Annotated in this window: 64 protein-coding genes and 2 tRNA genes (1 of these 66 running past the window's edge); 25 read left to right on the top strand and 41 right to left on the bottom strand. The window is 54.8% G+C overall.

What is annotated here, in order from left to right; translation table 11 throughout:
* Positions 1-422, top strand: partial view of a class I SAM-dependent methyltransferase gene (locus DOP62_RS09920; RefSeq protein WP_208675151.1) — the 3' portion only. The gene continues 310 nt to the left of window position 1, outside the view; 422 of the gene's 732 nt are visible here — the last part of the coding sequence; its start codon lies off the left edge, out of view; its stop codon occupies positions 420-422.
* Between the two features lie 334 nt (positions 423-756).
* On the opposite strand, the gene DOP62_RS09915 is transcribed toward DOP62_RS09920, so the two are convergent.
* The gene (locus tag DOP62_RS09915; RefSeq protein WP_208675153.1) at positions 757-1,722 is read right to left on the bottom strand and encodes a DUF2806 domain-containing protein; all 966 of its coding nucleotides are present in this window, start codon (positions 1,720-1,722) and stop codon (positions 757-759) included.
* Between the two features lie 513 nt (positions 1,723-2,235).
* Entirely contained in the window at positions 2,236-2,574 is a 339-nt protein-coding gene (locus DOP62_RS09910; RefSeq protein ID WP_208675155.1) for a tRNA-binding protein, read from the bottom strand.
* Positions 2,575-2,851: 277 nt separating this feature from the next.
* Here DOP62_RS09910 and DOP62_RS09905 point away from each other — a divergent pair, with 277 nt between their 5' ends.
* A complete protein-coding gene (locus tag DOP62_RS09905) occupies positions 2,852-3,769 on the top strand; it encodes an ABC transporter ATP-binding protein (protein ID WP_261790071.1) in 918 nt (305 codons plus the stop codon).
* Positions 3,766-4,554 carry an ABC transporter permease gene (locus DOP62_RS09900; protein WP_208675160.1) on the top strand — a complete coding sequence of 263 codons (789 nt, stop codon included), beginning with the start codon at positions 3,766-3,768 and terminating at the stop codon, positions 4,552-4,554. Before DOP62_RS09905 ends, DOP62_RS09900 begins: the two co-directional genes overlap by 4 nt.
* On the opposite strand, the gene DOP62_RS09895 is transcribed toward DOP62_RS09900, so the two are convergent.
* From DOP62_RS09895 to rsmI, 3 genes are read right to left on the bottom strand one after another with little or no spacing between them, the layout of a single operon-like run.
* Positions 4,551-4,985 carry a hypothetical protein gene (locus DOP62_RS09895; RefSeq protein WP_208675162.1) on the bottom strand — a complete coding sequence of 145 codons (435 nt, stop codon included), beginning with the start codon at positions 4,983-4,985 and terminating at the stop codon, positions 4,551-4,553. The two genes, DOP62_RS09900 and DOP62_RS09895, sit on opposite strands and share 4 nt — an antisense overlap.
* Positions 4,986-5,043: 58 nt before the next feature.
* Positions 5,044-5,256 carry a lipopolysaccharide assembly protein LapA domain-containing protein gene (locus DOP62_RS09890; protein ID WP_011377477.1) on the bottom strand — a complete coding sequence of 71 codons (213 nt, stop codon included), beginning with the start codon at positions 5,254-5,256 and terminating at the stop codon, positions 5,044-5,046.
* Positions 5,253-6,131: a 16S rRNA (cytidine(1402)-2'-O)-methyltransferase gene (gene rsmI / locus DOP62_RS09885; protein WP_208675166.1), complete on the bottom strand. Its 879-nt coding sequence runs from the start codon at positions 6,129-6,131 to the stop codon at positions 5,253-5,255. The genes DOP62_RS09890 and rsmI overlap by 4 nt, the downstream gene beginning before the upstream one ends.
* Positions 6,132-6,170: 39 nt before the next feature.
* On the opposite strand from rsmI, the gene DOP62_RS09880 reads away from it, so the two are divergent.
* A complete protein-coding gene (locus DOP62_RS09880; RefSeq protein ID WP_208675168.1) occupies positions 6,171-7,040 on the top strand; it encodes a 3'(2'),5'-bisphosphate nucleotidase CysQ family protein in 870 nt (289 codons plus the stop codon).
* Here the strand turns inward: DOP62_RS09880 and DOP62_RS09875 are convergent.
* From DOP62_RS09875 to DOP62_RS09855, 5 genes are all read right to left on the bottom strand, one after another.
* Positions 7,037-7,330, bottom strand: a complete 294-nt coding sequence (locus DOP62_RS09875) for a hypothetical protein (protein WP_208675170.1) — start codon at positions 7,328-7,330, stop codon at positions 7,037-7,039. The two genes, DOP62_RS09880 and DOP62_RS09875, sit on opposite strands and share 4 nt — an antisense overlap.
* Positions 7,327-8,313, bottom strand: coding sequence for a cysteine synthase A (locus DOP62_RS09870; RefSeq protein ID WP_208675172.1), 987 nt, complete (start codon positions 8,311-8,313; stop codon positions 7,327-7,329). Before DOP62_RS09870 ends, DOP62_RS09875 begins: the two co-directional genes overlap by 4 nt.
* Before the next feature lie 176 nt (positions 8,314-8,489).
* Positions 8,490-8,804: a hypothetical protein gene (locus DOP62_RS09865; RefSeq protein WP_370538780.1), complete on the bottom strand. Its 315-nt coding sequence runs from the start codon at positions 8,802-8,804 to the stop codon at positions 8,490-8,492.
* A 91-nt stretch (positions 8,805-8,895) separates the two neighbouring features.
* On the bottom strand, positions 8,896-11,070 hold the full coding sequence (locus DOP62_RS09860; RefSeq protein ID WP_208675177.1) for a glutamine synthetase III family protein: 2,175 nt from the start codon (positions 11,068-11,070) through the stop codon (positions 8,896-8,898).
* 461 nt (positions 11,071-11,531) lie between these two features.
* Entirely contained in the window at positions 11,532-12,218 is a 687-nt protein-coding gene (locus tag DOP62_RS09855; protein ID WP_208675179.1) for a hypothetical protein, read from the bottom strand.
* Positions 12,219-12,358: 140 nt separating this feature from the next.
* Here DOP62_RS09855 and DOP62_RS09850 point away from each other — a divergent pair, with 140 nt between their 5' ends.
* Positions 12,359-12,589, top strand: coding sequence for a hypothetical protein (locus DOP62_RS09850; RefSeq protein ID WP_208675181.1), 231 nt, complete (start codon positions 12,359-12,361; stop codon positions 12,587-12,589).
* A gap of 81 nt (positions 12,590-12,670) precedes the next feature.
* Here the strand turns inward: DOP62_RS09850 and DOP62_RS09845 are convergent.
* The 7 genes from DOP62_RS09845 to DOP62_RS09815 all read right to left on the bottom strand — a co-directional run bounded on the left by DOP62_RS09845 (position 12,671) and on the right by DOP62_RS09815 (position 16,473).
* Positions 12,671-12,747 (bottom strand) — tRNA-Met (locus DOP62_RS09845).
* Positions 12,748-12,842: 95 nt separating this feature from the next.
* On the bottom strand, positions 12,843-13,796 hold the full coding sequence (locus DOP62_RS09840; protein WP_208675183.1) for an asparaginase: 954 nt from the start codon (positions 13,794-13,796) through the stop codon (positions 12,843-12,845).
* Positions 13,793-14,293 (bottom strand): CGLD27 family protein, encoded by a 501-nt coding sequence (locus DOP62_RS09835; protein WP_208675185.1) that lies wholly within the window; start codon positions 14,291-14,293, stop codon positions 13,793-13,795. Before DOP62_RS09835 ends, DOP62_RS09840 begins: the two co-directional genes overlap by 4 nt.
* A gap of 18 nt (positions 14,294-14,311) precedes the next feature.
* Positions 14,312-14,731 (bottom strand): ribosome silencing factor, encoded by a 420-nt coding sequence (rsfS, locus tag DOP62_RS09830; protein WP_208675187.1) that lies wholly within the window; start codon positions 14,729-14,731, stop codon positions 14,312-14,314.
* A 42-nt stretch (positions 14,732-14,773) separates the two neighbouring features.
* Entirely contained in the window at positions 14,774-15,517 is a 744-nt protein-coding gene (locus tag DOP62_RS09825) for a class I SAM-dependent methyltransferase (RefSeq protein ID WP_208675190.1), read from the bottom strand.
* Between the two features lie 3 nt (positions 15,518-15,520).
* Positions 15,521-15,871, bottom strand: coding sequence for a hypothetical protein (locus DOP62_RS09820; protein WP_208675192.1), 351 nt, complete (start codon positions 15,869-15,871; stop codon positions 15,521-15,523).
* 95 nt (positions 15,872-15,966) lie between these two features.
* Entirely contained in the window at positions 15,967-16,473 is a 507-nt protein-coding gene (locus tag DOP62_RS09815) for a phycobiliprotein lyase (protein ID WP_228383164.1), read from the bottom strand.
* 124 nt (positions 16,474-16,597) lie between these two features.
* On the opposite strand from DOP62_RS09815, the gene DOP62_RS09810 reads away from it, so the two are divergent.
* Positions 16,598-17,569 carry an AEC family transporter gene (locus DOP62_RS09810; RefSeq protein WP_261789960.1) on the top strand — a complete coding sequence of 324 codons (972 nt, stop codon included), beginning with the start codon at positions 16,598-16,600 and terminating at the stop codon, positions 17,567-17,569.
* Here DOP62_RS09810 and DOP62_RS09805 read toward each other — a convergent pair.
* A complete protein-coding gene (locus DOP62_RS09805; RefSeq protein WP_208675194.1) occupies positions 17,561-17,947 on the bottom strand; it encodes a hypothetical protein in 387 nt (128 codons plus the stop codon). The genes DOP62_RS09810 and DOP62_RS09805 overlap by 9 nt on opposite strands.
* 134 nt (positions 17,948-18,081) lie before the next feature.
* Entirely contained in the window at positions 18,082-19,098 is a 1,017-nt protein-coding gene (locus tag DOP62_RS09800) for a zinc-dependent alcohol dehydrogenase family protein (RefSeq protein WP_208675196.1), read from the bottom strand.
* 145 nt (positions 19,099-19,243) lie between these two features.
* On the opposite strand from DOP62_RS09800, the gene DOP62_RS09795 reads away from it, so the two are divergent.
* The gene (locus DOP62_RS09795) at positions 19,244-20,002 is read left to right on the top strand and encodes an HAD family hydrolase (protein WP_208675198.1); all 759 of its coding nucleotides are present in this window, start codon (positions 19,244-19,246) and stop codon (positions 20,000-20,002) included.
* Positions 20,003-20,057: 55 nt separating this feature from the next.
* A tRNA-Pro gene (locus DOP62_RS09790) sits at positions 20,058-20,131 on the top strand.
* Between the two features lie 22 nt (positions 20,132-20,153).
* Here DOP62_RS09790 and DOP62_RS09785 read toward each other — a convergent pair.
* The 3 genes from DOP62_RS09785 to DOP62_RS09775 form a co-directional block, all read right to left on the bottom strand.
* Positions 20,154-20,315 (bottom strand): PCP reductase family protein, encoded by a 162-nt coding sequence (locus tag DOP62_RS09785; protein ID WP_208675200.1) that lies wholly within the window; start codon positions 20,313-20,315, stop codon positions 20,154-20,156.
* A gap of 68 nt (positions 20,316-20,383) precedes the next feature.
* On the bottom strand, positions 20,384-20,680 hold the full coding sequence (locus tag DOP62_RS09780; RefSeq protein WP_208675202.1) for a hypothetical protein: 297 nt from the start codon (positions 20,678-20,680) through the stop codon (positions 20,384-20,386).
* 2 nt (positions 20,681-20,682) lie between these two features.
* Positions 20,683-21,441: a MinD/ParA family ATP-binding protein gene (locus DOP62_RS09775; protein ID WP_208675204.1), complete on the bottom strand. Its 759-nt coding sequence runs from the start codon at positions 21,439-21,441 to the stop codon at positions 20,683-20,685.
* A 96-nt stretch (positions 21,442-21,537) separates the two neighbouring features.
* On the opposite strand from DOP62_RS09775, the gene DOP62_RS09770 reads away from it, so the two are divergent.
* Both DOP62_RS09770 and DOP62_RS09765 read left to right on the top strand, forming a co-directional pair.
* The gene (locus tag DOP62_RS09770) at positions 21,538-22,575 is read left to right on the top strand and encodes a glucokinase (protein WP_208675206.1); all 1,038 of its coding nucleotides are present in this window, start codon (positions 21,538-21,540) and stop codon (positions 22,573-22,575) included.
* Positions 22,572-23,420, top strand: coding sequence for an SDR family oxidoreductase (locus DOP62_RS09765; RefSeq protein WP_208675208.1), 849 nt, complete (start codon positions 22,572-22,574; stop codon positions 23,418-23,420). The genes DOP62_RS09770 and DOP62_RS09765 overlap by 4 nt, the downstream gene beginning before the upstream one ends.
* A gap of 11 nt (positions 23,421-23,431) precedes the next feature.
* On the opposite strand, the gene DOP62_RS09760 is transcribed toward DOP62_RS09765, so the two are convergent.
* Positions 23,432-23,836 carry a hypothetical protein gene (locus DOP62_RS09760; protein WP_208675209.1) on the bottom strand — a complete coding sequence of 135 codons (405 nt, stop codon included), beginning with the start codon at positions 23,834-23,836 and terminating at the stop codon, positions 23,432-23,434.
* Positions 23,837-23,857: 21 nt separating this feature from the next.
* Positions 23,858-23,998 carry a photosystem II reaction center protein PsbN gene (psbN, locus tag DOP62_RS09755; protein ID WP_011243601.1) on the bottom strand — a complete coding sequence of 47 codons (141 nt, stop codon included), beginning with the start codon at positions 23,996-23,998 and terminating at the stop codon, positions 23,858-23,860.
* Between the two features lie 96 nt (positions 23,999-24,094).
* Here psbN and psbH point away from each other — a divergent pair, with 96 nt between their 5' ends.
* From psbH to DOP62_RS09730, 5 genes are all read left to right on the top strand, one after another.
* Positions 24,095-24,298, top strand: coding sequence for a photosystem II reaction center phosphoprotein PsbH (gene psbH, locus DOP62_RS09750; protein ID WP_208675211.1), 204 nt, complete (start codon positions 24,095-24,097; stop codon positions 24,296-24,298).
* A 93-nt stretch (positions 24,299-24,391) separates the two neighbouring features.
* Positions 24,392-24,667 (top strand): TatA/E family twin arginine-targeting protein translocase, encoded by a 276-nt coding sequence (locus DOP62_RS09745; RefSeq protein WP_208675213.1) that lies wholly within the window; start codon positions 24,392-24,394, stop codon positions 24,665-24,667.
* Complete coding sequence (pth, locus tag DOP62_RS09740; protein ID WP_208675215.1) at positions 24,664-25,290, top strand: aminoacyl-tRNA hydrolase; 627 nt, start codon at positions 24,664-24,666, stop codon at positions 25,288-25,290. The genes DOP62_RS09745 and pth overlap by 4 nt, the downstream gene beginning before the upstream one ends.
* 28 nt (positions 25,291-25,318) lie before the next feature.
* Positions 25,319-25,579, top strand: coding sequence for a DUF3146 family protein (locus DOP62_RS09735; protein ID WP_208675217.1), 261 nt, complete (start codon positions 25,319-25,321; stop codon positions 25,577-25,579).
* A 157-nt stretch (positions 25,580-25,736) separates the two neighbouring features.
* Positions 25,737-26,303, top strand: a complete 567-nt coding sequence (locus tag DOP62_RS09730) for a polymer-forming cytoskeletal protein (RefSeq protein WP_208675219.1) — start codon at positions 25,737-25,739, stop codon at positions 26,301-26,303.
* 48 nt (positions 26,304-26,351) lie between these two features.
* Here the strand turns inward: DOP62_RS09730 and DOP62_RS09725 are convergent, their stop codons facing one another.
* The 5 genes from DOP62_RS09725 to DOP62_RS09705 form a co-directional block, all read right to left on the bottom strand.
* Positions 26,352-27,392 (bottom strand): hypothetical protein, encoded by a 1,041-nt coding sequence (locus DOP62_RS09725; RefSeq protein ID WP_208675221.1) that lies wholly within the window; start codon positions 27,390-27,392, stop codon positions 26,352-26,354.
* A gap of 97 nt (positions 27,393-27,489) precedes the next feature.
* Positions 27,490-28,014, bottom strand: coding sequence for a GNAT family N-acetyltransferase (locus tag DOP62_RS09720; RefSeq protein WP_208675223.1), 525 nt, complete (start codon positions 28,012-28,014; stop codon positions 27,490-27,492).
* A gap of 7 nt (positions 28,015-28,021) precedes the next feature.
* The gene (gene aroA / locus DOP62_RS09715; protein ID WP_208675225.1) at positions 28,022-29,368 is read right to left on the bottom strand and encodes a 3-phosphoshikimate 1-carboxyvinyltransferase; all 1,347 of its coding nucleotides are present in this window, start codon (positions 29,366-29,368) and stop codon (positions 28,022-28,024) included.
* A 234-nt stretch (positions 29,369-29,602) separates the two neighbouring features.
* Positions 29,603-30,031 (bottom strand): hypothetical protein, encoded by a 429-nt coding sequence (locus DOP62_RS09710; RefSeq protein WP_208675227.1) that lies wholly within the window; start codon positions 30,029-30,031, stop codon positions 29,603-29,605.
* Positions 30,032-30,129: 98 nt separating this feature from the next.
* Positions 30,130-31,032: an alpha/beta fold hydrolase gene (locus DOP62_RS09705; protein ID WP_261789961.1), complete on the bottom strand. Its 903-nt coding sequence runs from the start codon at positions 31,030-31,032 to the stop codon at positions 30,130-30,132.
* A 95-nt stretch (positions 31,033-31,127) separates the two neighbouring features.
* Between DOP62_RS09705 and DOP62_RS09700 the strand changes: the two genes are divergently transcribed.
* Together DOP62_RS09700 and DOP62_RS09695 are read left to right on the top strand one after the other, a co-directional pair.
* On the top strand, positions 31,128-31,643 hold the full coding sequence (locus tag DOP62_RS09700) for a cyclic nucleotide-binding domain-containing protein (protein ID WP_208675229.1): 516 nt from the start codon (positions 31,128-31,130) through the stop codon (positions 31,641-31,643).
* Positions 31,644-32,076: 433 nt separating this feature from the next.
* The gene (locus DOP62_RS09695) at positions 32,077-32,613 is read left to right on the top strand and encodes a cyclic nucleotide-binding domain-containing protein (RefSeq protein ID WP_208675231.1); all 537 of its coding nucleotides are present in this window, start codon (positions 32,077-32,079) and stop codon (positions 32,611-32,613) included.
* A 7-nt stretch (positions 32,614-32,620) separates the two neighbouring features.
* Here DOP62_RS09695 and DOP62_RS09690 read toward each other — a convergent pair whose 3' ends face one another.
* The 4 genes from DOP62_RS09690 to DOP62_RS09675 form a co-directional block, all read right to left on the bottom strand.
* A complete protein-coding gene (locus DOP62_RS09690; RefSeq protein WP_208675233.1) occupies positions 32,621-33,193 on the bottom strand; it encodes a hypothetical protein in 573 nt (190 codons plus the stop codon).
* On the bottom strand, positions 33,193-34,374 hold the full coding sequence (locus DOP62_RS09685) for an urease accessory protein UreH domain-containing protein (protein ID WP_208675235.1): 1,182 nt from the start codon (positions 34,372-34,374) through the stop codon (positions 33,193-33,195). Before DOP62_RS09685 ends, DOP62_RS09690 begins: the two co-directional genes overlap by 1 nt.
* 6 nt (positions 34,375-34,380) lie before the next feature.
* A complete protein-coding gene (gene petJ / locus DOP62_RS09680; protein ID WP_222610265.1) occupies positions 34,381-34,782 on the bottom strand; it encodes a cytochrome c6 PetJ in 402 nt (133 codons plus the stop codon).
* Positions 34,783-34,901: 119 nt separating this feature from the next.
* On the bottom strand, positions 34,902-35,393 hold the full coding sequence (locus DOP62_RS09675) for an allophycocyanin subunit alpha-B (protein ID WP_208675241.1): 492 nt from the start codon (positions 35,391-35,393) through the stop codon (positions 34,902-34,904).
* Between the two features lie 140 nt (positions 35,394-35,533).
* Between DOP62_RS09675 and rlmD the strand changes: the two genes are divergently transcribed.
* The 3 genes from rlmD (at position 35,534) to DOP62_RS09660 (ending at position 37,620) form a co-directional block, all read left to right on the top strand.
* Entirely contained in the window at positions 35,534-36,901 is a 1,368-nt protein-coding gene (gene rlmD, locus DOP62_RS09670; RefSeq protein ID WP_208675245.1) for a 23S rRNA (uracil(1939)-C(5))-methyltransferase RlmD, read from the top strand.
* A gap of 82 nt (positions 36,902-36,983) precedes the next feature.
* Positions 36,984-37,298 carry a nucleotidyltransferase family protein gene (locus DOP62_RS09665; RefSeq protein ID WP_208675249.1) on the top strand — a complete coding sequence of 105 codons (315 nt, stop codon included), beginning with the start codon at positions 36,984-36,986 and terminating at the stop codon, positions 37,296-37,298.
* Positions 37,288-37,620, top strand: coding sequence for a HepT-like ribonuclease domain-containing protein (locus DOP62_RS09660; RefSeq protein ID WP_208675250.1), 333 nt, complete (start codon positions 37,288-37,290; stop codon positions 37,618-37,620). Before DOP62_RS09665 ends, DOP62_RS09660 begins: the two co-directional genes overlap by 11 nt.
* Before the next feature lie 55 nt (positions 37,621-37,675).
* Here the strand turns inward: DOP62_RS09660 and ilvB are convergent, their stop codons facing one another.
* The 3 genes from ilvB to hemH form a co-directional block, all read right to left on the bottom strand.
* On the bottom strand, positions 37,676-39,514 hold the full coding sequence (gene ilvB, locus DOP62_RS09655; RefSeq protein WP_208675252.1) for a biosynthetic-type acetolactate synthase large subunit: 1,839 nt from the start codon (positions 39,512-39,514) through the stop codon (positions 37,676-37,678).
* A gap of 244 nt (positions 39,515-39,758) precedes the next feature.
* The gene (locus tag DOP62_RS09650; protein ID WP_208675254.1) at positions 39,759-40,361 is read right to left on the bottom strand and encodes a M23 family metallopeptidase; all 603 of its coding nucleotides are present in this window, start codon (positions 40,359-40,361) and stop codon (positions 39,759-39,761) included.
* 142 nt (positions 40,362-40,503) lie between these two features.
* Positions 40,504-41,667, bottom strand: a complete 1,164-nt coding sequence (gene hemH, locus DOP62_RS09645; RefSeq protein ID WP_208675256.1) for a ferrochelatase — start codon at positions 41,665-41,667, stop codon at positions 40,504-40,506.
* 100 nt (positions 41,668-41,767) lie between these two features.
* On the opposite strand from hemH, the gene DOP62_RS09640 reads away from it, so the two are divergent.
* Positions 41,768-42,952 (top strand): site-specific integrase, encoded by a 1,185-nt coding sequence (locus tag DOP62_RS09640; protein ID WP_208675258.1) that lies wholly within the window; start codon positions 41,768-41,770, stop codon positions 42,950-42,952.
* 10 nt (positions 42,953-42,962) lie between these two features.
* Complete coding sequence (locus tag DOP62_RS09635; RefSeq protein ID WP_208675261.1) at positions 42,963-43,598, top strand: class I SAM-dependent methyltransferase; 636 nt, start codon at positions 42,963-42,965, stop codon at positions 43,596-43,598.
* On the opposite strand, the gene DOP62_RS09630 is transcribed toward DOP62_RS09635, so the two are convergent.
* Together DOP62_RS09630 and DOP62_RS09625 are read right to left on the bottom strand one after the other, a co-directional pair.
* Positions 43,562-44,869: an O-antigen ligase family protein gene (locus tag DOP62_RS09630; protein WP_208675263.1), complete on the bottom strand. Its 1,308-nt coding sequence runs from the start codon at positions 44,867-44,869 to the stop codon at positions 43,562-43,564. The genes DOP62_RS09635 and DOP62_RS09630 overlap by 37 nt on opposite strands.
* On the bottom strand, positions 44,854-45,699 hold the full coding sequence (locus DOP62_RS09625) for a YaaW family protein (protein WP_208675265.1): 846 nt from the start codon (positions 45,697-45,699) through the stop codon (positions 44,854-44,856). Before DOP62_RS09625 ends, DOP62_RS09630 begins: the two co-directional genes overlap by 16 nt.
* A gap of 144 nt (positions 45,700-45,843) precedes the next feature.
* Here DOP62_RS09625 and DOP62_RS09620 point away from each other — a divergent pair, with 144 nt between their 5' ends.
* From DOP62_RS09620 to DOP62_RS09610, 3 genes are all read left to right on the top strand, one after another.
* Positions 45,844-46,890, top strand: coding sequence for an NAD(P)/FAD-dependent oxidoreductase (locus tag DOP62_RS09620; RefSeq protein WP_370538779.1), 1,047 nt, complete (start codon positions 45,844-45,846; stop codon positions 46,888-46,890).
* 302 nt (positions 46,891-47,192) lie between these two features.
* The gene (locus tag DOP62_RS09615) at positions 47,193-49,985 is read left to right on the top strand and encodes a cyclic nucleotide-binding domain-containing protein (RefSeq protein WP_261789964.1); all 2,793 of its coding nucleotides are present in this window, start codon (positions 47,193-47,195) and stop codon (positions 49,983-49,985) included.
* Positions 49,986-50,101: 116 nt separating this feature from the next.
* Complete coding sequence (locus DOP62_RS09610) at positions 50,102-50,650, top strand: hypothetical protein (RefSeq protein ID WP_208675269.1); 549 nt, start codon at positions 50,102-50,104, stop codon at positions 50,648-50,650.
* Here DOP62_RS09610 and DOP62_RS09605 read toward each other — a convergent pair.
* From DOP62_RS09605 to ntcA, 3 genes are all read right to left on the bottom strand, one after another.
* The gene (locus DOP62_RS09605; protein ID WP_208675272.1) at positions 50,647-51,060 is read right to left on the bottom strand and encodes a pre-16S rRNA-processing nuclease YqgF; all 414 of its coding nucleotides are present in this window, start codon (positions 51,058-51,060) and stop codon (positions 50,647-50,649) included. The two genes, DOP62_RS09610 and DOP62_RS09605, sit on opposite strands and share 4 nt — an antisense overlap.
* Positions 51,057-52,355 carry a DUF3084 domain-containing protein gene (locus DOP62_RS09600; protein ID WP_208675273.1) on the bottom strand — a complete coding sequence of 433 codons (1,299 nt, stop codon included), beginning with the start codon at positions 52,353-52,355 and terminating at the stop codon, positions 51,057-51,059. Before DOP62_RS09600 ends, DOP62_RS09605 begins: the two co-directional genes overlap by 4 nt.
* Positions 52,356-52,448: 93 nt before the next feature.
* Entirely contained in the window at positions 52,449-53,117 is a 669-nt protein-coding gene (gene ntcA / locus DOP62_RS09595; RefSeq protein WP_208675275.1) for a global nitrogen regulator NtcA, read from the bottom strand.
* Positions 53,118-53,296 lie beyond the last annotated feature (179 nt).

Below are 53,296 nucleotides of genomic sequence, written 5' to 3'. Positions count from 1 at the left end.
GCACTAAGGCAACGCTGATTGTTTGCATGGGCGATACTCTGACTCATCTCAGCAGTCCTGAGGAAGTCGATCGCCTCGCGAGTCTAGCTCACGAGCATCTTGCGCCGGGCGGGCGTTTTCTAGCGACGTTCCGCGACTATTCGCAACCGCTACAGGGCGATCGCCGCTTTATTTCTGTGCGATCGGATCAGTCTCGAATTCTCACCTGCTTTCTGGAAGAACAAGGCGATCGCATCTGTGTGCATGACATCCTCCATGAACGGCAGGGGGACCAATGGAAAATGCAAGTCAGTCACTACCTGAAGCTGCGACTGGCACCTGAAGTAGTCCGCCAGATGTTTGCAGACAAAGGCTTTATAGCAAAGATAGAGGCAGCACCGAGAGGCATGCTGCGCTTGATTGCCGATCACCTAAAACTGTAGCAATTTAGATACAGAATTTTATCGATTTGACAACAATATAATTCATGTAGACTTGTATTAGGCAGATGTTGTTAGATGTAAGATGCTATATCTAAAATCAATCTCAATCTAGACAAAATCAATCCAAAAATTCATCTCTAAAATTGCCAAATATCTTATAAAAACGTTTGTTTTAAACGTTCAACCTAGGGTATCTCAAGCTCTTCTACAGAATCATCTGATATTTCCTGTGATCGACCGTAAATAGACAAAAATAATTTTCTAGACCTGCAAAATTAGGCTTGAGAAAGTTAATATTCATAGAATTTTTTAGGAATTAAAAATTTTGTGATATCTATAACTTGGTTACTAAGAAATGGTTCCTATCAAGACTATTAATCCAAGCTTGGAATATTTCTGCTCCAAGTGGATTAAAGTTTCGACTATAAAACGAAGCAAGAGACGAGCCCAGAGGTGTAAGGATTACACCTTCTACAGTTAAGGGATTACTAAGGCACTCTATACAATAATGAAAAGAATGGTATTTAACAGAGAATTTAGAGCCCTGTGGAAAAGAACGTTGCGTTGTTAATGATTCTGCTAAAACCCCAATATCACTCAGAAGATATACCAATCGTCCAATTGAAACTGTGTCCCCAAGTTCACAATTGGGGACTGGTTTTTGCAGAAGAGTTACTTCTGAGTCTGGAATCATCAAGCCAGATCCTATAAAGGAACTCAAATCAAGAATAGTAGCGAATGCTTTAAATATGGGCTCTTCTAAAGTGCCTAGCAACCAAAGTGCGCGTGGGCTTACAGTGCCAGGTCTTCTTGATTCTACTGCTAGAGCGCATGACAAAAGATTGGCTCTCCAATCTTCATTCCTTGATCGTGATAACTCATTAAATTTATCCAGCCAATGGGGTGAGATTTCTTTCTGATCTAAGCTAGAGGTTTCTTGACTATCAGAAACCTTTTCAGCTGAATTCTGTTCTAAAGATAAATAATTCATAGCTGTAGCTGCAATATTCAAGCTCCTAACATTAGATTCTATATCTTCAAGATCACGTTTTATTCGGATGCGCTCTACTTGATCTGCATCAATATATCGCTGTATTAATTGCTCTTTAGCCTTGGAATAAATATCAATTTCTTGATTCACTAATTCTTTAGCTGCTTCTACGCTTGCTAAGCGTAATAGGTGTCGTGCATAGGCTTCAGATGCAAAGTTAGATTGTGAGATAAGCAATGGACCAATAGATTTAATTATGTTTAATGTACTCTTTGCTGTCTCAGATATGGGAGTAAGCCAATTGCTCATAGGTCTTAGATCTACTTAACACGCCCTGAAGTTTTTTTGATTATCTAACAAGTCTACATGTTATTCGTAGAAACTTAGAGTATCGTCTAGTACTAATCTGCAGTAGCATCACAATCTACCCCAATTGCTGGATCTAAGTTTACAAGGCGATTCATTTGTGTCATTTCAGCCTCAAAACTGAGAAATTCTCTATTTTCCATATCCGATTGCAGCAACCAAGTAAGGGATAAGCTGCCATCAACCGGATTATCACTGACATCACACCCATTAGCCAACCGGCTGTAGCAACCCAGAAACGTCTAGGATCAGGGGCACTGCTAAGCTGCCGCGATGGGCCGAACAGACTTTTAATGAGCTAGAGAATGTACGACAGCCATACAGAGATTTGGTTCTCACTGCATAGACTCACTGGCCAATCAACTCTCTTTCCACCTCCAAAAACTTTAGCAACAGCTTTTCAAGTGCACGCCAACAGATAATCTAGCTAGCTAACATCTGAACGAACGGACTGAATCAAAGCAACTTCGTGCCAAGTGGAACGGACTTGTCAGGGACACACAGCGCCACCTCTCCATTCTCGTTGTGGAAGCCCGTTATAAGGCACTCAGACATGAGCGGACCAATTTGCTTCGGTGGAAAATTGACGACCGCTACGACCAGCCGACCAATCAGCTCTTCCGGCTTGTAGAGCGCAGTAATCTGTGCACTGGATTTCTTGACACCAATCTCTTCGCCAAAGTCGACATGCAGGATGTAGGCTGGCTTCCGCGCCCCAACGAACTCAGTCGCATCAACAATCTTTCCGACACGCAGCTCAACCTTCAGAAACTCATCGAAGGTAATGGTTTCCATGCAATACACCTCCTATGAACCGAACAATCCTGTTTACGCGCTGCATCTACACAATGACCATTTAACTGTGTGGTGCTGGCAACAAGCGTGCGGATATAAACCGCCATCAACCGGCTAACTTCACACCCATCCGCCAACCGGCTGTGGCAACCCAGAAACGTCTAGGATCAGGGGCACTGCTAAGCTGCCGCGATCGCGGCGAACCGTGGGGTAGAGCGTGATTGAAGCTGAACAACTGCGCAAGGTCTATCCTGTAGCGCTCAAAGATCCGGGCTTGATGGGCAGCGTCCGCCATTTCTTCAAGCGGCGTTTCCGCGACATCGAAGCCGTCAAAGGCGTCAGCTTTCGGATCGAACCCGGCGAAGTGGTTGGTTTCTTGGGGCCAAATGGCGCAGGCAAAACCACAACGCTGAAAATGCTGACCGGCTTGATTCGGCCTTCCAGTGGCTCCTGCCGAGTCGCAGGGTCTGTGCCGTTTCGGCGGGAACCGGCCTTCCTCAAACAGATCAGTCTGGTCATGGGCCAAAAGCAGCAACTGATCTGGGACTTGCCCGCTCTAGACTCGCTGCGGATCAATGGCGCAGTCTATGGCATCAGCGATCGCGACCTCGATCACCGTATTGGCGAGCTCGCGGAAATGCTGTCCCTGCAACAGCAACTGCGGCAGCCGGTGCGCAAGCTCTCGCTGGGCGAACGGATGAAGGCCGAACTCCTGGCCGCATTACTGCATGGTCCGAAAGTCTTATTTCTCGATGAGCCAACGCTGGGGCTGGATGTCAATGCTCAGACGGCAGTGCGGGAGTTTTTGGCGACCTACAACGAACGTTATCGCGCCACGATTCTGCTGACCTCCCACTACATGGCCGACATCACGCGCCTCTGCGAACGCGTCATTGTCATTCACTACGGCAGCCTGATCTACGACGGCGGCCTAGACGGCTTGCTCGATCGCTTTGCCCCCTATCGCCAAATTCAAATTGATCTCGAGAGTCCGCGATCGCCTGACGACCTGAGTCGCTATGGCGAAGTCGAAAGCTGTGATGGCCTTTCGGTGCGGTTACTGGTGAAGCGATCGCACCTGACAGAAACCGTGACGCGGCTCTTGGCCGATTTGCCCGTCAGTGACTTGCGCGTTGAAGATCCGCCCGTCGAAGAAGTGATTGGTCGCGTCTTCAGTGCAGGAGTGGTGGCATGAAGCGGGGATGGCGGCTGCCAGCAACACTGCTCAAGACCTACTACGACTACATGGTCGAGTATCGCGCCGAGCTGATCCTCTGGGTGCTCTCCGGCTCGCTGCCACTGATCATGATGGGCGTCTGGGATGAGGCCGTGCGCAGCGGCGACTTTGGCCTCTCCACGCAAGCCGTAGTTCAGTACTTTTTGGCCGTTTTTCTAGCTCGCCAGCTCACCGTCGTCTGGGTGATTTGGGAGTTCGAAAAAGAAGTCGTCAAAGGCCAGCTTTCCTTTCGACTGTTGCAACCGCTCGATCCGGGCTGGCACCACTTTGCCTCGCACATAGCCGAGCGCCTAGCCCGCCTACCGTTTATTGTGCTGCTGCTAGGACTGGCGATCTGGCTCTATCCCGCCGCTTGGGTACTGCCGTCGCTCTGGCGTCTGTTGCTCTTTCTGGTGGCGATCGCGGCGGCGTTTTGCCTACGCTTTTTGATCCAGTACACCTTCGCCATGCTCAGCTTTTGGATTGAGCGAGCCAGTGCCCTTGAGCAGTTTTGGTTTCTGGCCTACCTCTTCCTGTCGGGTATGGTCGCGCCGCTCTCCGTTTTTCCAGAGCAGTTGCAGGCGATCGTAATCTGGACACCCTTTCCTTATCTGATCTATTTTCCTGTGGCGATTCTGCTGGACTTGCCCGTCGCGATCGCCCCCGGTTTTGCCATTCTGTCCGGCTGGATGGGGCTCTTTTGGCTCCTGAATCGTTGGCTCTGGCGGCGGGGTCTGCGCCACTACTCAGCCATGGGTGCTTAGCGGTCTTCTTCCAGAATCGCCAAGAAATCCCTTAGGGCTGCTCGGTTTTCGGGGCTGGGGTCGAGTTGATGTCGTATTTGGAGAATATCGCGTCGATTTTGGCGTTCTGCTTCTCTCGCTGCAAGATAATCTCGTCGAGCTTCGCGTTCTGCTGCCGCAACTGCTCGGTCTCTTGCTTCAGCCGTAGCCGCTCTGTCCTCAGCCTCTTGATCTCTTCTTCGGTTTCCACCGTGCCACTCAATGCCGATAGCCACCAGTAGCAGGACTGACGCAGCGAGGAAAGCCACGAGGCTCCAGTCGAGGACGGTGTAGGTGAATCCGTATTGTTCGAAGGGGATGGTTTCGGCATCGCCATAAAACCTCAATAAAGCCGCTGCCGCATAGAAAAACGTCACTAGCGATCGCGGCAGAATCGCTAAAAAACTCAGCATGGCCCCAGTTTAACGATCCCTTTTGTCTGTGACTGATCTGAACCAACTGCCCTTGCGGCTAGGGACGACGCACAAAAAGTTGAAGCAGCGCGCCTGCCATTAGCCCTACTCCCACACCTCCAGCGATCGCGAGTCCGAGTGGAATCCGCACACTTTCGAGCACCAGCAAGCGCACACTGACCAAGCTTGGATTTTGCGCCGTCAAAGCCGCGATCGCCCCCAACCAGAGGGTGCAAATCAGGCAGATTAAAAAAGTGACGAGTCCTTTCATGGCTCTGAGGAGGTAGCGCCTTCATCTTCGGGCAGCGGCACTTCGAGAGCAAGTTGATAGAGTCGCCGCTTGGGGGTGCCGGTTTGAGCTGCGAGGGTTCGACTGGCTTCAGAACGGGAGACACCCGCTGCCAACAGCGTCGCTAGCTCTTGCCGGAGTGTCTCTTCGCTGAGGGCTTGGGTTTGGACAACAGCCCCCGCGACCACCAGCGTAAATTCACCTTGAGGTTCCCGCCGCTCAAATTCGGCGATCGCCTCCGCCACACTGCCACGCCAAAACTCCTCATGCAGCTTGGTCAGCTCTCGTGCCAGCACGATCGCGCGATCGCCCCCAAAAACAGCTGCGAGATCCTCCAGCGTGTCCCGCAAGCGATGAGGCGACTCATAGAAGATCAGCGTTCGAGCTTCCTGACTGAGCGATTGCAAAACATCTCGCCGCGCCTTGCGTTTGGCGGGCAAAAAGCCTTCAAAGGCAAAGCGATCGCTCGCTAGCCCCGAAGCGCAGAGGGCTGCAATCACCGCACTGGGGCCAGCGATCGGCACCACCGTTAATCCGGCGGCGATCGCCGCTTGCACCAACTCCTGCCCCGGATCAGCGATCGCGGGCATCCCAGCATCACTGACCAAGGCGATGCTCTGACCGGCTTGCAGGCGAGTAATCAGCTCTGGCCCCCGCTGCTGGCGGTTGTGCTCGTGATAGCTCACCTGGGGGCGATCGATACCCAATGCCTGCAACAGACGCCCCGTGCGTCGGGTATCTTCCGCCGCGATCGCATCCACCCCGCGCAAAATTTTGACGGCACGATAGCTGATGTCTTCGAGGTTGCCGAGCGGCGTACCCACGAGGTAGAGCGTGCTAGGGCAAGGCTCAGTCACAGTGCAGGGGTAGAATCTCCATGCCGAGTCTAGAGTGCTATGTCCCCTCTCCATGCGATCGCCGGTCAACCAGTCGATGCCGTGTTGGCGATCGCCCGTCAAGTGGGCTGGGAAGCAGCGAATATTGCACTGCAGTTCTATGCGGCTCAAGCTGAGGCAGCACCGAAGCTGTGGCAGGAGGGTGACGATCCAGTTACGGCCGCAGATTTAGCGATTCATCGACACGTTTTGGAGCGGCTGCAAACCGCTTTTAGCGATATGCCATTTGGCTACCTCAGCGAAGAAAGCGATCGCACGGCACTAACCTTGCCGCTACCGCAAGACTGGGTTTGGATCATCGATCCGCTGGATGGCACCCGCGATTTCATCGATCGCACGGGCGAATTTGCCGTGCAGATTGCCCTGACCTACCAGCAGCGTCCTGTCCTAGCCGTCGTTGCAATTCCGGCTCAGCAGACTCTTTATTGGGCAGTGCAAGGCCAAGGCTGCTACCGAGAAACGCAAGATGGGACTCAGACCAAGCTGACCGTTTCCGATCGCCAAGACGATTTGATTCTGGTTGCCAGCCGCACCCATCGGGGCGATCGCTTCCAGCAATTGCTCGATCGCCTTTCCTTGCAGCAGCAGATCTATGTCGGCAGCGTCGGCGTCAAGATTGTGGCAATCGCGGAGCAACGCGCCGATGTTTACCTGTCACTCTCCGGCAAGTCAGCGCCCAAGGATTGGGATATGGCTGCCCCCGAGTTGCTATTGCTCGAAGCCTGTGGGCGCTTCAGTCATGCCGACGGTTCAGCCCTGCGCTACAACACTGGCGACATCAGCCAATGGGGTTGCCTGATCGCTAGCAACGGCCCCGCCCACGATCGCCTCTGCCAAGAAGCCGCCGATCTTCTTGCCAGTTTGGACTAACCCAGATCTGGCGTTGAAGCTACAGGGTTGGCAGCTCGTCTCTGCTCAACAATCTGGAAGAAGATTTGCCGAGCAGCTGCCATTTCCTCATCGGCTAGTTCCGCGAGGAAGTCATTGACGGCTTGGCGATCGCTCGGATCTTCCTGCTCGCTGCGCGTCAGCAAAAATAGCCAGATGATGTGGCGCCCCCAGAGTTCTTCTGTTGGAGTCGCAAGCAGACGGACGTCCAGTTCTTCTGCGCATTTGGCGGCAATCCAAGCCAGCAGTGCCGGTAGGCGATCGCGTTTCATCGGTTCACCTGCGGCATTTGCAGTCCTTTCGAGGCCAGCCATTCTGCATTGAATAGCCGCGATTGATAGCGAGCTCCGCCGTCGCAGAGAACAGTCACGATCGTGTGGCCTGGCCCCATTTCCTTGGCAAGGCGATAGGCAGCAGCGACATTGATCCCGACCGAACCGCCCATGAACAGACCATCGTGGTGCAGCAGTTGATAGATGATTTCCAGCGCTTCAGGATCGCCAATTTGGATGGCATCGTCGACCGGCACATCCTGCATGTTGGCGGTAATCCGGCTGTTGCCGATGCCCTCGGTGACGGAGCTACCTTCCAGATAAATCTCGCCGGTCTTCACCCAGCTGTAGAGGCCACTCCCCATCGGGTCAGCGACGACGCAACGCACGTTGGAGCTTTGTTCCTTCAGGTAGAGGGCAACACCCGCATAGGTGCCACCCGTTCCCGTTGCCGCCACCCATGCATCAACGGTGCCTTCAGTCTGCTGCCAAATTTCAGGGCCCGTGGTGGCATAGTGGGCTTGGCGATTCGCGAGGTTATCGAATTGATTCGCCCAAATGGCGTTGTCCAGTTCTTCCGCCAGGCGGCCTGACACTTTGACGTAGTTGTTGGGATCGCGATAGGGGACAGCAGGTACTGTCCGTACTTCCGCACCCAAGGTCCGCAGCAGGTCAATCTTTTCCTGCGATTGGGTCTCGGGAATCACAATCAGGCAGCGATAGCCCTTGGCATTACAGATATGCGCTAGCCCAATGCCCGTATTGCCCGCCGTTCCCTCGACGACCGTCCCGCCCGGACGCAGCTTGCCTTGCCGTTCGGCATCTTCGATGATGAACAGCGCAGCCCGGTCTTTGACCGATCCACCAGGGTTGAGAAACTCGGCTTTGCCCAAAATATTGCAGCCGGTGGCTTCGCTCAGACTGTTGAGGCGAATCAGCGGCGTGTTCCCAATCGTGTCGATAAAGCCGTTGCGGATATCCATGAGTTTGTCGGTGGGGCGGCCGGGTTTGATCCTACCAAGTCGCTTTGGTTCCCTCACAGACCACAAAAAAGCCCCAACGAGGGGGCTTGGTCTCCTGTCACGATTAGCGAAGTGGATATCTCGCGCCGCCATTGTCAGGAATTTCGGGGAGGCGATCGCCAAATTTAAGGAACTCTTCAACCTTGTTGCCGGCGATCGCCTGAATCTTCCAGCAGTAATTTACGGAACTCTACATAATCATCAGCAGGAGCTGGAGCGGCCTTGGCTTGGCCTTGCGTCTTGGGCTTGATCCGTTTTCGCCCTTTCAGCAAGTCATCAAATTCTTGGCGTAGCGCTGCTTCCGGGTCTTCTTCGATCGCCGGTGGTGGCGGTGGTTCTTGCAGTTGCTGCTTGAGTTGCTTCAGTTTGGCGCGATCGCGATCATTCAACATTTGAGTTTTCCAGAGCGTTCCTGCTTTGAGTGTAGAGAAGCCACTTTCAGGTCGTCCCAAATTAAAAAAGTGTTGGAGGCCAGACGACCCCCAACACCTCATCCAGAGCTTGATTGTGATTACAGACCGAGGACTTCGACCTCAGCAGCGCCTATTTGATAAACAGCATCTCTTGGTAGGTCGGCAGCGGCCAGAAGCTATCTGCCACTTCCGCTTCCAGGGCATCGGCATAGGTCCGGACGTTATCCATCAGCGGACGCAGCGTTTTCGCACAGTACTGCAGGTGCTCAACGGTATCAGCAAAGTCTTCTTTCTCAAGGGCTTCACTGAGTTCCGTTGCAGCAGCCACTAAAGCACTGGTTAGGTCTGCGATTTTCTTGGCACTGGCTTTTTCAAAGTCAATGCCAAGACTGCCGAGACTGGCGATCGTGGTAGACAGCTTCGACAGATATTCAACGGCTGCAGGGTAGATGATCGTCTTAGCAATGTTGACGGCCAACTTCGCTTCCACCTCGATCGAGAGGATGTATTGCTCGGCGTAGACCTCAAAGCGACTTTCCAGCTCCACCGGCGTTAGAACACCCGTTTTTTTGAACAGGTCTTCCACATACTCTTCTTTGAGCACCGGCAGCGCATCCGCCGTTGTCGGCAGGTTAGCCAGACCACGTTTTTCAACCGCTTCACGGTGCCATTCTTCGGAGTAGCCGTTGCCACCAAAGATCACGTCGCCATGCTCTTCCATCACTTCTTTGAGGACAGTGAGGATGGCGGTGTTTTCATCGAGCCCTTTCGAGAACTCGTGCTCAAGGCGATTGGCCATCCAGTCGAGCGAGTCCGCCAAAATCGTGTTCAGCACGATCAATGGCCCCGATACCGATTGGCTGGCACCGACCGCACGGAACTCAAAGCGGTTGCCGGTGAAGGCAAAGGGCGAGGTCCGGTTGCGATCGCCAGCGTCCTTGGTCAAATAGGGCAGCACATCAACGCCTAAGTCCATGATTCCTTTCTGTTTGGACTCGGTGACAGTGCCGGTCTTGATCTGCTCAAACACCTCTTCCAACTGGGTGCCCAAGTAGACTGACATGATCGCCGGCGGCGCTTCGTTAGCCCCCAAACGGTGATCATTGCTAGCCGTCGCGATCGCAGCCCGCATCAGCGGCCCATACTTGTGAACGCCGCGAATCACCGCGCCACAGAAGACCAAGAATTGAGCATTGTCGTGGGGCGAATCACCCGGATCGAGCAGGTTGCCTTGGGTCGCATTGCCGACCGACCAGTTGACGTGCTTACCAGAACCGTTGATGCCTGCGAAGGGTTTTTCATGGAGCAGGCACATGAAGCCATGCTTCTTGGCAGTCTGCTTCAGCACCGTCATGATCAGCTGCTGGTGGTCGCTGGCAACGTTGGCTGATTCAAAAAACGGAGCAATTTCAAACTGACCTGGGGCCACTTCGTTGTGGCGGGTTTTGGCGGGAATGCCGAGCTTGTACAGGGTTTCTTCGACATCTTGCATGAAGACTTGTACCCGCTCCGGAATCGCGCCGAAGTAGTGGTCGTCAAACTCCTGACCCTTAGCCGAGGGGCGGCCAAACAGGGTGCGACCCGCCAACAGCAAGTCGGGGCGCTGGCTGGCAAAGTTGGCGTCGACCAAGAAGTACTCTTGCTCAGCACCGCAGCTGGAGTTGACCGGAGCAACTTCGGTATTGCCCAACAAGGTCAAGACTTTGCGAGCTGCTTTATCCATGGCTGCGATCGATCGCAGCAACGGCACTTTCTTATCGAGCGCCTCTCCGGTCCAAGAGACGAAGACCGTCGGAATGCAAAGGGTGGAACCGTTATCGGTTTCCATAATGTAGGCAGGACTGGTTACATCCCAGCCGGTGTAGCCTCGCGCTTCAAAGGTGTCGCGGATGCCGCCATTGGGGAAGGAAGAACCATCCGGTTCACCCTGAACCAGTACCTTGCCAGAAAACTCAGAGATGACTTTGCCGTCGCCCTGCACCGAGATGAAGCCATCATGCTTCTCGGCGGTGACGTTGGTCATCGGGTAGAAGACGTGGGCATAGTAGAGCGCCCCTTTCGACATCGCCCAGTCTTTCATCGCCGTGGCAACAGCATCAGCGACCGAAGGATCGAGTTTTTGACCAGTGACGATCGTGTTTTTGATCGATTTGAAAACGGCTTTGGGGAGCCGCGCTTGCATTTTGCTGAGATCGAAGACGTTCTCTGCCCAGATTGCTTCGAGGGAGACCGGAGGCTTGGAAGGTAGCGGCTCCCGATTGATGATCTGGTGGACGGCGCTAACCCGGGCTGCATTGCCGCTCATGGATTTTTCCAAAAAGCTAATCTGTCGATCGTACTCAATGCCAACCGGCCAGTTCGCTAGAAAAGATACAGAAAGAAGATCAGCTATTTGGCAAAAACTCAGCAGTTTCTAGGCTTCAAATCATCCGCACAACCGCATCAGTAGCCCGTCATATCGCCAGTCCAGACTGGCATTGAGCCAAAGAGTAGTTGACAGATTTTTTAGGGGCTTAATTTTCTCTACAGAAAAAATAAAAGCCACTGAATTCTATGCCTTTGAAGCTTTTATTTCAGCCCCTTTGATCTTGCGATGCAGGTCATACAGCCGGCTCTCGAATAGCCCAAGAATCGTGAGGATGAGCCGCAGGATGTACTAGTGTCACCCATCCCCATCCTCAATTCAGAAGAGGTAATCGCGATCGCCTGCCACGCAAGTACCAACGCTCCCCAAGCGCAAGCGTGAGAATGATTCAATCCGTAGCTCTAAATGCCAGTCGGTGGTGGCGGAGCTTGCAAGATCTGCTCAGTCACCGTATCAACTCCTGAATTACCAGTTGCAACAGGCTGACCAACCCGACGTGAAACGAGCTGGCGAATCCCACGCTCACGGAAGTAGACAACCGGATCAGGCCCAAAAGCATCAATACGGGCAACCGTGAGTCGTCCGCCAGCCAACGTGGATCCAACACGTACTTGCTGGGATCCACCAAAGGCTCCAGGCACCTCCACAACTGCAAAGGGTTGTCCCGCAGCAACGAGTACGCCAGTCACAGCAACTTGTTCTGCAAAGGGCACCGGAGGCAACAGAATACCGCCAGGACCGCTCGGTTGCCCCCCAGCGGTGGGGGTTCCCCCTGGACCGGTTGGACCACCGGGAGGAGTTGTCGGCCGAGGGGGGGTAGGCAGCTGAACAACCGCTGCAGTCTGCAGGCTACCAAAAGGATCTGTCCGGCCAGTCACCACTGTTTGCAGGCGCTGTTGGGGGGTGATCGGAGGCTGAAGTCCCTGAGGTGGTGCAGCAGGAGGCGTTGTTGCGACTGGAGGCAACTCTGGGGGTGGCGTTGGCACTGGAGGGGTGACAGCTGTGTCACTGTTTTGGCCGCCCCCGCAAGCCACCAAGAATAGGGGCAAACTGGCGATCGCCCAGCGCTGCAATCTTTGAACGTGCATGGTGCTCACTCCCTGATGGAACGGTCTGCGATCGCCCCAGACTTTCTCATTGCTTTATAGAAGCTGAAACTCTAACAGACGACAAGTTCTGAGTCACAGGAGAGCGTAGGATAGCTGCAAGCGTTCTGCCTGCGAAGCCTGTGCCCAAGGACACCCATGAGCTGCGATTTGAACTACACCATCAATTAGTGGCGCTCTATCGCGACTTTTTTGATCGCCTAGCGGATGCCGAACTGCGAGATGGCGATGCTGCCCGTTTGGCCCAGCGGGTGTTGCTCTCACGGCAAGAGGCTCTGAAGCATCTCGTCGATCCAGAAGAACTGCCAGCCTACGCTCAGCTTTATCCCGATGATCTGGAAGAGGAAACCTAGAAACAGGCTCAGGATGTGCTGTCTGCAGCATTTAGCCTTGAAAGCAATAAAAAAGAGCCGCTCAGTGAGCGACTCTTCATTTGGTGGCGGGGAGAGGATTTGAACCTCTGACCTTCGGGTTATGAGCCCGACGAGCTACCAGGCTGCTCTACCCCGCGTCAGCCAGATTTCTACTATGTCAGAGTTATCCACTGCTGTCAAGCCTCAGATGACAACTAAAGTCTTCAGAGGATGGTTTGAGGCTTTAGGTCGCTCATAGCAAGGTCAATTCCCCATCCACCTCCAGCCGTTTGCAAGGCGCAATGACCATGAATTGCTCCGCCAAGAGATCGGCGATCGCCGGGCTGATCCAGCCGATTTGGCGCAGTGACTGAATGGCGACTGCAATTTTGGCGCGTTTGGCCCCATCCTGCACCTTGATGGCAAGCCCTAATCCTTCGCCAACCTGACCGATACATTGCACGCCTTCGGCACCGGTTTTACTGACCAGGCGGCCTTCCGTGAGGCGCATCAGCTCCGTATCAAACTCACCCTCGCCAGCGATCAAGTCGGGGTGGTAAGTCATCGCCCGCTGAATCCGCTCCAGCTCGGGGCTATCGCCAGAGCTGAGATGGGCGTAGAGCGTCGCCATCTGTTGCAGTTCCATCGAGACCGTGGGCACGCCACAGTCGTCGCGGGCAACAATAAATTCCGCAGCTGGAATACCCAGCAAGTCACCCACGATCTCAAGAATCGCTTGCTGCACGGGATGCGATCGCCGCATGTAGCCTTCTAGCGGCCAATTCTGCTGTTTAGAGGCTGCCAACATACCGGCATGTTTACCCGAGCAGTTGTACTCCAGAGGACTGCGGCGACCTGCAGGGGTCGGGCACTGCAGCGCAGCTTGATCGATATCCGCCTTCCAGAGGATGTTGAAAGCCTGCCGCGCTTGCTCTACCGAGCCTTTGTGAGAGCTACAGATAATCGCCAAATCGCGATCGCTCAGTCCAAAGCGCTCCATCGTGCCGGTTTTGAGCACGACAAGGGCTTGCAAGGGCTTAAGCGCCGAGCGGATAAAGCTGCTGTGCTCGGGATTGCCAGCAATGAACAGGGTGCGACCCCGGCGATCGCAGACCACAGCCTCAACCAAATGAGAGGATTCCAAAATGCCCTCGCGCAGCAGTCGTACCGCGATCGGGGCGGTCTGTACCCGTTTGGTTAAGCTCACAATCCTGCCCTCAACAGCACAATTAGCAAGGCACTGATCCCAATAAATGCTAGACAGCGGCCAATCGACTGTCTGAGTCGATCGAGGAGAGGCTGAACCTCGTAGCTGGCCAGCAAGCGATCGCGGGCCAAGACTTCCGAGGGCTTCTGCCAAAACTGGCCATCGTACCAGCCCGACTCCTCATAAGGCACACTCTCTGCAGCGAGGCGATCGCGTACATGCCGCCACCCACTGTAGAGCTGAATTTGGGCAAACAGAACAGGGACTGCTGCACCAGCCGCTGCACTTAAGACAAATTCCAGTCCCGCCCGCGATGGGCGAAAGCTCGCCGCTGCCACAGGCGCTGCAATTAACCAGCTCCAGCCCCAAATCCAGAGCAGCGGTCGGTAATAGCCCAAGCCCGGACGGCAGACCCAACTGAAGAACCAGGAGTCTTGGAGGGTTTGATATTCGTTGAGAGGCTGCTGTTCTTCGGGAACAGGACAGACGGATCGCATCGTTACGCCCAAGTTTGCTTACAGATTCAACGACGACTGATTGACAGGGGCGGGGGGACTGTAGGGTAGCCGCTCCGCATGGCCCCAAAACGCTTCAAGGTCGTAGAACTCACGTTCTTGCGGCAAGAAGATATGGACGATCAGATCGCCGTAATCCAGCAACACCCAGCGGCCTTCCGCAACCCCTTCACTACGCAGGGGCAAACGATTAAAGTCTTCAGCCAGTTTTTCTTCAATCGAGCGGGCGATCGCGCGGACTTGCGTAACGGAAAAACCACTGCAGATAAGGAAATAATCCGCCAGATAAGCAACCTCAGAGACCCGCAGAATGGCAATGTCTCCTGCCTTGCGATCGTCCGCTGCCGTTGCCGCTGCCAAGGTGAGTGCCAAGGCTGAATCATCAGTGAGCGTAGGCAAAGACGGAGAAGCCAAGGTCATGCGATCGCGGTGAAACCGCTGAGGACAGAAGTTAGGCTTATTCTAGCCCAGCCCTTTTGCTGTCTTAGGAAGGCTACAGCGCCAAATTTTTTGGGTGTCAGCATTGCCGAAATAGAGACAGTCGAGATCTGTAAACCCTGCGGCTACTGCCCAGTCGCGCATGCTGGCATCGGTCTCTGGAAAATCACTTTGGCGAATGTGAGCATTAATAAAATCCTGCTCAGTCGCAGTCATAGCAGACCACTGACTCACCATGAATTGCTGATAGCGATCGAGGTACTGTTCGCGGCTTTCGTTCGGCAGTCGGAAGACATCCACCAGTAATAATTGCCCCCCAGTCCGCAGGCATTGAGCCGCAGCTTGCCAGAAAGCTTGCTTTTGCTCAGCGCTGAGGTGATGGAGGGCAAAAGCCACCAGGATTTGGTCAAAGCGATCGCGGCAAGTTTGCAGATAGTCCAGCAATTCACCCACTTGCAGCAACACCGGCACCCGCAACTGACTGACGTGAGCTTCGGCCAGTTGGAGCGCAACTGCCGAGAGATCAACGCCGCGATAGCTGCGGATCAAGCTCCCATTCAGGGCCAGTACCGATTGGCTGGCATCACCGCAGCCCAGCTCCAGCAAATCAAACGGCGCCGTTAAAGACTGATAGTGCGATCGCAGGATGCCGTAGACCTGCTGGTGATCCATGTAGTCGTGCTGCAGGATCTTGTCGTAGACCTGCCAGCCTTGACTGAAGGTCGTCTGCACTGCGGCGAAAGACGCGTCGGGCTGAGAATCAACCACCTGTTAATACTCCCGACAGACAAACTTCAGAGCTGCACTTTTGGTGCGGGCATTGACGGCCTGCCAGCGATCGCCCATCGCTCCATTACTCCTGAGGGCATAGCTCAGTCCTTGGTTGGGATCTTGGCAGTCCACCGTCAATTGCACGGTGGCTGCGGGCTGTCCTGCTTCGGCCCAGCGCACGGTCATTTGGCGATAGCGTCCGTTCCCGTCCCGCTGAACAGCCGCTTCTACAAAAATCGTCAGATCGGGATTGCTGACCGAAGCGACTCGAATCCAGTTCTCGGCCTGTGCTGGTGTAATGAGTAGACCCAGCGGTAGGAGACCCAGTAGCCAAGCAGCGTAGCGGCGCATGATGCGGACCTCACCCGTTTCCCGAGATACCTCTATTCTCTACAGTCCACTTGAGAGCTGTCTACCCAGATGGCCACTTTGTCCAGTGTCGGGCGTTATGCCTCTGCGGGTGGCTCAGGCGGTTTGACGCCCAGCCGAATCTCCGAGTAGAAGGAACTACGGCTTAGGCCGTCGCGATCGCGAATTAAGCTGGTACGCAATCGCAGATTGGGATGGGCAAACCAAAAGCGCTCTTCCACTGCCCCCTCTGGCTGTTCGGTCTGCAGGGTTAAGCCGCGATGGTTGCCGGCAAAGTGATAGCGTCCCTGCCAGAGCCGATCGCCTCGCTGATGGATCAAGCGATCGCCCTCGGCAAATAACACCAAGAGGCTTGTACTGGCAGTTTGCAGCGGCGTCGCTTCCCAGCGACTTTGGAGACCCGCGATCGCCGTACCTTGACTCGCGGTCAGAGCTTGCAGCTCCGGTGCATCCGGCGCGAGAAAGTCGACAAACAAAGTCGTCTTATCCGACTGGTGCCAATTTTCGGATGCCCCCAGACGATAGCTCGTGCGCTGGGAAAACCACTTGCCCGCACAAGATTCCAAAAATTCAGCCAGGCTCACGGCAGCGCTTGTTGTGATCGACCTTTCGAGTCTCCCATCCCAGTTGAACTTAGGGCAAATGGCGTCGTTTCCAGCCCTGTGCGGCAGAATACAAAAGCTGTGATCTGCAACACCTGCACCGCCCTTGTCATCCGACATTTTGCTCCATGCCTATAGCCCTCTTGTTGTGTGGATGGGCGCAGGTCTAGCACTCTGTCGATGGTTGCCCAAATTGCTGCCGCAGCTCCTCGGCCGCTTTTTGTTTTGGGTAGGGATTCCGCTGCAAGTTTTCGCGCTCTGTCGCAATACAGATTTCTCCCAAGCCCTTTCGATTTCTTCTTTGGTGACGCTAGCGGTCTTACTCACCGGCTTGGGCTTGGCAACACTCCTCTTTCCGATCCTGCGACGCTGGCAGCCCCGATGGGTTGGTCTCGCCCCTGATGCCGATGCCGCAACGCAAGCAGCACGGCAAGGCAGTTTTACCCTTGCAGCCATGCTCGGCAATGTCGGCTTTATCGGTTTAGCCGTTGCACCCTCGCTCGTTAGTGCGCCCTATTTGGGCTGGCTCGTACTCTACAGCGTCGCCCACAACATTGCGGGAACCTACGGAGCTGGCGTCTTAGTAGCCAGCCATTTCAGTCCCAATGAGATCACTCATAGCCTGCGATCGCGCTTTTTCTCTTTGCTCCGCCTACCTTCAATTTGGGCGATCGCACTGGGAGCGCTGATGCAAGGTCAAACGCTTCCCGGTGGTCTTGAAACAACGGTACAAACCGCAGCCCATGCCGTCGTTCCTGCTGCTCTAGTTCTCGGTGGCCTCCGGCTCCGGCAACTACATGGTTGGCAGAGTTTACAGCTGGCCTTGCCGCCGGTCTGTGTGCGGATGCTGGTGATTCCACTGCTGGCTGGTTTAGTGCTGACCCTTGCTGGTCTGCAGGGTGATAGCCGCCTCGCCATGGTGCTTCAGGCGGGGATGCCCAGTGGTTTCGCAGGACTGATCTTGGCAGAAGAATACAACCTTGATCGCGAGCTGCTCGCCAGTAGTATTCTGCTCTCGACCCTCGCTCTCTTCCTGACCCTGCCGCTGTGGGTCTGGCTGTTTGGCACGTCAGTCTAAATAAAACGACTGCGCATAGTCAGGTGGTTCCGAGACACGAGGGGTCGCTGCTGGCAGCTCACTATCATCTAGCCAAGCCACGAGCCCAGCACTGCCAGCAAATAGCGAAAGGAGCGGCAGAGGCGTTGTCCAGTACCAAGCGATCGCGATCGCAGCTAGGAAGAGGCCGAGCCAGATGGAAAAAGACTGCTGCTCAAACGGGCTGAGTCCCTGCGCTTTCTTGATGGCAATCAGGACTTCCGCCGGAATTGGCTGGGGCAGCACCGCTCCTGGCGGAAACGCCCAATACTGGCGGCATTCAACAAACAGATCCGTCCAGCCGTGCTCTTGGCACCAATCCACAATCCATTGAGGGGGATAACGCAAGGGCAGGGACATCGACCCACTCGGCAGCAACTCCCCTGACCTTAACAAGCCCCCCTGAAGCTGATGGAAAGTCGGTACAAAATTTAGCGCAAGCCGAAGAAAATCCAGAAAAATCCTAAAGCAGTTGTCTGGAGATTTAGGTAGATTTACGCAGCGAGATCAATCACAATTTTGCCCGCGGCCTGTTGGCTTTCCAGCAATTGATGTGCGGTGACAATCTCCGTGATTGGCAACACTTGACTGATATGAATCTGCAGTTGCCCCTGATCAAACCAGCGGCTCGCCGTTTCCAAGATTTGAGTCTGATGGTGACTGAAGCCCGTCACCGACTGCAGTTGCGGCGTCAACATCAGCTCCAGGCTGATGCGGAGATTGCGATCGCGGGCAACTTTCCAGTTTGTTGCCGGATCAGGCGCCAAAATCGTGACCAGATCGCCATAGAGGCGGACAGCCGGAAACGTCTGCTCCAAGACCGACCCACCCACGGTATCGAAGGCCAGATCAACGCCCTTGCCATCGGTCCAGTCAAGCACCGCCGCCACCCAATCGCGATCGCGGTAAGGAATCACGAGATCCGCACCACAGTGCTGGGCGATCGCAGCTTTTTTGGGTGTGCTGACGGTGGTGGCAACTCGTGCCCCGCGCAACTTGGCTAACTGAATCGCCAAATGACCAACGCCACCAGCCCCGGCATGGATCAGCACCGTTTGCGCCGCCTGCAGACGACCGCGATCGTAGAGGGACTCCCAGGCTGTAATCAGCGCCAGCGGCACACCCGCCGCTTCCACAAAACTCAACTGCTGTGGCTTGGGTGCAAGCCAGGCTTGATCGACAACAGCGTAATCAGCATAGGTGCCGGGTTCTAACCCAAGGCCGCCATGACAGAAGTAAACAGCGTCCCCAACCGCAAAGCGATTGACAGCACTTCCAACAGCAGCCACCCAGCCAGCTCCATCACAGCCGAGAATCGCCGGTCGGCGATCGGGGTCAAAGGTTCCGCGCTGACGCAGCTTGGTATCAATCGGATTGAGTCCCGCCGCCTGCAGATGCACTAACACCTGCGTGGGACGCACGATCGCCGGTTGCGGCAAGAACTGAAGCCGCAGTTGGCCAGGGTCGCCCGGCGTTTCTAAAACAACAGCTCGCATGGAATCAGACATCATGAACACCGACAACCACGGGATCGACAGGGATCATTGTGATAAGCAGAATAAATCAATCCCGACCTCTAAACAGCAGCCACCCTTATCGAAAAATTGCTAGTGTGAAGAAAGGTTAAACAATTCTGCGGTTCCTAGAACCGTGCCCATGCTCACGTTGCTCAGTGAGATTCAAACCGGTAGCTGTCGCGATCGCCACACCCTTTTTTGCGATTTCGATGGGCCTTTGCTTGATGTCTCGCGCCGTTATTACTGTACCTATAGCTTGGCCCTGCGCGAAACCCAAAAGGAACTCGCAGCACTCGGCGAAGTCTGGCGGCCCCGGCGACTGAGCTTCCGGCAGTTTTGGTCCATGAAGCAAGCTCACCTGCCGGATCCGGCGATCGCCCAGCGATCGGGGCTCGCCCCCGAGCATTTTGATCGCTTTCTCAAACATGTGCGATCGCGGGTCAACCAGCCTGAGTTGCTCAAGCTCGATCGCCTGCAACTGGGTGTTCGCTGGGCATTTTCCTTGATTCAGCAAGCAGAACTCGACCTCAGCATTGTCACGTTGCGGCCAGAAGCAGAAGTGCGAGAGATTCTGCAGCGGGAGCATCTTGATCACTGTGTCACAGAGATCTTTGGGGGCGACTCGGATCTGACGGCCTACGATAACCCCGTTTCGATCAAGCGCGAGATTTTGGGACAGGCGATCGCTGCGGCCAATGCAGCAGGTCGTCCGGGTCTTGCCATGATCGGCGACACAGAAGCAGATATTTTGGCAGCACAAACCCATGCACTGCCAGCGATCGCACTAACCTGTGGCATTCGCAGCCGTCGCTACTTGGAAACGCTGGAACCCGACGCGATCTATCCCAACTTACTGATTTTCTGTCATCAACAACTGCGGGTGCTGCAGCCGGCCTAGCCATTCAAGGGCTGGATCGGCTCCTCCTTGTCTGCTACGATAAAAATCTGTGCATCGGGATGTAGCGCAGCTTGGTAGCGCACTTCGTTCGGGACGAAGGGGTCGCAGGTTCGAATCCTGTCATCCCGACTGATGCAACTGAATTATTCAATCACTGGCTGCCAAACTGCGCTTTGGCTTGCTCATAGACGGTCTCATCAATTTCCGTCAAACCGCGATCGCTGGCAAATTTCTCGATCTTTTTGCGAGCCGCAGGGCGCACGAAAAAGGGAATTTCCTTGAGGCGTTGTTCGGCAGCAGCTGTCCAGTTCATGGGTCGATCCGAAGCAAAGATTGTTCTTGATTGTGCCTGATGTCGGTGATTGGCCTGCAGGAACAGCTTCACTCATCCAAGCCCAGCAGCTCACCCTCGCTGGGACGACGCCACGCCAGCTTGACGCAATAGAGCGGACTCTCCGAGTCAGCTGCTTGCAGTTCCAGAATGCCGGCCTCGGTCAAGCGTTGCAGCAGAACTTTTGCCCAGACTTCCGGTTGCGCTTGTCCGCGATCGCGACCGAGGGCGATCGCCCGTTCCAACGTCAAATCGCGGCGACGCAAAGCTCGATTGACCAACAGTCGTTCCTCTTCGGGCAACTGCAGCAATTGAGTCATTGACAGGCCGCCAGACTCGCGGGTCATGGTTAGTCACTGGTCAGGGCTGTAGCCAACTGACGAAGTTCGACGCTGATTGGATGCTGCGGTTGATCGATACAGAGTAGCCCTTGACTTGCCAAGGTCAGTACTTCATCGGCCAACGGGAAGAGCGCTCCTACCGGCACCCCGTAATTGCTCTCGACTTTGGCACGGACTTCCGCAAAGTCAAAAAAGCTGGGCACTTTGTTGACAGCAATGAACATCTTTGGCACATCCAACTTTTTGGCGACCTGAACGGCCACAGCGGTGCCGAGGTAATCCTGACGATCAGGCCGCATCAGCATCACCAATGCATCCGAGATGGCGATCGAGAGGAGCGTTTCTTCGTTGATGCCTGGATGGGTATCAATTAGGAGGAAATCGAGCTGGAGCGCATCCCCAAAGGCCAAAAAGCCATCGTTGAGGTTACCGACGTCGTAGCCCTCGCGCAAAATTTTGGCGATTTTGGAGGCATTGAGACTGGAGGGAGACAGCAGAATCCGCCCACCTGCTTGCTCCACCGCTGCCGGTGTGACGTCATAGACGGCTTGTTCGATTGAGCACTGTCCCCAGAGATAGTCATTGAGCGACTGATCAATGTCTTCATCCCGCAGTCCCAGAATGACGTGAATCCCCGGGGATTGAATATCTGTATCGACGACACCGACCCGATGTCCTTGCAGCGCCAAGGTTGTGGCGAGGTTGGCGGTCATATTGGACTTGCCGGTGCCACCCCGAAACGAATGTATGGAAACAATCTGCGTCATGGTCAATTCCGAGTTCAGGGTCAGCAGAACGACATTATTGTCTGCGATCGCCTTCGCAAAACTGTTATAGGGTAACGGGATGCTGCTGCAGATGCTATGACCTTGCTGTTGGCCGGGGATATCGGCGGAACCAAAACCAATTTGTTGCTGGCGATCGCTGAGGCACCCGATCGCTTGCAGCCGCTTTATCAAGCCAGTTTCGCCAGTGCGGCCTACTCCGATCTCGTGCCGATGGTGCAGGAATTTTTGGCCGCAGCTCAGCCCACAGAGTCGAGATCGCCCGTTGTTGCTTGCTTTGGGATTGCGGGACCCGTGGTAGCTGGTCGTGCCCAGTTGACCAACCTACCTTGGCATCTCTCTGAGACGCGTTTGGCTGCCGAACTCGGCATTCCCAAGGTTGCCTTGATCAATGACTTTGCTGCGATCGCCTATGGATTGCCCGGATTAACCGATGCAGATCAAGTTGTAATCCAGACAGGAGAAGCGGATCCGGCGGCTCCGATCGCGATTCTGGGAGCGGGAACAGGACTGGGCGAAGGCTTCATCATTCCCACTACCCAAGGTCGTCAGGTATTTAGCAGCGAAGGCTCCCATGCTGACTTTGCCCCACAGACGGAACTGGAGTCAGAGCTGCTGCATTTTCTGCGTGGCTTCTACGAAATCGAGCATGTTTCGGTTGAGCGAGTCGTCTCCGGTCAAGGGATTGCGGCCATCTATGCCTTCCTGCGCGATCGCCAGCCTGAACAGGAAAATCCCGCACTCGGGGCGATTGCGACTGCTTGGCAGCTGGGGGATGAGCAAGCGCCCGATCTGGCAGCAGCTGTATCCCAAGCAGCCCTGAGCGATCGCGATCCCTTGGCACTGCAAGCCATGCGGATCTTTGTCAGCGCCTATGGAGCAGAGGCTGGCAACCTCGCTCTGAAATTACTCTCCTACGGCGGTGTCTATGTGGCCGGTGGCATTGCTGGCAAAATTCTGCCCCTGCTGACCGATGGCACTTTCCTGCGTGCCTTCCAAGCCAAAGGTCGGGTGCAGGGACTCCTGACCCGTATGCCTGTGACAATCGTCACTAACCATGAAGTAGGGCTGATCGGTGCTGGATTGCATGCTGCTGCGATCGCGACCCAGTCATGAAAGTTCTGATTCTGGGCGGCGGCTACACCGGTCAGCACCTTGCTCAGCTGCTGACGGAGCAAGCGATTTCAGTCCTGGCCACTACGCGATCGGGCCAGTGGCCACTCAATTTACCCTGCCTGACGTTTGACGCGAGTACAACGCCACCGCTGCTGCCCAATCCAGATATCTTGGCAGGCGTCACTCATGTGCTGAGTACGATTCCGCCACTCAGTGACGGCCGCGATCCCGTGCTTGCGACACTCCTGCCCACCCTCCAGCAACTGCCGTTGCAATGGTGCGGTTACCTCTCAACGACCGGAGTCTACGGCGATACGCAGGGTGCTTGGGTTGATGAAGAGTCGCCCTTACAATCCACGAACCGGCGATCGCAGCAGCGGATTGCGATCGAAGCTCAGTGGCAAGCCAGTGGCTTACCGGCCCATATTTTTCGGCTCCCCGGCATCTATGGTCCCGGACGCAGTAGTTTCGATCGCCTACGCCGGGGCGATAATCAGCGCCTACTCAAACCGGGGCATGTTTTCTGCCGCATTCATGTCGATGACATTGCAGCAGCACTCTGGGCATCCATGCAGCACCCTAACCCTGGCCGTGTCTACAACGTCAGCGATGATTGCCCCTGCGAACCCGCACTTTTGATTGAAGAGGCTGCTCGGCTGATGGATCTTGAACTCCCACCGGCACAGCCTTTTGATGCAGTGGAGCTTAGTCCAATGGCGGCTTCTTTTTGGAGTGAATGCCGACGGGTTCGCAACGATCGCCTCAAACAGGAGCTGGGCGTGCAACTACGCTATCCCAGCTACCGCGAGGGACTCGCTGCAATCTGGACTGCTGAGCAGTCATGAGTCGGCCTACTTCAAGGCATGGCAGAGGTGATCGGATGGGCTGCGAGCACCGCTGGCAATTGCCGCAAGATCGCTTCAATCCGCTCGCGATCGGGCCAATTGAGCTCATTCGCAGCTGGTTCAAAACCATCATCACGCCGCCAGAACAGCGTTTCTTGAACTGGGTCGTAGCGACATTCCCAAATCGACTCTCCCCAGCGCCCACAGGCGAGAAAGACGCCCTGTTCTTGTCCAAAGCTGACTGCTTGGGCGGCCCAGAGGGGCTGTGCGGCCAGCCCCCAACTACTGCTATGACCTTGAACCGCCCAAAAGCAGCAACTTTCGGCATCTGCGGGCCAGGCTTCGTTCGCGAGGTAGCGCCAGCGTGGCAAATGCTGCTCGACGAGCCCCTGTAAGGCGGCCTTGAGTGCAATCATCACCAACTGTGACCGCGTGTCTTAGTCTTCGTGATCTTCAAATGGATCTTCCAGCTGCTTGGAGGGCGGGCCAAAGGAGGTGTAGATCGAAAACCCAGTCAGTGCCAGCAAAATCACCGCAAAGGTGATGGCGATCGAAAGGCCAGGAGAAGCTTCCATCATTTGTCTTGGGGGAGAGCTCGAGGTGGTGAACCGGGAGCGGTATGATATCACTATCGCAAAAGCCGTCCAGAATATTGCCCTGGAGATAGGTAAGTCATGGCACAGCGGACCCGTCTTGGAGATATCCTCCGCCCGCTCAACTCGGAATATGGCAAAGTGGCACCCGGCTGGGGAACAACCCCAGTCATGGGCGTGTTCATGCTGCTGTTCTTCGTGTTTCTGCTGATTATTCTGCAGATCTACAACTCGTCACTCGTGCTCGATAGCTTCAAGGTCGACTGGCGGAGTCTCGGTCTCTAAGGCCGGCGCGATCGCCCTGATCTGCTGCGCCCCCGCTCTGTCGGGGGCGTTTGTGTCTGAAGCTCTATTCGCTCTTTCCTCCGGTGTACTGCCATGAACTTTTTCGGTATTGGTCTACCCGAAATGCTGGTGATCCTAGCGATCGCCCTGTTGGTGTTTGGCCCCAAGAAACTACCCGAAATTGGTCGCAGTTTAGGCAAAGCACTGCGCGGTTTCCAAGATGCCTCACGGGAATTTGAGTCGGAGCTGAAGCGTGAGATCGATCGCACACCGGCCACACCGGCTGAAGCAACGGTAGAACCGCCCGTGCTAGATGCGGCTCCGACGGAAGCAGTCACGGCTGAGAAACAAACGGAGACGCAGGCGTGAGTGAAGGCCGTCCAACGCTGCTCGTGGGCTTGGGCAATCCGGGGCAGAAGTACGCAGATACCCGGCACAACATCGGCTTCATGCTGATCGATCGCCTCGCGCAGGACTGGGGCGTCAAGCTGAGCGAGGACCGCAAGTTTCAGGGCGAGTACGGCGAAGGGGCTGTGCCCGGCATTGGCAAGGTTCGCCTACTCAAACCCACGACCTATATGAACCACTCCGGGCGATCGCTGCGGGCGGTGCTGGATTGGTACAAGCTGATGCCCCAGCAGGTCTTGGTGATCTATGACGACATGGATCTGCCGCTGGGACGGCTGCGCCTCCGGCAGTCCGGCTCAGCCGGAACCCACAACGGCATGAAGTCAATTATTTCCCACCTCAGCAGCAAGGACTTTCCCCGCCTGCGTTTGGGCATTAGTCTGCCGCGATCGCAGTCGAATGATCGCCACGATGCGACAGTTTCCCACGTGTTGGGTAAGTTTGCGGCAGCAGAGCAACCGTTGCTGAAACAGGTGTTGGATCTGGCGCAGGAAGCAACAGAAACTACGCTGCGATCGGGCGTCGAGACAGCGATGAATCGCTACAATGCCCGCAGTCTTGAAGCACCGGCCCCCGTTGCTTAGAGCTTGTCCCGATCGCTGCTGTCCTGTCATGGCCAAGCGTCTGCCCACGACTACTGCCCATGTCCGCATCACCCGTCAGTCTTGGGAAGAGGGCTGTTTGGATGGTGAAGTGCGAGCAGCAGCATTTGAATGGTCGTTTATCTGGCGGTTTCGAGAAGGCGAGCTGACGGTTGAGCCTTCCTTAGGGCGAGCCCTGATCCGGGATGCACTGCTTCGGTTCCTCTGTCAGCAGGATTATCAACTGGAACCCGGCGGTGACTATAGCTTTACGGTGCGGGCACACTTCTGACTTTCTGACCTGATTGGGGAGTCACTGGTGACTGAATTGGCACAGTGATTGCATCAATAATCTGTGCCAGTTAAAAAGCCGGACTCTGGTGGGATGACCATGCAACCTTCCTACTGCGATCGCAGTCTTCGGCTACTAAAGATTGAGTTCGATTCCGATGAAGTTCACGATCACCAGCCTTATAGCTTCGTTGGTTGCTGTGAGGTCACTGTCACTATCAGTTCCAGCAGCTTGGGCAGATGAACAAGTTTGTCAGGGAACGATCGGCGCAATCACGGTAGATAACCTCAAGGTTCCAAGCGGCAAGACTTGTACCCTCAATGGCACTCGCGTTCAAGGCAACATTAAGGTTGAATCTCAAGCGATTCTAAAAGCCAATCGAGTCCGAGTTGAAGGGGATATTCAAGCAGATCGATCGCGGAATATTGAGGTCTCCCAAGGTTCAGTGATTGGCGGCAATATTCAAGTCAAGCAAGGCTCTGCTACACAGATCACCAACACTCGAATTGATGGCGATCTCCAGTTTGAGTCGAACTCAGGCCGTCTGATTGCCACTCAGAATCAAATTGATGGAAATTTGCAAGCCTTCCAGAATTTTGGTGGGCTTTCGATACAAAGTAATGTGGTCAACGGTAATTTGCAGTGCAAAGAGAATCGGCCCAAACCGATTGGTGGCTTCAATATGGTCCGCGGTGATAAAGAAGACCAATGTTCCCGCCTCTAGGTGAGGGATCCGACGGATGAACTGCTGGCTTGCGATCGCTCTTGTTCGCTAATGATTGGGACGAGGCGATCGCGGCTGGCTGTAGCTGAAATATAGGCCCGTGAGCACAAAAGCGATCGCCAAGAGCGGCAGCGATCGCGTTAGGCCCAGCACCTGCGCCAAACTACCGATGCTGAGGCTCCCCAACACACCACCCAGTGCCCCAAACCGCAGAAATTGTTGCCAGCGATCGCTTTCCGAAGGGCCTGTTAGGCAATCGACCAAGCTAAAGTCAGCCCGCGCAGCGAGGATACCCAGCGGTAGGAAACCAGCGATTGCCAGCCATCCGGGTAATGTCGGCAACAGTCCCAGAATGCTTGCGAGGCCCACATACGGCAGCCAGATCGGGACTACGGGAAGCCAAGTCATCAAAATCCGGCCAATGCCGTAGACCGTCAAAGCCAAGCCAAAGTCGAGGCACTGTCCGGCAGCCACTTGCCGAACCCAGAGGGGGAGCAGCGCAAATAAAGCGCCAAATAACAGACCTTGCAGGAGCGATCGCCCAGAGAAAGACACCCGAGGCTGGGGCACGGAACGAGCATGATGCTGGGCCTTGCGGATGGTTGGCGCGATTGGTAGGAGCAAGACAAGAGCTTGCAGAAATTGCAGTGTCGCTTGCCCGAGCGGAAACAAAAAACCCGCTAAAAAGTTACCGGCAATCTGCCCCAGTTCCGTGCCAATGTTGAGGGTCTTGCGGGGAATCGGATACTGCTGCAGAAAGTGTTCTTCGAGTGGGAGACGACTGAGCTGACGTCCCACACTGAGGAGCAGCATGGCGACCAATACCCAAAACACACCGGAAACAAGCTTGAGTGCAATCGCTAGCAGCAACAGCAGGGAGAGCCATTGCAGGCCATAGCCAACACTGACGGCCAAAGGCAACGGCAGCAGCACGGGTAGTAACAGCAATACTGGTAGTGTCGCGTTGATTAAGGGCGAAGCGGTCAAACCACTCAGCAACCAACCCGCCGCTGCTGCAGTCAGGCTCGTGGAGGCTTGGGCACAGCCCCAGCGCGTCGTCACCCACCAAGACGATCGCACCTGAATCATGGGTCATGCCTCAAGGTTGCTGGGTCACACTCTCTTCTGCTTCTAGCAGTGACCAACTGCAGAACAAACTATCTGCAATCAAATGTGAGGCGATCGCTCAATCGGGGCGCGGCGCTTCGGCTGGATCCTCAAGCAACTTGTAGAAAATCAGCGCATCGACCCAGCCTTGTTGGGGGTGACGAAAGGCTTGAGGCAATTGACCAATTGTCGTGAAGCCCAACTGCTGCCAGAGTCGAATCGAAGCTGTGTTGGTGGCGACGACCAAATTGAATTGCATGGCTCGAAAGCCGAACGAGGGTGCAACTTGCAGGGCATGCTGACCCAGTGCTTGACCAATTCCCTGCCCTCGAGCAGCTGCAGCCACAGCAAAGCCGCAGTTGCAAACGTGAGAACCCAGTCCGGGTTGATTGGGCTTGAGGTAGTAGGTCCCTAGAATTTGGCGATCGCCTGCCTCAAAGACAAAGGTCTGCGTCGGCACCGTCATCCAGACTGTTTGAGCCTCTGTTTCCGAAATCTCGGGGGGGTAGGGATAGGTTTCCCCCGCCCGAAAAATCGGCTTCAGAATCGCCCAAATGGCAGGCCAATCCGCTGCGATCGCCGGACGGATGATTCCCTCATGCACAGGCTATCTATCCCAAAAGCTGTTGCAGGGTTGGTACAAAATCCGGATAGGAAACGGCTGCCGCTTCAGCCCGCTGGATCTGAGTTTGACCCTTCGCTTGCAAGGCCGCGATCGCCAAGCTCATGGCAATGCGGTGATCAGTATAGCTATCGACCGTGGCACCTTGTAGTGCGGCACCACCGGTAATTTCCAGACCATCCGGGCGCTCCGAGATCGTTGCACCCATGCGGCCCAGCTCACTGGCCATCACTGCAATGCGATCGCTCTCTTTCACCCGCAGTTCTTCGGCATCCCGAATAATCGTTGTGCCTTTGGCAAAAGCTGCTGCGACCGCCAGAATTGGCACCTCATCAATCAAGCGGGGAATCAGCGATCCGCCAATTTCGATCGCTTGGAGATTACTGCTGCGCACGCGTAAATCGGCAACCGGTTCACCCGCCACAATCCGCTCATTTTCCAGCGTGATTTGGGCTTCCATTTGTTGCAGGGCTTCAAGGATGCCCGTGCGGGTAGGATTGACGCCGACATTCTCAATCAGCAAATCCGAGTCCGGCACGATCGCCCCTGCCACTAACCAGAAAGCCGCCGAACTGATGTCACCGGGGACAACTACTGCTTGACCCGTCAGTTCTGCTGGGCCTTCCACCGTGACGCTAATCTCCTCGGGATTCACCGTCAGCTTTGCCCCAAAGGCTTGGAACATCCGCTCGCTGTGATCGCGCGAGAGTGCCGGTTCCACCACTGTGGTTTGCCCTTCACAGGTCAGTCCTGCCAGCAAAATACTCGACTTCACTTGGGCAGAGGCGATCGGGGAAACGTAGCGAATCGGTTGCAGCGATCGCCCCGAAATCGCCAGCGGTGCCCGTGTATTGCCCTGCCGACCGCGAATTTCAGCACCCATCTGACTAAGCGGCTGAATCACCCGCGCCATCGGTCGACTGCGCAGCGACTCATCGCCTGTCACACAGAAAAAGCGATCGCGCTGACCCGCGAGCAGCCCCATCATCAGGCGAATCGTGGTGCCGCTGTTGCCCGCATTGAGGACATCGATCGGCTCCTGCAGATTCTGAAGGCCGATGCCTTTGACCCGCACTCGCTCGGAGTTCAGCTCCGAAATCTCAGCACCCATCGCCCGAAAACAGGCGGCAGTACTGAGTGGGTCTTCTCCCAGCAGCAACCCTTCAATCGTGGTTTCGCCTGAGGCGATCGCGCCCAGCATCAACGCTCGGTGGGAAATGGACTTGTCGCCTGGCACCCGAATCCGACCCCGCAGCCCCAGTCCAGTGCTGGGAGGTTGGATCTGCAAGGTCTGATGAGAATCCTCAGTAGGGAGCAAAACGAACGGCTGAGCCATGCCAATTCCAAGACGTGTGCCTAGGCGATTATCGCGCCTCTCCTGCATCGTCGAGACACACGCATCTCAGCGCTTCCTGCATGACTTGACTAAAAGCAACAATAATTTCGCGAGTTTTCTATTAAAGTCATGAGAATTTCTGGATATGAAGTTTTTATGTTTTAGATATCATTCTCTGTCAAGAAAACTGACAGGATTGTCGATATTCAAATGAATCAAAAAACAGATGATCGATTACTCGTTTTTGACTGATTTTACTTCTGCTCGGCTCGCTTGAAATTCCGTTTCAATGCTGTCAATTGTTTTGATCACCAGTCGCTTTGCTTGCATTTCCCAGCCCCACTTTTGAATGCGGTAGGCCCCATAAAAACCCACAACAGTCGCAATAAAATCAAGGGGTTGTTGCCAAGAGATTCCGAGCAGCAGCCCAAGCCCACCAATCCCCCACAAGGGCAACGCAAAATTTTGGCGATTTTCTTCAACAGCTCTTGCTAAAAAGTTGTTCGGAAGTTCTGCCAGAATCTCTTTGCGAATCGCGGCTTGTTGGGGATAGGGAACAATAAAGCCCAGCTTGCGGCGCAACTTTTCAATTTTGCGAGCTTCAGTGCTGTATTCCGTCAACTGATCTTCTGCTAGCAAAATTAGCTGTTTCGCTTTGCCCATTGCGGCCAGTCTTCCTGGGATATCTCGGCTTCATTCTCTCACAGGCCTCATTTTGAACCGTTTGCATCCAGTTCTGCGGCCGAGTTGCAGAGCCCTCTTTAGCCAGCATCTGGACTGCTGTTCAACCACTCAACAATCTGGGGATTGACCTGTTCGGGCGCTTCATCGTGGGGGCAATGGCCCAAGCCTGCCAGCGGCACGAAGGCTTTTACGCAGGGGAAGTCGGCAAGCTGACGTCCAAGCGCGATCGGTTCCCAAGGATCGCGATCGCCCCAGAAGAATGTCACTGGTGCTTGAACATGCGGCAATAGTTGCTCTGCTAGCGGATCATCAAACAGGTTGATAAACGCCCAAAACACACCGCCGGCCCCCGGTGCTTGGGTTGCTGTATACAGGGCTTCGACCAGTTCTGGGTCGATGCGATCGCTACTGGGATAGGCCAGCTTAAGAATGCGCTCAATAATCGAAGGCTTTGCGAGCTGGCGATAGAGCCAATCGGCCAGACCCCGCTGGCGAACTGCTGCCTTGAGGAGTGGCCGCCCGAGGCGACGTCCCAGCGGTTGCTGTGCCAATTTCTTGTCATCAATCTGGCGCAGGGCACAGTCAATCAGCAGCAGTCCTGTATACCCTTCCGGCTGATTGACAGCAGCTTGGAGAGCAACCACACACCCGATCGAGTTCGCGATGAGGCGCACGGGCTGCCCAATCACCGCCTGGCGAAATGCCTCAATCTGCTGTGCCCAGAGTTCAATACCGTAGCGCACTGTTGTTGGATCGGGCTTTGCTGACTGTCCAAAACCCAAGAGGTCAATGACGTAGACAGTCGCTTGTTGCGCGATCGCCTCGATGTTCTGTCGCCAATGTTCGCAACAGGCTCCAAAACCATGCACTAGCAGGACTGGTGCCCCACGATCGCCGAACTGCCAATAGCGAATCGACTGCCCTTGCCAATCCCAAAAGCGATCGATTGGATCGTGTGCTGCCAGAACCACGACTACCATCTCCAACGGGGATGCCGCATTATAGTGTCGCGTCCCTGCAACCGTCGGTTGTCGGTACTCTAGCCAAGTTCCCCGCTATCCCTGTGTCCTGAACGATGGAAAAGCGTCATTTTTCAGCTGAAGAAGTGATCTATCGCCAAGGTGAGACGAGTGAACATCTCTATCTCATCAAGTCAGGACAAATTACCTTAACCAGCCTGTATCCAGAAACTGGCGAAGCGACGGAAGAAGTTCTAGGCCCCGGTCGGGTCTTTGGCGAAGTGGAATTGATTGATGGTCGTCCTCGCGATCTCTCTGCAAAGGCTGCTAGTGATTGCTTGCTGATGAGCTTTGAGCGAGACGAAATTCTCGATATTTTGTTTAATCGCCCCGAGGATAGCTTGGTCTTGGGCAAATCGGTCTTTGATCATCTCAAACGAATTTATAGCAACGACAGCTTGGAAGCCGATCTTGCTCGCTTGAAAGAGGAGATGAATGCTCGCATTCGTGAGGCGGTCATCCAACATGAGTCACGGGTCGTGCGTAGTCACAATGGCATGGCTGCGATCGCAGTTCCTGTTGTCGTGCTGATTGTGCTGGCAGTCGGGGCTTACTTCTTTGTCAATCTCTGAGCTATTCGGGTTAGACCTGCGCTAAGACTGCCTACTGAATCCTGTGTTATGGAGCCAGAGAGCATCCAACTGCAATTAAGCGCCCGGCTGCTGCAATATGTGGGACAGTTCCTCACTGTACTGTTCTATCCCGCTGCTAATCGATCTTCTAAAGCCAAAACAACTCCAGAGCATAAAAGCTTGCAAGAAAAGCACCGGAATTAGCTTTATCTAGACTTCGGTTAACGGCTTATGTTGCTTGGATTCGCTGTGTCAAATGACACGGTTATCAGAGCCGAAAGTAGCGAAGTAGGCCCGATGGCAGAAATCACTCATGTTTTATTACGGAAACTTCATAAAGACATTCACTTTGTGACTGAAATCTTTTCGCTGAAAAAAGGCTGTGTTAGTTTCCAGTTACTTCCTTGTTTCGGCTTCGTGAGTTCTCAATATTGTGGAAAAGCATCGGATTGCTGCTGGTGCCTGTATTTATCGTGAGGGTGACATAAGCGACTCTATCTATCTTGTTCGAGCTGGTGAGATTGAAGTCACCAGTCTTTATCCCGAGACGGGACAGGTGGTTGAGCAAACGCTCAGACCGGGTCAGTTACTGGGAGAAATGGAACTCGTCGATGGTCGCCCCCGAACGGCAACTGCTCAGGCACGGAGTGAATGTCTCCTCCTTGAAATTCAGCGTTCAGAATTGCTGAACTTGCTTCAAGATTCTTGGCAAGCCACAGCAGTTTTGGGAAAGATCCATTGCGATCGCCTCAGTAAACTCCTCTACGAATCCTCATTGGAGGCCGAACTCGCACGGCTGAAGTTGGAGATGCACCTCAAAATTCGCGAGGCCATTCTGCAACATGAGCAACGAGTGATTCAAAGTCATCACGGTATGTTGGCGATCGCCATTCCCATTCTCTTGCTCGCAGGTTGGTTGTGCTGGAGCTGGACTGTTCCAATGGGTAGCGCCTACGTTGCCAGCTTTTAGAGCACGCTTAGCTGGCTTCGCGATCGCGTTTCAAAATCAACCAAACCCCTGCAGCCAAGGCTACCAACAGTCCTACGCCCAGCCCCACGGAGATCCAGACACGCAGCCAAGGTCGTGGGGGACGGGGCTCAGGGGTTTCAGTTTCGTCTGGTGAAGCTACGGGCTCGGCTGGAGGCTCTGCTGCAGGTGGTGCCGCGATCGCCACAGTGACTGGAAAGCGGATTTGAAACGGATCAAAGGCTATCTGAGCTGTTGCTTGGGGCTGACCCTTCAGGATCAGCTCATAGCGTCCCACCGCTGGGAACACAATTTTGGTCGCCACAGCTCCTGGCGCACTCTCCAGAGGCTGAATTACCAGGTCGGTTGTGGTTTGAGCCTGAACATTCAGCAATTGCAGGCGACAGTCACAATCCGCCGCCACAATCGGTTCACCTCCAGCTCGCCGGAGTGCAATCCAAGTCGGCGTTGGGATACCGGCTTGCGGCTGATCGTTAGGTTCAAGGTGTAGCGTCCCGGCTATGGCTTGATCGATTTGGAGCTGATGGGCAAGCAGCGGGGGCAGTAAGAGTAGATCCAGCATCAAGACTCCTTGGAATGCACCTGCCAGAAGGGTTGCCGACGGAAAATCAAAACACTCACAGCAGCGATCGCGATCGCGATCGCCAAGAAAGGCTGAGTTGCTGCGTCACCGGCAACCCCACCCCCCAAGAGCAGCAAGCTGGCGTGCAAGGCCGACAATCCAAAGGCAGGGATCGCCAGTTGGTGCAGACGTGCCCACAATGCACCCAAGCGACGTTGCCAGCGATCGCTGCTCGTAATGCCCAGTGGCAACAGCAACAGCACCGCAACGACTCCAGCCCCCAGCCCCCAGCGGGCCAGCGGTGAGAGAAATTGCCAAGCCTCCGGTCGCCAGCCAAAGCGATGCTCCAGTTGTTGGGCACTGTGGAGGATGGCGAGAGTCAGGCCACTAACACCCCAAAAGCGTCGATAACGCAATGGGGCAGACCAGAGTGAAGCCAGCGATCGCGCCAAGAGAGCAGTGGCCAGACAGATCAATGCACCGTAACCGCTCCAGTCCCCCATCGGATCGCCACTACGCCAGAGAGTCATAGCACCGACCACAACACTGATCACTGCCGCCATCTGCTGCAATTGACTGCGGCGATCGCGCGACCACTGTTCGACCAAGAGACCAAAGCCCAGCATCACAGGTAACGTCCCCAAGCCAAACCACAGCATACGAGCGGCCCCGCCTTGCCAAGATGCAGCGGCTGCCGCCTGGAGTTGTGCTGCATAGAGAAATCCACAGGGCATCAAGCCCCACACACTGCCCAAAGCCAACGGCGTCGTCCAGTGCAAACGTTGATTTAGTCGTTGCCAGAGGGCCGGAAGGTGCGCCTCTAACCACTGTTGAGCGCGTTGGTAACCCGGTAGGTAGCGCGGCAGCGCTTGGGGCAGCAGATGGCTCAGGCCAAAGCAGATTAGGGCAATACCTGTCAGGACAGTCAGGCCATCGCGGAAACTACTGCCCAAACCTGCTAACTCACCCCCCAAGGACAGGACGGATCCCAAGCTGCCGAGCAAAGCACCAACGCCGGCATAGCTGGCAATCCGTCCAACATTAAGCAGCAGTGGAAACCGCCAGCGATCGCGCTGGGGCTGCGAAATCTGCATCGCGATCGCGAGAGGGCCGCACATGCCAGCGCAATGGCCAAAGCTGCCAAAGAAGCCCAATAGCCAGAGCAGCAATCCGTCGGTCATCACAGCTTAGCGGGCCGTCCAGCCCTGCTGTGCGCGATCAAAGACATAGGCCGCGATCGCCTCAATTTGCTCAGAGCTGAGACGCTGCCCAAAGGCTGGCATCGCATTTTTGCCATTGGTAATCTGCCGCTGCAGAGCAGCCAAGGAGTCCATGCCATAGCGACGCAGTGCCTCTTGCCGCAGGGTTTTTTGCCCATTGATGACGTTGCCACCATTCCAATGGCAAGCCGCACAGTTATTTTGGAACAGTTTCGCACCGGCTTGGAGATCTGCGGCGATCGCCCTCTGCGGACCACCCAAGATGAAGCTGATCACCAGTCCTAGTGCAATCAGCCATCGTTTCACGCTGCCATCCCCCACTGCTCCCTCACCCCTAGGCGATCGCAACTGTTGATCGCTCTCAATCATTGTGAACGGACACAACTGATGTCAGACAGTGGACGGGAAAAGCGACCGGCAATAGCACTCAATGCTTAATGCCGATCGCTGCAGATGCATCGAAGGAAGCAAGCTAGGACTCAAGCGGACTAGATCGTCTCCATGCCTTGAATCAGGAAGTCGAAGTAGGGGGCAGCCACCGTGGCATCAGCACTGCTCAGTAGTGCCAAAGAAGCCTCCTTGAGGGTGCGAATGGCTTCGGCCATGCCGGGCAGAGGAACGCCTAGGGAGTTGTACATTTCACGGGCACCCAGCAAACCAATGCTTTCGATGGGTTCTTTGTCCCCTGCGAGCACGCCGTAGGTGACAAGACGGAGGTACCAGCCATAGTCCCGCAGGCACTGAGCCCGTTGCTTCTGACCGTAGGCATTACCGCCGGGGGCAATGAAGTCGGGCCGACGCTGCCACAGTTTGCGGCTAGCCTGATCCACAATCTTCTTCTCGCTGTCGCTCAGAACCTGAGCGATACGGAGGCGCTGCTCACCCGTTTTGAAAAAATCAGTGATGTTTTTGAGTTCGCCGCCACTGGGATAGCGCAGCTCGTCGTCCGCTTTGAGGATTACCTGGCTAACGATGGTCATGATCGGCGGGGTAGTTGTTAGCAATGTTGAGTAGTGTAGCGACTGGAGGGTCGCTCCCGAACAACTCCTGAGAGGCTTGTAACGTTTAACAACATCTCGCGACCGACAATGGAAGGGATGACCCCTCCTCTGGCAACTTTATGGCTTCTTCTTCAGGGCTCACTTGGCGGCAGGGCGATCGCCTGACGCTGACGATTGAATCGCTCTGTGATAGCGGCGATGGCCTCGGGCGGGCGGAGGGTCGAGTGGTGTTTGTTCCTGATACGGTGCCGGGCGATCACATTCAGGCAAAACTCCTGCAGGTGCGATCGCGCTATGCCCGCGCTGAGCTAGAGGAAGTGTTGGAGGCATCGCCCGATCGCATCCGACCGGCTTGCATTGTGGCGGACAAGTGCGGCGGCTGTCAGTGGCAAACAGTCGATTATCCGGCTCAAGTCGAAGCCAAAACCGTGATTGTCCAAGATGCTTTGCAACGCCTTGGTCAACTCTCGGCGGAAGTACAACCAACGATCGCAGCTCCCTATCCGTTGGGCTATCGCAATAAGGTGAGTTACCCCCTACGCCGCAGCGATCGCGGGGAAGTCCAAGCCGGCTACTTCCGCAAAGGCAGTCACCGACTGATTAATCTCAATCAATGTCCGGTTCAAGATCAGCGCCTAGACCCGCTGCTAGCTGGGATCAAAGCCGATATTGCCGATCGGGATTGGCCGATCTACGACGAGCAGACGCGATCGCGAGGACTACGGCATTTGGGGCTGCGAATCGGTCAGCGGACTGGTGAAATCCTGATCACGTTGATTGCTACAGACGATCAGTTGCCAGAAGTTGAAGCACAAGCTGAGCAGTGGCTGACCATTTATCCGGATGTGGTCGGGGTTTGCCTCAACCTCAATCCCACCCATGGCAATCGCATTTTGGGTGATGAGACTCTTTGTTTAGCGGGTCGTTCCTATCTAATTGAATGTTTGGATGATTTGGAGTTTGCGATCGGGCCTGAGACGTTTTTTCAGGTCAACACCGAGCAAGCTGAGCGCCTGCTGCCGATCCTCAAGGACTTTTTGCAAGGGAGCAATCGCCTCTTCGATCTCTATTGCGGGGTTGGGACGCTGACGCTACCGCTGGCCAGTGAAGTGGGATCCGTCTTGGGTCTCGAAATTCTGCCGGAATCGGTGGCGCAAGCCCAGCAAAACGCCGATCGCAATGGCATTACTAATGTGGAGTTTCGGGCGGGAGCTGTTGAGACCTTACTGGCTCAAATTCCCGAATCCCCCGATGCTGTTCTGTTGGATCCGCCGCGTAAAGGCTGTGAACCGGCAGTAATTGAAGTGCTACGCGATCGCCAACCCCAACGCATTGCCTACGTGAGCTGCAATCCCGCGACTCTCGCTCGCGATCTGCAAGCTCTCTGTGCAGGCGATCGCTACCGTTTATTGCTGGTACAACCGCTAGATTTCTTCCCGCAGACTGCCCATGTCGAAACAGTGGCACTTCTTGAGTGGCAAGAATAAGATGGTTAAGCCCTCCAAAAAATGGCAAAACGTGAATTTTACATCACTCAAAATTAAGCAATACTCTTGATTGCTTGTATATATGAATAGCCCTGAAGAAAAACTGCCAATAGAGCAGATTCAAGAGTTTTGTCAGAAGTGGCAAGTGACTGAACTTGCTCTTTTTGGTTCTGTCTTGCGGGATGATTTCCGACCCGATAGTGACATCGATGTTTTGATTACCTTTTCCTCAACTCAAAAACGGGGTTTAACCGAAACAATGCAAATGAGAGAAGAGCTACAGTCACTTTTCAATCGAAAAGTTGATTTAGTTGTAAAAGCTGCGATCGAACGGAGTGAAAATTGGTTAAGACGCAAGAATATTTTAGAGTCTGCAAAAGTCATTTATGAAGCGTGACCAAGAATCTTTAATTGACATCAATAATGCCATTAAGCGTATTCTACGCTTTGCGCACGGAGTCAGCCGTACAGAACTAGATAAAAATGACGAGAAATTATCAGCTATTCTCTACCAAATCACCATCATTGGTGAAGCTACTAAGCGACTTTCTAAAGATTTTCGGAGGGAGAATCCAGACATACCTTGGCGAGAAATGGCAGGAATGCGAGATGTTATCGTTCACGAATATGATCAGCTCGATCTTGATGTCGTGTGGGATGTGATCATCAATAAGTTGCCATCACTCTCTCAGCTTATTAATCAGTTACTTCCTCAATAAAAAAGCTCATCAGCACTAGTCTGATGAGCCTCGACTAGGAGATTGAAACTGAGCCCTAGAGCTTGGCGCCACAGTCTGGACAGAACTTGTGGCTAGGCAAGGTTTTTGCACCACAGCTTGAACAGGTTGCGATCGCTAAATCCAAGTCCAATGTGGGATCTTTGGGCAAGCCCAGCATCTGAGCGTTGTTGTGCCCTGCTGGAACCATTGGATAGCAGTTTTCGTTGCGCTTGACGATCGCATCCAAAAACACGGGCCCATCAAAAGCCAGCATTTCAGCGATCGCCGCTTGCAGGTCTTCGCGACGGCTAACCCGCATGCCTTTAACACCAAAGGCTTCTGCCAGCTTCACAAAGTCAGGCATGCCCCGCTCCATATTGGAGTTGGAATAGCGCTCGTCGTAGAACGCTTCTTGCCATTGGCGCACCATTCCCTGCCAGCCGTTGTTGACCACAACAACCTTGATCGGAATGTTGTATTGGGCCAAGGTTCCCAGCTCTTGAATGTTCATCAAGATGCTGGCATCCCCCGCGACACAGATCACGGTTTCGTTGGGCAGGGCAACCTGAGCCCCCATCGCTGCAGGCATACCAAAGCCCATCGTGCCAAGCCCAGCACTAGAAATCCAACGCCGTGGACCATTCTTGAGGAACTGAGCCGCCCACATTTGGTGCTGGCCAACATCGGTGGTGAAATAAGCATTCGGTGCAGCTTCACCAAGGCTATGAATCACTTCCTGTGGTGACAACACATCCGCATACTGCGGAATCTGCAAAGGATATTCCCGCTTCCAGTAGGCGATGCGATCGAGCCAGGGCTGGGTACGAGTTGCATCATCGGGACTGGATTGCTCTTCAGCTCGTGCTAGCAACTCCAAAAGCACCTGACGCACGTCGCCGACAATCGGGACTTCCGGCACGCGGTTCTTGCCAACTTCCGCTGGGTCAATATCGACGTGAATGACCTGCGCCTTAGAGGCAAATTCATCGAGCTTGCCAGTGACGCGATCGTCAAACCGCGCGCCAACTGCAATCAGCAAGTCACATTCACTAACGGCAAAGTTGGCATAGGCCGTTCCATGCATCCCCAGCATGCCAAGGGAGAGCGGATGGTGTTCATCAAACGCTCCTTTGCCCATCAGCGTTGTAGTCACTGGCAGCTGGAACAGCTCAGCAAAGGTCCGCAGCTCCGTATGAGCACCCGCCGTAATTGCACCGCCACCAACGTAAAGTAGGGGCCGACGAGCCGTTTTGATCAGTGCGATCGCCTGCGCAATCTGACGTGGGTTGCCCCGCGTGGTCGGGCGGTAACCCGGCAAGCGAATATCACCCGGAGCGACGGGCACATAATCAAATTCTTCGGTGCCCACGTCTTTGGGCACATCAATTAAGACAGGGCCGGGCCGACCAGTTTGTGCAATGTGGAAAGCCTCAGCCACGATCCGCGCCATCTCTCGCGGGTCGCGCACCACATAGGAATGTTTGACGATCGGTAGAGTGATGCCGTAGATATCCGTTTCTTGGAAGGCATCCGTCCCGATCGCGGTGCGGGGAACCTGCCCCGTCACCACCACCATCGGAATCGAGTCCATCTGAGCGGTGGCAATACCCGTTACGAGATTGGTTGCCCCAGGGCCAGACGTGGCGAAACAAACACCGACTTGTCCTGTTGCCCGCGAGTAAGCATCCGCTGCGTGAACAGCCCCTTGCTCATGACGGACGAGAATGTGTTGCACTCGGCCAGCCGCTTCAGCCCGATGCAGCTCATCGTAGATGGGTAGAATTGCACCACCCGGGTAGCCAAAGATGTGCTTAACTCCGTGCTGACAGAGACTATCAATCAGGGCATAAGCGCCGGTCGCACGCTGCTGAATGGTGACCGTCTGCAGTTGCACAGCGAACCTCTCCCGTGTGGCGGATCTAGATGGACTGGTCGGTGGGAGTAGCCCAGAAATGATCGGGTCTATTTGCCGAGCGTGGCTTCCTGAAAACTCAGAAAACGGCGATCGCGACAGAGGAGGACCTGTATTCTAGGCTGCAATTCTAGACCTTTATTCTGCCATCAAAATTCGAGGCTGCCATTCCTATTTTTGTGATAGGAGCAACAGTCTCGTAAAAGTTTGCATACTCTCAGCAACATCAGCGCCGTGAAATTGACTGGGACGAATACATGGCTTGCAGAATCGCACCGGGGTCAATCCACTGCTCGTTGTAGCGCATCCCCCAATGCAAGTGCGGTCCGGTTGTCCGTCCAGTCATCCCAATCCGGCCAATGCGCTGACCCGTCTGAATCACTTGACCTTCAGGAATCACCACTCCCCCAGCGCGATCGACCATGGCTCGCTGGCCATTGATGAGTTCTACACGCCCCATCATGTGGCAGTAGATATGGATATAGCTGCCCGAAGCGATGACCACAGAAGTTCCACAGGCACTGTCATCAGACACCTCAATGACACGGCCACCCCACCAGTTACGGATGTAGCTGCCTTCCGGTGCGGCAATATCCAGCCCGAGATGAGGACGGGTGCCACCGCGACCGTTGGGACGGGGCTCACCAAAGCGACCCGTGTAAGCCTGAAAGTTTTCGACAGGGAACGAGGCACTTTGCCAAAGGCTGGCGTAGGCTACCTCAACTGATTGGGCTTCAACAGTTTGGCGCGAGGCCCCTAAGGTCAGAGCAATTCCGATCGCCAACCCCGCCCAGCCGTATTTACCCCATCGCCGCAGCGATCGCTCCATCGCTTCCTCTCCTCACCACACACCAGTAGCAGCGATCACGCTGCCTTCAACGCCAGCAGATAGGCGTCAAAAATTTTTCCTTAGCGTAGCGGCTGCCTGCTCGACTGGCTAGCGATCGCGACTGAGTTTGTCAAGAGAAACCCTAGAGTAATCCCAATGCGTGCAGTGGCCCCCGACCGGTCAGCAATTCCACGATCAACGCCAAGAAACCAAGCATGGCAATACGGCCATTCCAAACCTCGGCATTGAGCGTGATCCCCCATTCCCAGCGTTCTTGGGGATAGAGCTTGACCTTCTTCGGCAGCAGGCTGACATCTTCTAGGCGGAAGCGCGGGTGCTCAAGCGTTTGCTCTACTAGATCACTCAGATCTTGAATGAACAGCGGATGGGTATTGAGCGCTGGCACGCGCAAGAAGCGCTCAATGCCAGCTTCTTCTGCAATCTCCCGATACTCGATATCGATTTCTTCGAGGGTCTCGATGTGCTCCGAAACGAAGCTAATCGGCACCACCACAAGGTCTTTGACACCTTGCTCGGCGAGTTCTTCGAGGGCATCTTCGGTGTAGGGCTGCAGCCACTCCACAGGGCCAACCCGACTTTGATAGGCCAGCGTCCAAGGATTCGATCGCCCGAGAGTTTCCATGATTTTTCGGGTGCAATCCTCAATTTCCCGCTGATAGGGATCGCCCGCCTCCTCAACGTAGCTCACAGGGACACCGTGGGCGCTGAAGAAAACGTGACCCTGCTCCGGTTGCTCGAGTTTTTCAATCTCTTGAGCAATGAGATCAGCCATGGCCTGTAGATAGCCCGATCGCTCGTACCACGAAGGCACGACCACGCAGTCGATTTTCTGCAACTCAGGATCGCGATCGCGCAGCCGTTGCAGCAAGCGGAAGCTAGAGCCGCTGGTACTGATGGAGAACTGAGGATAGAGCGGCAGGATCACCAAGCGTTCAATGCCGTCCGCTTTGATCTGAGCGATCGCCTCTTCAGTGAAGGGATGCCAGTAGCGCATGCCGATGTAGACCTGCACTTCTTGGCCGCGGTCGCTGAGGGACTGTCGCAGCGCTGCTGCTTGCTCTTCGGTAATTCGGCGCAGGGGCGAGCCACCGCCAATCTGCTTGTAATTTTCCTGTGACTTGCGCGTGCGCAAACTTGAGATTAGCCAAGCCAATGGCTTTTGCAGCCACGGGAAGGGCAAGCGAATAATCTCAGGGTCAGCAAAGAGGTTGTACAAAAAGGGGCCAACATCCTCAAGGCGTTCTGGGCCGCCGAGATTGAGTAGCAAGACGCCGACGCGCCCCATAGTGCTTTCCTGCCGTCGCTGCAATGCCCCTGATCCTAACAGGCTCTTTCGCTTTGCTCGATTTTGGCTGCTAGAGTGCGGCAAGACTTTTGTTCGCCGCATGCCGCGTTCTCGTCGTCCTCCCTTTGAAATTGCCACAGCGATCGCCCAAGCCAATGAGCGGTTTCGCATGGCTGGGTTACGGCTGCGGATTGAGCAGCGCGGAGACTGTCTGGGGTTGCGCGGTCAGTTGCCCCCCAAACCCGGAAGCGATCGCCAGCGCCCCCACCAACAGCGCTTGAGCTTGGGGTTGCCGCCCACCGAAGCGGGTCTGCGCGAAGCAGAGCGGCAGCTCAAAATTGTGGCGGGTCAGCTGCTACAGGACAGCTTCGACTGGACACCGTACCTGGTCTGGTCTCGTGAACCGCGCCTCAAGTCAGAGGATCTGGCAGCAGCGATCTGGCAATTCGAGCAGCAGTTTTTCCAAGATCCCCAGCGATCGCAGCGTCCAGCCTCTACGGAAACCACCTGGCGATCGGCCTATCAGCCCTACCTGCGCCGCTTACAGGCGATTGCCCAGCAACAGCCCCAGCGATCGCTGTCGGAGCAATTGCAGTTGACTGTAGCGAGTTACCCAACCCAGAGTCGTAGCGCTCAGCTCTGCACGACTGCACTCAAAGCGTTTGCCGCATGGCTGGATTTGGATCTCCCAGAACTACCGCGCCCCTTATTGAGGGGTGGTAGTCTTCCTGTGCAACCCCGTCAATTACCCAGCGATGCTGCGATTGAACAGGCGTTTCTGCAAATCCCTAATCCCGCATGGCGCTTCGTCTTTGGGATCATGGCAACCTATGGTCTCCGTAACCACGAAGTCTTTTTCGCGGACTATTCAGGGCTCAGTCACGGCGATCCCGAAGCGGTGATTCGGGTGTTGGCAACCACTAAAACAGGCGAGCATGATGTCTGGCCCTTTTTGCCCGACTGGGTCGAGCAATTTGAACTGCGTCAAATTCAGCTACCGGCCATTACCACCGATCTCAACCAAACGACGTTGCAGCGGATCGGCCAGCGAGTCACCCAACAGTTCCGACGCTATGGCCTCCCCTTTTCGCCCTACGATCTGCGCCATGCTTGGGCGGTACGAGCGATTCATCTTGGTTTGCCCGACGCGGTAGCCGCCAAAATGATGGGGCACTCAATCGCCATTCATACCCGCACCTATCAGCGCTGGATTGGTCGCCGCGATCAACAACGGGCGGTGGCTGAAACACTGGCACGCTGGCGCGATCGCTCCGCTACGGCTTAAAACCAACCCGATGACCAGCATTCTTCGTCCCCTCAGCTATCGCTACGCCTGGCTCTATGACACCGTGACGGCACTCTCGTCGGTACCAGTCGGTGGTCCCCAACGACTCCGCCAGCTTCTGATTGAGCCCCTCACCCTGCCGCGATCGGCGGCTGTCCTAGATCTGTGTTGTGGGGGTGGCGTCACAACTGCGGCCCTCTGCCAGCGCTTTGACAACGTTATGGGTTTGGATGCTGCGGCGACGGCGATCGAACGAGCCAAAGCACTGACGCCACAGGCTAGCTATGTTGTGGCTCAGGCAGAAGCGATGCCCTTTGAGGCTGAACGCTTTGATCTAGTTCACACCAGCGTGGCCCTGCACGAAATGACACCGGAGCAGCGTCAGCAGATCTTGCAGGAGGCATGGCGCGTGCTGCGACCCGCTGGCACGCTGGCCATTCTCGACTTACATCAACCGCACAACCCGCTGTTTTGGCCAGCGATCGCGCTGTTTATCGAGCTCTTTGAAACGGAGACAGCTTGGCAACTGGTGCAGTCCGACTTAATCGGCCAACTGCGGGCGATCGGCTTCGATCCAATCGAGGAAAAACTCTATAGCGGCGGCAGCCTTCAGGCACTTTGGGCACGCAAGCCTAGCGATCGCTGAGTGGCAAAAGTTGTTGTAGCCCCTTGGAGAGCCGCAAGGACAATCCAGCTGAGTAGATTGTTGCGGACATCAAAGACTGTGACGTCAGCCGTATTGAAGATGGCGAACCCAAGACAGGCTAAGAGCAGTGTCAGCAACAGCCGTTGATCCTGGCGATCGCTCGGTGTATGGACAGGCCAGCGTAGGCAGATCCACAACGATCGCCCCAGAATACTGCCCAGAATGCCCAGCAAGAGCAAGGTTGCAGGCAGTCCAAACTCAGCACTGAACATCAGCACGAGGTTGTGTGGATGTCCCAACCAGACTTGAGTCGCCGCTTCGTATTGCTGCGTAAAGCTATGGGAGCCCCACCCAAGCCACGGCCGAGCCTCAGTCATTTGCCAGGCAAACTGCCACTGATGGAGTCGTGATTCCGCGGGCGATCGCGGGATATCGGCAAACTTGTCACCACTGAAGCGAGACCAAAAGAAAGCGGGAATCCAGCGGCGAAAGGCATCCCGACCTGTTGTTCCAAAAGCAGCCCAGAGCACTGCGATCGCATAGCCTACTCCCCCCCAGACTAGCCAGCGCAGCCCTTCGTAGAAGGCAAACACCAGAGCAATCGAGCCCGCCACAATCCAGGCATTGCGGGAATCGGTCAGAAGCAGGCAGCCTCCAATGAGAAGCAAGACCAAGGAGAGCCCGAACCAACGTTGCCAGTGCCGCTGCGCCAAGCTCTCACACCAGAGGCCAAGCGTGGCAGTCCAAGGCAGCAGCAAGTAAGCTGCCAGCCAATTGGGATAGCCGAAGAAAGCATCCATGCGTCCCGAAGCGCGGCCACCCGCATCAACGACCCAGTGGACAATTCCCAGCTTGAGGGAAAATCCCCAGTCTGCATAAATCTGCAAATAGCCAATCAAACAGACCGGTAGTGCCCCGATCGCTAAGATCCAGAGCAGCGATCGCAAGACCGGCGGCTTTAGCAGCAGTGCTGGAGTGACAGCCAGCAACCAAAAGAAGGGCAAAAAATTCGCCAGTCCAAGCCAGCGCATCGATCCTGAGGTCCCAAACAGGGCACTGAGTAAGAGCAGTCCGCTCAGCACTAAGAGCGCTTGGTTGAGGGGCGTTTTCAACAGCTGCGATCGCTGGCTCCAGCTACTCCAAATCAGCGCCGGTACAACCGCGATGCCCGCCAAAATCGGACTGTAAGGCGCCAGTACAGCGCCAGCCAAAATGCCCGTTGTTGCGGCGACTTCTGCTGATGTCTGCCGTATACCTAACCCTCTACGCAAGCGATCGCCTCACTCCGAATCAAGCGAATTTGAGCCAAGGTAAAGACCACCGGAATGATCCGTGCATAGTTCGTTGCGATCGCCCGCCAGCCCAGATCAGCCAGGAAGCAGCCCCACAGAACTGGCCCTAAAATACCGAGGGCCGATCGCACAGCTCCATAGCGCATCGTATGGCCAAGAATGGCTCGCTTTGTTCCCTGCAGTGCCAGTTGCCCCGGCCAGTGCAGGCCCAACGCCCCCAGTTGTTGGCAAGTGGTCCGCACCAGTTGATAGCGAGCCACTTCCAAAGCTAGTTGCCGACTCAGCTGCTGCAGAAGCCAAGGACGAATCAGACTATTGATCGCGATCGCGCTGCTACCTTCTAGCCAGAGGCGAATACTGTCGCGAGTGAGTAACTCTGGCCAGCGGGTTGCTGCTGGGGATTGAGCCAAGGCTTGCTGCAAGCGATCGCAGAGTGCTTGACCGCGATCGGCGGGCAGCTGACGCCACAACCGCTCAGCCAGCCGTAGAAACAGCTCGGACTCTAGCTCAAGACTGCTCCAAGCCTGTTGATAGGGAAGCTTCAGATGCTGACAGATCTGAACGAGCACTTGGTGATAGCTCAGCTGTTGCCAGTGTCCCTTTAGGACTGTCAGGCCATCAGCTGCTAAGAAGCGGAACCGTTGCTCAATGCTCTGCCGCCACGCTGCTGACTCTTGGGCTGAAACCTCGACTGGACGAGGGGTGCGCCAGTAATCCCAAGGATTGAACTTGGGCTGAAAGAGCACTGCTGTAATTTCGTGCAGTTCTTCTTCAGTCGCCAAGCTGAGTGCCGTTTGCAGTTCCTGCACAGGGTCTGTCTCCGCAGGGAGTGAGCTGCCAACTCATCTTAGCGATCGCGGTAACCCATTCAAATCGAGGGCAGTGGAACTGGCTCTGCCCAGAGAAGCGCTAGCCGATAATTCAACCACACGCAAAACTGCAAGGAGATTGCTGTGAGTGAGCTGCCAGAAATCCTAGACGCGATCGTGGTGGGAGCTGGCTGGGCCGGACTAACCTGTGCGCGATCGCTGCAGGCAGCAGGATGGAACGTCCGTATTCTCGAAAAGTCGCGGGGTTGGGGTGGACGTGCGGCTCGTCGTCGGCTATTGCCGGAGGGAATGGCCGAGCATGGTTTACCGGCACTAGCCGAAGGATGGCCAGCTATTGATGCCCTGATCACTCTCGGGCGCGATCGCGGGCTATTAGAGCTATGGCGTGCTGAACACTGGCAATGGACTGAAGGACAAATCCAACCGCGATCGCTGCCGCCCCAGTGGATTGCACCCGCTGGCTTGAGTGGCTTGGCGCGAGCCTACGGCGAGGGGATTCCTGTTGAGGTGCAACAGCGAGCAAGCCAGGTGACTTGGCAGGGCGATCGCTGGCAAGTTCAAACGGATCAGGGTGATTGCTATGCCGCACGCCATCTCGGCCTATTTGTGCCAGCACCGCAAGCACAAGAATTACTACCACTTGATCTTCAGCCAGCCTCCCTAGGTACGGCCTGCTATGACCCTTGCATCACGGTGATCGCCTGCTACGGCGATCGCTCCCTCGAATTACCCGGATCGCAAATGGAGGGCTGGACGATCGCAGCGGCTGAACCAAGGGATTGGCGTTGGCTGGCTTTAGACAGCAGTAAACGACGGGAGCCTTCTGAAACAGTGGTGGTTTTGCACAGCAGTGCAGCTTGGGCCGAGGCTCATTTTGAGGATTCCGATCTGATCCAAGCAGGCCACTCACTGCTGCAAAGTGTGGAGGCAGATCTCGCATTGTCACTCGAGCAACCGCGATCGCTACAAGTCCATCGCTGGCGCTATGCCTTCCCTCAGATCACGGTCCCTGAATCGATGCTAACGCTTCGCGATCGCGGGGTTTGTGGGGGAGATTGGTGTCGAGGTACAGCCATGGCGTCTAATCTGCCCATTGGCGGCAATGCTTTCGTTGCCCAAGCGATCGCCTCAGGGGAGGCTGGTGCTCAACAACTACTCATGGCTGACTAGGGGGTGTTATCACAAGTCGGAGGCTATTCTGAAGCTGATCAAAATGGCAGCGTGCTACGGAAAAGAAAGACATGATAGCCCTATCTATCATTCACCAGGGTCAGTTGCAGCCATAATTTTGTCCGAAATAGGTACAAGTCGAAGATATTAATTGACTCATAGTTACATTCAAAAATTAGATTTTTAGTGTACTGAACCTAGAAAAAACCAATGGTTAGTCTAGGTCCCCTTCGACACACAATTGATTTAGTTCAGGGCAGAGCAAGGGTTCGTTTATGTTCGCACAGCTACCAGAGCGGAGAATGCATTGGACCCGCTGGGTATTAACGGTAGGTTGGCTACTGATTGTTGCTTCCCTGCTCTATGATCCCTGGACATCAGCACTCACGGCTTCGGATCATCCTTGGAGTCCGCTACGGCTCACAGAAACCTGTGTTCAAGTGCAGGGACAATGCTTATCTGAGCAGCCTTATCAGCTGGGCACAACCCTTTTCTGGGGGGCAATTGTACCGGCTGGAATCTTTATTTTGCTAGTCTTTGGGCATGAGTTATGGCGACGAATTTGCCCACTTTCTTTCTTATCTCAGATTCCTCGTGCCTTAGGATGGCAACGACAATTCAGGCGAGAGAATAAAAAGACTGGTAAGGTTCGCTATGAGCTGGCTAAGGTCAGCTCAGATTCATGGCTAGGCCGTAACTATCTCTATGTACAATTTGGCTGGTTATTTATCGGCCTTTGTGGTCGAATTTTATTTTTTAATGCCGATCGCTTAGTGCTAGCGAGCTGGATTCTATTGACCGTGGCTGCCGCTATTTTTGTCGGCTACTGGTATGGTGGCAAGTCTTGGTGCCAATACTTTTGTCCCATGGCGCCGGTTCAGAGTATCTATAGTGAGCCAGGGGGGCTGCTAGGCAGTAAAGCTCATACCAGTGAGCAACTCATTACACAATCAATGTGTCGTACAGTCTTACCAGATGGCAAGGAGCAGAGTGCTTGCGTTGCTTGTCAGAATCCTTGCATCGATATTGATGCTGAGCGAACGTACTGGAGCAGCTTAAACAAGCCTGAAACTTCATTCCTGCGCTACGGCTATGTCGGTTTAGTGATCGGCTATTTCGGCTATTACTATGTCTATGCAGGTAACTGGAACTATTACTTCTCTGGGGCATGGCTATGGCAAACGGATCAACTTGCCTCGCTAATGGATCCCGGCCTTTACCTGTTTGGTCAAGCAATTAATATTCCCAAACTGGTTGCAGTCCCTCTTGTGCTGGGAGGATGCACAGCGATCGGCTATTGGGGAGGGCAATGGATTGAAAAACGCGCTAAATCTCACAATCGGCGCCAGCAGAGGAATCTAACTGTCGAAACGATTCGTCATCGTATCTTTACCCTGTGTACCTTTGGAATTTTCAACTTCTTCTTTATCTTTGGTGGACGTCCGTTAGTACAGCTTTTCCCTTGGTCAGTGCAGTACCTCTATGATCTTGGGTTGGTGTCGCTTAGTACACTTTGGCTCTATAAAACTTGGCGGAGGAGCCCCGATCTCTACTCTCGCGAAAATCTAGCAAATCGCTTCCGCAAGCAGTTAGAGAAATTGCAACTCAATGTCTCACAATTTTTGGAAGGCCGGACGCTGAGTGACCTCAATACTCATGAGGTCTATGTGTTGGCTAAGGTACTCCCAGGCTTTACACGTGAGAAGCGACACCAAGCTTATAAGGGCGTGGTTCGAGAGGCGTTAGAAGAAGGCTATGTAAACTATTCCAGCAGTCTGGAAGTTTTGCAGCAAATGCGGCAGGAGCTCGGCATCACTGATGATGAGCATCGTCTCGTCCTAGAGGAATTAGGGATTGAAGATCCAGAGTTACTCAATCCCGATCGCCAACGCAGCCTCGAAAACCAGATTCGCTTGAGTGGCTATCGCAAGTCTCTAGAGCGATTGCTCTTGCTGCAGAGTAAACAATCCGATCGCACTATCCCTGAGCCAGAATCCTTGCAGGATTCAGCCACAATTCAGTCACTGCGCCGTCAATATTCCATTACTCCACAGGAAGAAGAGTGGATTTTGAGTGGATTTTCGGGTAATGCCAGCAGTGTGAAGAAGGCAGAGTTTCTACTGGGAAGACTTCCTGATCTTGTTGACTGTGACTGCGCTCTCAATCAGCCGACATTACAAGCTCATCAAGCAGTTTTAGCAGTATTACGAGAAAACATTCGACACAAAATAGAACTGATCGTTCGGTCGGTTCTAGATACTTTAGAACAGCTTCAGTCAGAGCCAGAAGCTATTCCTCTTGCACAATCTCTACAACAGACTGTACCGGCTATTGTAGGTGAGCTTTTAGAACAGGAAAATTGGGGCGATCGCTTATCAACAGCAATTTTGCAATGCCTAACTCAAGCTGGAGAAGCACAAATTATTGACCCCTTAGATCTTTCGCTACAAGCAACTCTTGGACATTTAGAAGTTTTGCTTCAAGAGCAAAATCCGCTGATTCAGGCAGCAGTACTTTATGTCATCGCTCAACTCGATACAGAACGAAGCCAAGCGATCGCTCACAGTCATCATTTTAATTCCCGTTTAGTTCAGGACACGCTTGAACAGCTGCTATCTCTGTCCTCGAAATCCACAGTCAATTTATCCCTGACAGAATTTCCCTGGTTCGAAAAAGTTGTTTATCTCTTCAATAGTGATTTCTTTCATCGAATGCAAAGCGATACATTAATTACTCTTGCTGATCGGGCTGAGGTGAGAACCTATAACCAGGATGACATCATCACAGAAGCTGGAGATACCTGTCGAGAGTTATTGCTGCTGATTGAGGGAGATGCCAAGGTTCACTATCAGATGGGCACTGAGGTTCAGGTCGAACAACTCCATCCTGGACAAACTCTAGACGAGCTAGAAGTTTTAGCCCATAGCAACTCGGAAAATACAATTGTTGCCGATAGTGAGACCACGAGAATCCTCGCAATCTCTGTCGATACCTTTGATGATTTACTCGACCAAGATCCTGATTTTGCTCGACGGGTCTTGGAGTTAGAAAGTCGACAGCTCCAGCGATTTGTCCGTTCAGTTCAGTCTATTTAGTCACTTAAGAGCAGAGGCGATCGCTTCAGGACAGGCTGGGGTGCTGGCACTACTAAGCCCGCACGGAAGTCATCGCCCCCTATGCTGAAGCCAAATTAGCAAAAGGGATTAAGTGCATGGGTTGGCTAAAAGGAGCGATCGCCGCAGTGGTCGTTGTGGTGGGCGGCACAGCGGCAGCCGGCTGGATTTACTACCGACCTGTGTTCGCACCATTCCAGTTGTCTCTGACAGATGTGCCTTCCAATGAAGGCGGCAAGAATCAGCGCGTCCTTTATGCCTGCAATCCCGATCGCGCTGGCATCATCATCCTACCGGGGGCGATACCAGAAGCTAAGGCGGTCATCTCTCGTGAAATCACTGACCCACAGCAGCGTCAATTTATCTTGCAGCTGTTTCAAGAGACAGAAAAGGCTACGGGCGTAGGGATTGGTACAAGTGTCGGCCCTGTCTGGTTAAAACAACAGGAGACGACCATCAGTCGCGTGGTAGGAGACGTTGTTCGTCAAGAACTCTCAGCCAATCTCGCTCCGAACAACCCCATTGCAGCTGCCTTTGGGATGGCTGATGCCTTAGTTCAGCCCTTAATTGATCAAGTCACTGCCCAAGTGGTCAACGATACAAGCGGGATTTTGCAGCGCAATATCGATCGCGCTTGCGGTTCTTAGAGCTGGGCGCGATACCGCTCCAGCAGCAAAATCGCGACAAGATCATCGACAGGGCGCGGTGGTTGACGCAATCCTTTGGGCAGCAGGCGTCGCCAGCCCCGAGCCGGATACATTTGCCAGTAGCGATCGCGGGCTTGGAGGGTGCTGTTGCGCTCATCCACCAGTGCGATCGGCGGTGCACTCGGCAGGGCACTGAGCTGGGCTTGCCACTGACGAGAGGTGGTTTGGTTCCCAAGGACAAGCAGTTGGGGCGATCGTGTTTGGAACAGGGTTTCAAGTTCTGCGATCGCCTCGGTCGAAGCCAAGATGCGGTGCTCCAAAATCTGCCCCGTCTGGGCGTCCATCAGCGCGAGACCGCACTTATCCCGCCCCGGATCAAACCCAATCCACAGTCCTGCAGCGATCGTCATGGCTGAGTTGAGAATTTCACCTGGCCATTCTGGATGGCGTTGAGATCCAATTTCAGAGCATCCGCCGTGGAAATAGCTTCGCTCGTCACGACTTCGATCGTCACTTCACCGGGAGTTTGGCGTAACTGGGTCAAAAAGCGCAGCAGGGTTTCAATCCGGCCATCACCAATTTCCAACACCTCCGACAGCACCCCCTGCTGGCGCGCCCGCAACTGAGCCGCCGTCAACAGTAGGTTAATCCGCTGGCGCAGTTCATCCGCATCTAAACTGCTGGGAACCAGCGCCGTGCTGCCGATGCTGCGACCTGCAGGCAGCAACAGTTGATTGGGCGTCGCATCCGAAAAGACAAAGACCCGCGGTTCACCCACCACAACATTCGCTGCCGAGAGAATCCGCACCACAAACGGCCGACCGGTTTTCAGTTGCTCCCGCAGGCGATCGACCTCGGCTTGAGGAATTTGAATAATCTGCTCTCGCACGTCTTGAATGCCCGGGCGCGTAGCTTGAGCCGCAACCACATTGGCCTCGCGCAAGATCATATCGATCGCTTCTTGGGTTCCCTGCGGCGCCAGAATTTGCACAAGTTTGCTGACTAAGACTTGCCCCCTAGTTAGGGCAACGTTACCCCGCCGGAAGGCAATTAGGGTTTGCTCCAGCTGTTGAATTTCACGCGTCAGACTCGTCTGCTTTGACTCCAGCTCGCGCAGTTGGGCTTCTCGGCTGGCAACCTCGCGATCGCGACTCTGCAGTTGGGTTTTGAGCTGCTCAATCTGGTCTCGCACCACCTGACGTTGCGCAATTAACTCTTGGCGTTCCTGCTGGAGTTGCTCCAAATCCGATCGCAGACTGGCCGATCGCGTCTCCACATCCTGCAGCCGAACGGCTGTCTGTCGCTGCTGGGCTACTGCCTCACGCAACTGCTGATTAGTGCGATCGAGCTGGCGTTGAGCTTCCTGTTGGCTGCGGCGGGCTTGCTCTCGCTGGGCTGCACTTTCTTCGAGTTCGCGCCGCGCGGTTTCCAAATCCTGCCGCGCCTGTCGCAAGCGATCTTGAACCTGATTGAACTCAAAGACGCCTGCACGAAGCTGGGCACTGGTCGCAAAAAGAATCCCCAAGGTTGAAGCAGAAATGAGGCCACCGGTCAAAATCGTGACCACGACCGCCGTATCTTTGGGGCGGAGGTTGAAGAGACTGAGGCGCGCCTTGCCGATCTTGCTGCCCAAGCGATCGCCGATCGTCGCGATCACGCCACCCAGCACCAGCACCGCTAAAACCAGAATGTATCCGGAAACCATGTCGGGCCGCTGCCAGACTCCTCACACCTGTTCCCTCCATGATGGGGGCGATGGGGAGTCGCAGCAATGCAATCCCCCAAGAGAGAACGAGATTTAGCTGAACTGTTGACTGAGAGAAACCGGATTGAAGACTGTGATCCGCTTTTTGTGAATGGCAATCAGTTTTGATTCCCGTAGATCGCCCAACAGCCGCGTCACGGTGACTCGAGTCGAACCGATTGCCTCCGCGATCGCCTGGTGAGAAAGTTTGAGATCAATAGTGATGCCGTCAGGGCTAGGAACACCAAAGTCGCGGCAGAGGATGAGTAAAAAGCTGACTAAGCGCGAGCCCATGTCGCGGTGAGCCAAGGTTTCGATCATCATTTCGGTCTGCAGAATCCGCGAGGACAGGCCTTGCAGCATCACATTGGCCAACTCTGGCCGTTCGAGCAGAGCCTTTTGCATGAACTCAATCGGCACTGAAAAGAGTTGAACGGGCGTGAAGGCAACCGCATGGTAGAAGCGATCGGAACGTTGCCCCGTCAGCAGCGACAGCACCCCAAACACACTGTTCTCACGCAGTAGCGCCACGGTAATTTCTTCGCCCGACTCATAGACCCGCGAGAGCTTGACTGCGCCTTTGACCAGTAGGTAGACCCGTTCCGCTGGATCGCCGGGGAAAAAGATGGTTTTGCCCCGCTCAAACTGCTCAATTTGCAGTGGGAGCTTACCGCTACCCAGCTCGCGAAACATCGTCAGCAGAGAATTTTCGTTGGCCAGCATCGCAACCGTGCCTTAAGGACTCCGCACAAAAAATGGCTGGTGGGGCATGGCCCTGAACAGCAGCGATCGCGCTATTGTTCGCAAAGCCAGAGCCAGAACGAGCCAGGTTTCCCGTTACCGTACGGCCTAGCCTAGCCGCTGCTTGTAGCAATCGCTACTTTTCAACCGAGGACAACGGG

The sequence above is a fragment of the Synechococcus elongatus PCC 11801 genome (assembly GCF_003846445.2).
GTDB classification, from domain to species: domain Bacteria; phylum Cyanobacteriota; class Cyanobacteriia; order Synechococcales; family Synechococcaceae; genus Synechococcus; species Synechococcus elongatus_A.
This window is presented reverse-complemented; position numbering and strand designations above follow the sequence as displayed.

Excerpts from the sequence above, each read along its gene's own strand:
- DOP62_RS09735 (WP_208675217.1), top strand. The coding sequence starts at position 25,319 with ATGGCCAAGCGTCTGCCCACGACTACTGCCCATGTCCGCATCACCCGT.
- DOP62_RS09765 (WP_208675208.1), top strand. The coding sequence starts at position 22,572 with ATGAAAGTTCTGATTCTGGGCGGCGGCTACACCGGTCAGCACCTTGCT.
- DOP62_RS09710 (WP_208675227.1), bottom strand. The coding sequence starts at position 30,031 with ATGGGCAAAGCGAAACAGCTAATTTTGCTAGCAGAAGATCAGTTGACG.
- DOP62_RS09860 (WP_208675177.1), bottom strand. The coding sequence starts at position 11,070 with ATGAGCGGCAATGCAGCCCGGGTTAGCGCCGTCCACCAGATCATCAAT.
- DOP62_RS09705 (WP_261789961.1), bottom strand. The coding sequence starts at position 31,032 with ATGGTAGTCGTGGTTCTGGCAGCACACGATCCAATCGATCGCTTTTGG.
- DOP62_RS09610 (WP_208675269.1), top strand. The coding sequence starts at position 50,102 with ATGGGTTGGCTAAAAGGAGCGATCGCCGCAGTGGTCGTTGTGGTGGGC.
- psbN (WP_011243601.1), bottom strand. The coding sequence starts at position 23,998 with ATGATGGAAGCTTCTCCTGGCCTTTCGATCGCCATCACCTTTGCGGTG.
- DOP62_RS09770 (WP_208675206.1), top strand. The coding sequence starts at position 21,538 with ATGACCTTGCTGTTGGCCGGGGATATCGGCGGAACCAAAACCAATTTG.
- ntcA (WP_208675275.1), bottom strand. The coding sequence starts at position 53,117 with ATGCTGGCCAACGAAAATTCTCTGCTGACGATGTTTCGCGAGCTGGGT.
- DOP62_RS09760 (WP_208675209.1), bottom strand. The coding sequence starts at position 23,836 with ATGATTGCACTCAAGGCCGCCTTACAGGGGCTCGTCGAGCAGCATTTG.
- DOP62_RS09600 (WP_208675273.1), bottom strand. The coding sequence starts at position 52,355 with ATGGTTTCCGGATACATTCTGGTTTTAGCGGTGCTGGTGCTGGGTGGC.
- DOP62_RS09665 (WP_208675249.1), top strand. The coding sequence starts at position 36,984 with ATGAATAGCCCTGAAGAAAAACTGCCAATAGAGCAGATTCAAGAGTTT.
- DOP62_RS09635 (WP_208675261.1), top strand. The coding sequence starts at position 42,963 with ATGACCAGCATTCTTCGTCCCCTCAGCTATCGCTACGCCTGGCTCTAT.
- DOP62_RS09775 (WP_208675204.1), bottom strand. The coding sequence starts at position 21,441 with ATGACGCAGATTGTTTCCATACATTCGTTTCGGGGTGGCACCGGCAAG.
- DOP62_RS09795 (WP_208675198.1), top strand. The coding sequence starts at position 19,244 with ATGCTCACGTTGCTCAGTGAGATTCAAACCGGTAGCTGTCGCGATCGC.
- petJ (WP_222610265.1), bottom strand. The coding sequence starts at position 34,782 with ATGATTGAGAGCGATCAACAGTTGCGATCGCCTAGGGGTGAGGGAGCA.
- DOP62_RS09900 (WP_208675160.1), top strand. The coding sequence starts at position 3,766 with ATGAAGCGGGGATGGCGGCTGCCAGCAACACTGCTCAAGACCTACTAC.
- DOP62_RS09685 (WP_208675235.1), bottom strand. The coding sequence starts at position 34,374 with ATGACCGACGGATTGCTGCTCTGGCTATTGGGCTTCTTTGGCAGCTTT.
- DOP62_RS09640 (WP_208675258.1), top strand. The coding sequence starts at position 41,768 with ATGCCGCGTTCTCGTCGTCCTCCCTTTGAAATTGCCACAGCGATCGCC.
- DOP62_RS09910 (WP_208675155.1), bottom strand. The coding sequence starts at position 2,574 with ATGGAAACCATTACCTTCGATGAGTTTCTGAAGGTTGAGCTGCGTGTC.
- DOP62_RS09725 (WP_208675221.1), bottom strand. The coding sequence starts at position 27,392 with ATGATTCAGGTGCGATCGTCTTGGTGGGTGACGACGCGCTGGGGCTGT.
- psbH (WP_208675211.1), top strand. The coding sequence starts at position 24,095 with ATGGCACAGCGGACCCGTCTTGGAGATATCCTCCGCCCGCTCAACTCG.
- DOP62_RS09660 (WP_208675250.1), top strand. The coding sequence starts at position 37,288 with ATGAAGCGTGACCAAGAATCTTTAATTGACATCAATAATGCCATTAAG.
- DOP62_RS09800 (WP_208675196.1), bottom strand. The coding sequence starts at position 19,098 with ATGATGTCTGATTCCATGCGAGCTGTTGTTTTAGAAACGCCGGGCGAC.
- DOP62_RS09675 (WP_208675241.1), bottom strand. The coding sequence starts at position 35,393 with ATGACCATCGTTAGCCAGGTAATCCTCAAAGCGGACGACGAGCTGCGC.
- DOP62_RS09730 (WP_208675219.1), top strand. The coding sequence starts at position 25,737 with ATGAAGTTCACGATCACCAGCCTTATAGCTTCGTTGGTTGCTGTGAGG.
- aroA (WP_208675225.1), bottom strand. The coding sequence starts at position 29,368 with ATGGCTCAGCCGTTCGTTTTGCTCCCTACTGAGGATTCTCATCAGACC.
- DOP62_RS09835 (WP_208675185.1), bottom strand. The coding sequence starts at position 14,293 with ATGCGATCCGTCTGTCCTGTTCCCGAAGAACAGCAGCCTCTCAACGAA.
- DOP62_RS09650 (WP_208675254.1), bottom strand. The coding sequence starts at position 40,361 with ATGGAGCGATCGCTGCGGCGATGGGGTAAATACGGCTGGGCGGGGTTG.
- DOP62_RS09785 (WP_208675200.1), bottom strand. The coding sequence starts at position 20,315 with ATGAACTGGACAGCTGCTGCCGAACAACGCCTCAAGGAAATTCCCTTT.
- DOP62_RS09700 (WP_208675229.1), top strand. The coding sequence starts at position 31,128 with ATGGAAAAGCGTCATTTTTCAGCTGAAGAAGTGATCTATCGCCAAGGT.
- DOP62_RS09690 (WP_208675233.1), bottom strand. The coding sequence starts at position 33,193 with ATGCTGGATCTACTCTTACTGCCCCCGCTGCTTGCCCATCAGCTCCAA.
- rsfS (WP_208675187.1), bottom strand. The coding sequence starts at position 14,731 with ATGACCTTGGCTTCTCCGTCTTTGCCTACGCTCACTGATGATTCAGCC.
- DOP62_RS09905 (WP_261790071.1), top strand. The coding sequence starts at position 2,852 with ATGGGCAGCGTCCGCCATTTCTTCAAGCGGCGTTTCCGCGACATCGAA.
- DOP62_RS09745 (WP_208675213.1), top strand. The coding sequence starts at position 24,392 with ATGAACTTTTTCGGTATTGGTCTACCCGAAATGCTGGTGATCCTAGCG.
- DOP62_RS09820 (WP_208675192.1), bottom strand. The coding sequence starts at position 15,871 with ATGCGCCGCTACGCTGCTTGGCTACTGGGTCTCCTACCGCTGGGTCTA.
- DOP62_RS09615 (WP_261789964.1), top strand. The coding sequence starts at position 47,193 with ATGCATTGGACCCGCTGGGTATTAACGGTAGGTTGGCTACTGATTGTT.
- rlmD (WP_208675245.1), top strand. The coding sequence starts at position 35,534 with ATGGCTTCTTCTTCAGGGCTCACTTGGCGGCAGGGCGATCGCCTGACG.
- DOP62_RS09605 (WP_208675272.1), bottom strand. The coding sequence starts at position 51,060 with ATGACGATCGCTGCAGGACTGTGGATTGGGTTTGATCCGGGGCGGGAT.
- DOP62_RS09890 (WP_011377477.1), bottom strand. The coding sequence starts at position 5,256 with ATGAAAGGACTCGTCACTTTTTTAATCTGCCTGATTTGCACCCTCTGG.
- DOP62_RS09895 (WP_208675162.1), bottom strand. The coding sequence starts at position 4,985 with ATGCTGAGTTTTTTAGCGATTCTGCCGCGATCGCTAGTGACGTTTTTC.
- DOP62_RS09875 (WP_208675170.1), bottom strand. The coding sequence starts at position 7,330 with ATGAAACGCGATCGCCTACCGGCACTGCTGGCTTGGATTGCCGCCAAA.
- hemH (WP_208675256.1), bottom strand. The coding sequence starts at position 41,667 with ATGGGGCGCGTCGGCGTCTTGCTACTCAATCTCGGCGGCCCAGAACGC.
- DOP62_RS09780 (WP_208675202.1), bottom strand. The coding sequence starts at position 20,680 with ATGACCCGCGAGTCTGGCGGCCTGTCAATGACTCAATTGCTGCAGTTG.
- DOP62_RS09855 (WP_208675179.1), bottom strand. The coding sequence starts at position 12,218 with ATGCACGTTCAAAGATTGCAGCGCTGGGCGATCGCCAGTTTGCCCCTA.
- DOP62_RS09805 (WP_208675194.1), bottom strand. The coding sequence starts at position 17,947 with ATGTCCCTGCCCTTGCGTTATCCCCCTCAATGGATTGTGGATTGGTGC.
- DOP62_RS09880 (WP_208675168.1), top strand. The coding sequence starts at position 6,171 with ATGTCCCCTCTCCATGCGATCGCCGGTCAACCAGTCGATGCCGTGTTG.
- DOP62_RS09915 (WP_208675153.1), bottom strand. The coding sequence starts at position 1,722 with ATGAGCAATTGGCTTACTCCCATATCTGAGACAGCAAAGAGTACATTA.
- DOP62_RS09870 (WP_208675172.1), bottom strand. The coding sequence starts at position 8,313 with ATGGATATCCGCAACGGCTTTATCGACACGATTGGGAACACGCCGCTG.